We start from the raw sequence: 57,671 nt of genomic DNA on the forward strand, positions 1-57,671 counted from the left end.
TCCAGGGCTGCCCGGACGTCGAGCTGCTCAGTTCCAGGGCTGCCCGGACGTCGAGCTGCTCAGTTCCAGGGCTGCCCGGACGTCGAGCTGCTCAGTTCCAGGGCTGCCCGGACGTCGAGCTGCTCAGATCCCGAGCTGCTTCGTCTCGTTGAGTTTCGCGATCGCGTTCTCGTCACCGTCCAGATCGACCTTGGCCGCGCTCTGCCGGCCGTAGGAGAACAGCACCAGTTCGGACGGCTCGCCGGTCACCGTGACCACCGGGGTGCCGCGGTGGGCGACCGCCGTCTGGCCGTCGGGGCGGCGCAGGACCAGGCCCGTCGGGATGCCGCGGCCCATCAGGCGGGCGGTGCGCTCCAGGCGGGACCACAGGGCGTCCTGGAAGACCGGGTCGAGATCGCGCGGCGACCAGTCGGGCTGGGCGCGGCGGACGTCCTCGGTGTGGACGTAGAACTCGATGATGTTCGACGCCTCGTCGACCGGCTTGAGGGAGAAGGGGGAGAACCGCGGGGGGCCCGTGCGGATCAGCTGGATCAGCTCCTCGTAGGGCTTGTCGGTGTACTCCGCCATCACCTTGTCCAGGCGCGGCGCGAGCTGCTTGATCAGCATCCCGCCGGCGGCGTCCGGGCGGCGCTCGCGCACCACCACGTGCGCGGCGAGGTCCCGGGTCCTCCAGCCCTCGCACAGGGTGGGCGCGTCCGGGCCCGCGGTCTCCAACAGGTCGGCGAGGAGAAGTCGTTCACGCTTGGCATGGGTCGACATGGAGGCCAGCCTACGACCGGCGCGGGGGTCCGCCCAGTGGACACTCCACCAGGCACGTCAGTGGCGCGCGGCACAATGGTCGGCATGACCAGCACGCCCAGCCTCCTGGACCCGGAGATCGCCGCGCGCCTCAAGCGCAGCCCCGACGGCCTCCTGCCCGCCATCGCCCAGCAGTACGACACCGGAGAGGTGCTGATGCTCGGCTGGATGGACGACGAGGCGCTGCACCGCACCCTGACCACCGGCCGCTGCACGTACTGGTCGCGCAGCCGCCGGGAGTACTGGGTCAAGGGCGACACCTCCGGCCACTTCCAGTGGGTGAAGTCCGTCGCCCTGGACTGCGACGCCGACACCGTGCTCGTCAAGGTCGACCAGGTCGGCGCCGCCTGCCACACCGGAGCCCGGACCTGTTTCGACGAGGACGTGCTCCTCAAGGACGGCGGCTCCGACCGCCCCGCCCGGGATCAGTAAGGTCAGCGGCCATGGACCTCGAGACGTTCCGCAAGCTCGCCACCGACCGGCGGGTCATCCCCGTCACCCGCAAGCTGCTCGCCGACGGCGACACCCCGGTCGCGCTGTACCGCAAGCTCGCCGCCGAGCGGCCCGGCACCTTCCTGCTGGAATCCGCGGAGAACGGCCGCTCGTGGTCCCGGTACTCCTTCGTCGGCGTGCGCTCCGCCGCGACGCTGACCGCACGCGACGGACAGGCCCACTGGCTCGGGGCCCCGCCGGTCGGCGTCCCCACCGAAGGCGACCCCCTCGCCGCCCTGCGCGCCACCATCGAAACCCTGCACACACCCCACCAGGAGGGCATGCCGCCCTTCACCGGCGGCATGGTCGGCTACCTCGGCTACGACATCGTCCGCCGTCTGGAGAAGATCGGCCCCGGCGAGCGCGACGACCTGAAGCTGCCCGAGCTGACCATGCTCCTCACCAGCGACCTGGCCGTCATGGACCACTGGGAGGGCTCGGTCCTGCTGATCGCCAACGCGATCAACCACAACGACCTGGACACGGGCGTCGACGAGGCCCACGCCGACGCCGTCGCCCGCCTCGACGCCATGGAGGCCGACCTCTCCCGCGCGGTCGCCCAGCCCCCGGCCGTCCTGCCGCCCTCCGAGCTCCCCGAGTACACCGCGCTGTGGGGCGGCCCCGACTTCCGGGTGGCCGTCGAGGACATCAAGGAGCGCATCCGGGCCGGCGAGGCCTTCCAGGTGGTCCCCTCCCAGCGCTTCGAGACCCCGTGCACGGCGAGCGCGCTGGACGTCTACCGGGTCCTGCGGGCCACCAACCCGTCCCCGTACATGTACCTCTTCCGCTTCGACGGGTTCGACGTCGTCGGCTCGTCCCCCGAGGCCCTGGTCAAGGTCGAGGGCGGCCGGGCCATGGTCCACCCCATCGCCGGCACCCGCTGGCGCGGCGCCACGCCCCAGGAGGACCAGGCCCTCGCCGAGGAACTGCTCGCCGACCCCAAGGAGCGCGCCGAGCACCTCATGCTCGTCGACCTCGGCCGCAACGACCTGGGGCGGGTCTGCGAGCCCGGCTCGGTCGAGGTCGTCGACTTCATGTCCGTCGAGCGGTACTCGCACGTCATGCACATCGTCTCGACCGTGACGGGCCGCGTCGCCCCGGGCCGCACCGCCTTCGATGTCCTCACCGCCTGCTTCCCGGCCGGCACCCTCTCCGGCGCCCCCAAGCCCCGCGCCATGCAGATCATCGACGAACTCGAACCGTCCCGCCGCGGCCTCTACGGGGGCTGCGTCGGCTACCTCGACTTCGCCGGCGACTCCGACACCGCCATCGCCATCCGCACCGCCCTCCTGCGGGACGGCACCGCTTACGTCCAGGCCGGGGCGGGCATCGTCGCCGACTCCGACCCGGTCGCCGAGGACACCGAGTGCCGCAACAAGGCGGCCGCGGTACTGCGGGCCGTCCACACGGCGAACCGGCTCGGGAAGGCCTGAGACGAGCGCGAACCGGCTCGGAAAGGCCTGAGATGCCCCCCGGGTGACGGTTCGCCCGGCCTTCAAGCGATAGTGGGGTACGTGACTGCTGTACCTCATCCCCGTTCCGAAGCCCCCGGATCCGCCCGGGCCGGCCGCCTGAGCCTCGCCGTCGCGCTGCTGAGCGGCGCGCTCGGCGCTGCCGTGGCGCTGCTCGCCACCCGGCAGGAGTGGTCGCAGGGCACCGCGACGGTGGCCGGCGGGGCCTTCCCCCTGACCGCCAAGGGCAGCGACGTCACGGGCGTTCCCGCGGCCCTCGCCATAGTGGGCCTCGCCGCACTCGTCGCCGTGTTCGCGGTCCGCCGCGCCGGCCGCCTGGTCGTCGCCGCGCTGCTGGCGCTCTCCGGCGTCGGCATCATCGCCGCGGCCCTGCTCGGCGCCGCAGACAGCTCCGCGCTCGACGAACAGGCCGCGCAGGCCTCCGGCGACACCTCGGCCTCCGTCGACGCCCTCAGCCACACCGCCTGGCCGTACGTCGCGGTCGTCGGCGGCGTGCTGATCCTGCTGGCCGGGCTGCTCGCCCTGCGGTACGGCCGGCTGTGGCCCGGCATGTCCGGCCGCTACGAGCGGTCCGGCACGCCCCAGCCGCGCCGCAAGGCCCCCGCCGTCGACCCCGACCGGCCCGAGGACCTGTGGAAGGCGCTCGACCGCGGCGAGGACCCGACCGGGGCCTGAGCCCACACGGGCGACCGGGGGAGTACCCCCGCTCACCCCGCACGCGCGCGTGCGGGACAATGGGCCCGAGCGTCCTGCTCAGACACGCACACAGCAACGAGGAGCAAGCAATGGCGGGCAGCAGCCACGGTCACACCCCGGCCGCCTGGACCGGTGTCACGATCGCCTTCATCGGTTTCTGCGTCTCGGGCGCGTTCATGGTGATGGACCAGCCGGTGGGCTTCTGGGCGGGCATGGTGGTCGTGCTGCTCGGCGGTGTCGTCGGCGGCATCATGCGGATGATGGGCCTGGGCCAGCCCAAGGACCTGCATCAGCCGCACCGGATGACGGGCGACCGCGAGCCGGCGCGCGCCGAGGGCTGACCTCCGCGGAACACTCCGGTCGCGTGAGGGGCGGCCGGCACTCGGGTGCCGGGACCGCCCCTCACGCGCGTGCGGGGCACAATGCCTACCGTGAACGCCGAGAGCCGAAGGGTGACGCCGAGCGTCCCGAGCCGTCTGGCCGTCCCCGCCGGGGTGCTGGCGGCCGTCGCCGCCGCGTTCGCCTATGTGGGCACCGTGGACCCCGACGAACCCGGCCACTACCCCGCGTGCCCGCTGTTGCGCTACACCGGCCTCTACTGCCCCGGCTGCGGCGGACTGCGCAGCGCGCACGCCTTCGTCCACGGGGACGTCCTCACGGCGCTGCACGCCAACGCGCTCGCGACCCTCGGCTATCTGGGCTTCGCCGTGCTGTGGACCGTATGGGTGGTCCACGCGGTCCGCGGGCGCCCGCTGCGGATCGACCCCCGTCCGGGGCTGGTGTGGAGCCTCGGAGCGCTGCTGCTGGTCTTCTCCGTCGTCCGGAACCTGCCTTTCGGCGGCTGGCTCCATCCTTGATCAACCCACGGACGTCCGGTACGGGGGCACCTCCCGCCCGAGCCGTGCGAAGCTGGTTCGAGGGTGGGGGAGGGACCGGCGTCAACCGGATGCGAGGCCTACGCCCCGCTGCGGATACCATCGCAGTGACCATCGGCTCGCCGATCGGTCGCTGGAACTGTCAAGAGTCTGGAAGGGGGCCGCTCGCGTGAGTGTGCTCGACGAGATCATCGACGGAGTCCGTGCCGACCTCGCGGAGCGGCAGGCGCGCGTCAGCCTCGACGAGCTCAAGGAGCGCGCGGCGAAGGCGCCCGCGGCCAAGGACGGCGTGGCCGCACTGCGCGGCGACGGTGTCAAGGTCATCTGCGAGGTCAAGCGCTCCAGCCCGTCCAAGGGCGCGCTGGCCGCGATCGCCGACCCGGCCGGTCTCGCCGCGGACTACGAGGCGGGCGGCGCGGCCGTCATCTCCGTCCTCACCGAGGAGCGCCGCTTCGGCGGCTCGCTCGCCGACCTGGAGGCGGTCCGCGCCCGGGTCGACATCCCGGTCCTCCGCAAGGACTTCATCGTCACGTCGTACCAGCTGTGGGAGGCCCGGGCCTACGGCGCCGACGTCGTGCTGCTGATCGTCGCCGCCCTCGACCAGCCCGCCCTGGAGTCCCTCATCGAGCGCGCCGAGTCCATCGGGCTCACGCCGCTCGTCGAGGTGCACGACGAGGACGAGGTCGAGCGAGCGGTCGACGCCGGCGCCCGCGTGATCGGCGTCAACGCGCGCAACCTCAAGACCCTCGAGGTCGACCGCGGCACCTTCGAGCGGGTGGCGCCGGAGATCCCCGACCACATCATCAAGATCGCCGAGTCCGGCGTACGCGGCCCGCACGACCTCATCGCCTACGCCAACGCCGGCGCGGACGCGGTGCTGGTCGGCGAGTCCCTGGTCACCGGCAAGGACCCCAGGACGGCCGTCTCGGACCTCGTCGCGGCCGGCGAACATCCCGCACTCCGGCACGGCCGGAGCTGATCACCGCTAAACTTGCCCCGATGACTCTCACCCTGACGACCGTGGACCGGTACGCCCGCCTCGCGCGCGGCTGCCGCCCCCGCGGCTGCCGTGCGCCCGCCCGCCGGGTCCACGGCCGCCGTGTCCGGTACGTCATCGGTGACGAGCCGGGCCAGGTCAACGGCATGCGATGGCAGCGGCGCCCCGTAAGGGGCGCGGGGAACCGCGCGACCAGCCCCGACGGGCCCGCGGCCGACTGACCATCCCCGCCCCCACGGCGAACAGTGATCAACACACACACTCACCGTGAGGTATTCGCATGCCCAGCCAGTTCTTCATTCCCGACCCCGAGGGTCAAACCCCCAGCCCCGAGGGCTACTTCGGGGCCTTCGGCGGCAAGTTCATCCCCGAGGCCCTCGTCGCAGCCGTCGACGAGGTGGCCGTCGAGTACGACAAGGCCAAGCACGACCCGGAGTTCGCCAAGGAGCTCGACGACCTCCTGGTCGACTACACCGGCCGTCCCTCCGCGCTCACGGAGGTACCCCGCTTCGCCGAGCACGCAGGAGGCGCCCGGGTCTTCCTCAAGCGCGAGGACCTGAACCACACCGGCTCCCACAAGATCAACAACGTGCTGGGCCAGGCCCTGCTCACCAAGCGCATGGGCAAGACCCGGGTCATCGCCGAGACGGGCGCCGGACAGCACGGCGTGGCCACGGCCACCGCCTGTGCGCTCTTCGGCCTCGACTGCACCGTCTACATGGGCGAGATCGACACGCAGCGCCAGGCCCTCAACGTGGCCCGCATGCGCATGCTCGGCGCCGAGGTCATCGCCGTGAAGTCCGGCAGCCGCACACTGAAGGACGCCATCAACGAGGCCTTCCGCGACTGGGTCGCCAACGTCGACCACACCCACTACCTCTTCGGCACCGTCGCCGGACCGCACCCCTTCCCGGCGATGGTCCGCGACTTCCACCGGGTCATCGGCGTCGAGGCCCGCCGCCAGCTCCTGGAGCGCGCCGGGCGCCTGCCCGACGCGGCCGTCGCCTGCGTCGGCGGCGGCTCCAACGCCATCGGCCTCTTCCACGCCTTCATCCCGGACACCGACGTCCGCCTCATCGGCTGCGAACCGGCCGGGCACGGCGTCGAGACCGGCGAGCACGCCGCGACCCTCACCGCGGGCGAGCCCGGCATCCTGCACGGCTCACGCTCCTACGTCCTGCAGGACGACGAGGGCCAGATCACCGAGCCCTACTCGATCTCCGCCGGCCTGGACTACCCGGGCATCGGTCCGGAGCACTCCTACCTGAAGGACTCCGGCCGCGGCGAGTACCGCGCGGTCACCGACGACGCGGCGATGCAGGCCCTGCGCCTGCTGTCGCGCACCGAGGGCATCATTCCGGCCATCGAGAGCGCCCATGCCCTGGCCGGCGCCCTGGAGGTCGGCAAGGAACTGGGCAAGGACGGGCTGATCGTGGTCAACCTGTCCGGCCGCGGCGACAAGGACATGGACACCGCCGCCCGTTACTTCGGCCTGTACGACACCGACGCCGAGGTCGCCGAGGACGCCTCCGGCACGGCCGAGATCGAGGGGGACGCCAAGTGAGCGGCGCTGCTTTGAACAGTCAGAAAGCCCAGCTGTTGAGCGACACCCTCGCCGCGGCCAAGTCCGAAGGGCGCTCCGCCCTCATCGCCTACCTCCCGGCCGGGTTCCCGACCGTGGACGGCGGCATCGAGGCGATCAAGGCCGTCATCGACGGCGGCGCCGACGTCGTCGAGGTGGGCCTGCCGCACAGCGACCCCGTCCTTGACGGCCCGGTCATCCAGACCGCCGACGACATCGCCCTGCGCGGCGGCGTGAAGATCGCCGACGTGATGCGAACGGTCCGCGAGGCCCACGCCGCCACCGGCAAGCCGATCCTCGTCATGACGTACTGGAACCCCATCGACCGCTACGGCGTCGAGCGGTTCACCGCCGAGCTGGCCGAAGCGGGCGGCGCCGGGTGCATCCTGCCCGACCTGCCCGTGCAGGAGTCGGCGCTGTGGCGGGAGCACGCGGAGAAGCACGGTCTGGCCACCGTCTTCGTCGTCGCGCCCAGCAGCAAGGACGAGCGGCTCGCGCAGATCACCGCGGCGGGCAGCGGCTTCGTCTACGCCGCTTCCCTCATGGGCGTCACCGGCACCCGCGCCACCGTCAGCTCGCAGGCCCAGGGCCTGGTGGAACGCACCCGGGCCACACGCTCCGACCTGCCCGTCTGCGTCGGGCTCGGCGTCTCCAACGCCACCCAGGCGGCCGAGGTCGCCGGCTTCGCCGACGGCGTGATCGTCGGCTCGGCCTTCGTCAAGGCGATGCTGGACGCCCCGGACGACGCGGCCGGTCTGGAAGCGGTGCGCGCGCTCGCGGGCGACCTCGCCAAGGGCGTGCGCCGACAGGCGTAAGAAACCGGGAAGTCATACAGGTCCCTCGTACGGGTGGACCTGGGGCCGGGGAGGCGCGGTGCGCCTCCCCGGTTCGTTTCCGGGGTGTGAGCGAGAAGAACCATGAGGGAAAGCGCACCGCCCGGGAGAAGCTGGCGGTCGAGCGCGAGAAGCAGAAGTCCGCGGAAAAGCGCCGGCGCGCGCTGATCGTGGGCGGGGCCGTCGTCGGCGTCCTGGGACTCGCGGCGGTGATCGGCGTCGTCGCGGCCAACGCCGGCAAGGACGACGGCAGCGAGGCCTCGGGCCCCGTCGTGGCGCCCTCCGGGGCCAAGGGCAAGGACAGCCTCGCCCTCCCGGTCGGCAAGGACAGCGCCAAGTCCACGCTCACGGTGTGGGAGGACTTCCGCTGCCCCGCGTGCAAGTCCTTCGAGACGGCGTACCGGCCGGTGATCCACGAGCTGACGAACGCCGGCCAACTGAAGGTCGAGTACCACCTGGTCACCCTGATCGACGGCAACATGCGCGGCACCGGCTCCCGCAACGCCGCCAACGCGGCGGCCTGCGCCCAGGACGCCGGGAAGTTCCCCGCGTACCACGACGTGCTCTTCGACAACCAGCCCTCGGAGGTCGACGACGCCTACGCGGACAACGCCAAGCTGATCGAGCTGGCCGGCAAGGTCGACGGTCTGGACACCCCGGCCTTCCGCTCCTGCGTCGAGAAGGGCACGCACAACGGCTGGGTCGCCAAGTCCCATCAGGCGTTCAACAAGGGCGGCTTCTCGGGCACCCCGACCGTGCTGTTCGACGGCGAGAACATCTACCAGGACCGGACGATGACCCCGGCCAAGCTCAAGCAGATGGTGCAGGAGGCGAACAAGGAGTAAGGGTCATTCTCACGCCCCTGTTATGGACCCGTAGCCGGGCTGCCCGCCGCGGGCCCGGTGCGGCACGGTAGCGTCGACCTTGCCATGGAACTTGCCTTCATTCCCAGCCCGTCACGCGGGGTGCTGTACCTCGGCCCCATTCCGCTGCGCGGCTACGCGTTCTGCATCATCATCGGCGTCTTCGTCGCGGTCTGGCTCGGCAACAAGCGCTGGATCGCCCGGGGCGGGCGGGCCGGCACGGTGGCCGACATCGCGGTCTGGGCCGTGCCGTTCGGCCTGGTCGGCGGCCGCCTCTACCACGTGATCACGGACTACGAGCTGTACTTCAGCGAGGGCCGTGACTGGGTGGACGCCTTCAAGATCTGGGAGGGCGGCCTCGGCATCTGGGGCGCGATCGCGCTGGGCGCGCTGGGCGCGTGGATCGGCTGCCGTCGCCGCGGCATCCCGATGCCGGCCTACGCCGACGCCGTCGCGCCGGGCATCGCCTTCGCCCAGGCGATCGGCCGCTGGGGCAACTGGTTCAACCAGGAGCTGTACGGCAAGCCCACCGATCTGCCCTGGGCCCTGGAGATCACCTCCTCGTCGGACGGGCGGGTGCCGGGCACCTACCACCCGACGTTCCTGTACGAGTCGCTGTGGTGCATCGGAGTGGCCCTCCTGGTCATCTGGGCCGACCGCCGCTTCCGGCTCGGACACGGCCGGGCGTTCGCGCTCTACGTCGCCGCGTACTGCGCGGGGCGTGGATGGATCGAGTACATGCGCGTCGACGACGCCCACCACATCCTGGGTGTCCGGCTGAACGTCTGGACCGCGATCCTCGTGTTCCTGCTCGCGGTGACGTACCTGGTGCTGTCGTCGAAGAAGCGGCCCGGACGGGAGGACGTCGTGGAGCCGGGTGCGGATGCCTCCGGCGGCGAGACCGGCAGCGCCGAGTCGGCCGATGCGGCGGACAAGGCCGACCGGGCCGAGGGCGCCGGTGAGGACGACGAGCCCGCGGACGAGGCCGAGGCGGACGGCGCCAGGAACGAGGCCGGGTCGGGGAAGAAGACCTGACGGTCCACCGCGTGTGACGCGCCGAGGGCGCCCGGGACTCTCCCCCGGGCGCCCTCGGCACGTCAGCGCCGGTGGGCGGTGGGCGGGTCGGGCCGTGGCCCTCGGTGCGTAAGTGGCGGCGGGCCACGGACTGGTTGTGTCGGGCCGTGGCCTTCGGTGCGTGAGTGGCGGCGGGCCACGGACTGGTTGTGTCGGGCCGTGGCCTTCGGTGCGTCAGCCGGGTCGGGTCAGGGACAGGGTCCGTCGGGCCGCCGTGACCATCGCCGCGTCGATGAAGCGGCCGTCCGGCAGGGCCTGGGCGCCCTGCTCGGCGGCGGCCGCCTTGAGGACCGTTTCCGCCTCCTCGATCTCCTTCTCATCGGGCAGATAGGCCCGTTCGATCACCGGCAGCTGGCGGGGGTGGATCGCGGCCCGGCCCAGAAAACCCAGGGCGCGGCCGTGCGCGCAGGACGCGGCCAGGCCCTCCTGGTCATGGATGTCCGGGTGGACCGACTGGGCCGGTGGCGGCAGGCCCGCCGCGCGGGCGGCCACGACGACCCGGGAGCGGGACCAGTCCAGGCCCGCGTCGCAGCGGACTCCGAGGTCGGCACAGAGGTCGGCCTCCCCGAGCGAGATGCCCCGCAGACGGGGGTGGGCGGTCGCGACGGCGTAGGCCTGCTCCACACCGAGGGCCGTCTCCAGAAGCGCGTACAGGTCGGTCCGGGCCGTGCGGCGGGCCACCTGGACGATCTCGGCGGCCGAGGCCACCTTGGGCAGTCGCAGCCCGGACAGGCCCGGCGCTTCCACCAGGGCGGCGATGTCCTGCCCGCCCCAGGGGCCGTTCAGGGCGTTGACGCGTACGTGGACCGGAACGGCAGGCGGGGCTTCGAGCAGCTCGGCGGTGGCGGCGCGGGCGTAGGCCTTGCGGTCCGGGGGGACCGCGTCCTCCAGATCGACCACGACGACGTCGGCGCCGCTGGTGAGGGCCTTCGCCACCACGTGGGGGCGGTCGCCGGGGGCGTAGAGCCAGGTGAGCGGGTACGCCGTCACAGGGCGCCCTGCGCGCGCAGTGCCGTGAGGTCGTCCGGGGTCAGGCCCAGTTCGGTGAGGACCTCCTCGGTGTCGGCGCCGTGCGGGCGGCCGGCCCAGCGGATCGCGCCAGGCGTGGCGGAGAGCCGGAAGAGGACGTTCTGCATGCGCAGCGGGCCGAGTTCGGGGTCGTCGACGGTGGTGATGGTGCCCAGGGCCTGGTACTGCGGGTCCGCCATCACGTCCCGGACGTCCTGGACCGGGGCGACCGCCGCCTCGGCCTTCTCGAAGGCGGCCAGGACGTCGGTGCGGGTGCGCGCGGCGATCCAGCCGCCGACCGCCTCGTCCAGGACGTCCGCGTGCCGGGCGCGCTCGGCGCCCGAGGCGAACCAGGGCTCGTCGATCAGTTCCGGGCGGCCGACCAGGCGCATCACGCGTTCCGCGACCGACTGGGCGGAGGTGGAGACGGCGACCCAGGTGCCGTCCGCGGTGCGGTAGACGCCGCGCGGGGCGTTGTTGGGGGAGCGGTTGCCGGTGCGGGGCTGGACGTGGCCGAGCTGGTCGTACCAGAGGGGCTGGGGGCCGAGGGCGGCCAGGATCGGTTCGATCAGGGCCATGTCGACGACCTGGCCCTCGCCGGTGCGCTCGCGGGCGGCGAGCGCGGTCATCACCGCGTACGCCGTCGTCAGGCCCGCGATGGAGTCGGCCAGACCGAACGGAGGCAGGGTCGGGGGCGCGTCCGGTTCGCCGGTGATCGCGGCGAAGCCGCTCATCGCCTCGGCGAGGGTGCCGAAGCCGGGGCGGTGGGCGTAGGGGCCGAACTGGCCGAAGCCGGTGACGCGGGCCAGGACCAGGCGGGGGTTGACGGCGGACAGCTCCGGCCAGCCCAGGTCCCACTTCTCCAGGGTGCCGGGACGGAAGTTCTCGATGACCACGTCGGCGGTCTCGGCCAGGCGCAGGAGGGTGGCGCGGCCGCCGGGCTTGGACAGGTCGAGGGTCATGGTCCGCTTGTTGCGGCCGAGCATCTTCCACCACAGACCCACGCCGTCCTTCGACGGGCCGTGGCCGCGGGAGGGGTCCGGCTTCCTCGGGTGCTCGATCTTGACGACGTCGGCGCCGAAGTCGCCGAGCAGGGTGGCGGCCATCGGGCCGGCGAAGAGGGTGGCGAGGTCGAGGACGCGGAGGCCGGTGAGGGGCGCGGTCGTGGGCGCGGTCATGGGCGGCGGGTCTCCCGGTGCGTGAGGTGGGCGAGGGTGTCGAAGCCGATGCCGTTGAGGTCGCCGATGGACGTGGCCAGCCGGTTCTTCAGGGGCGCCGTCCAGCGGTCGGGGAGCGCCGCGGGGTGCCCGGCCAGCAGTCCGGCGACGGAGCCGGCGGTGGCGCCGTTGGAGTCGGTGTCCCAGCCGCCGCCGACGGCGCGGCAGACGGAGCCGGTGAAGTCGCCGTGCGCGTGGGTGAGCGCGGCGGCGATCAGGGCGGTGTTGGGGACGGCGTGCACCCAGTGGTGCGTCGCGGCGTGGGCGGCGTGGAGTGCGTCGACGACGGTGTCGAAGTCCTCGTGTTCGTGGGCGAGCCGGACGGCTTCGCGGACGGCCCGGGCGAGGCGGGAGCGTGGCGGGACGACGGTGAGGCCGGTGCGCACACAGGTGTGGACGTCGTGGTCGCCGGTCGCGGCCGTCGCGATGACGGCCGCTGTGAACATCGCGGCGTAGACGCCGTTGGCGGTGTGCGTGAGGGTGGCGTCCCGATGGGCCTGCTCGGCCGCCGCGGCCGGGTCGCCGGGGTTGGTCCAGCCGTGGACGTCGGCGCGGATCAGGGCGCCGATCCATTCGCGGAACGGGTTGCGGTGGCGGGCGGTGTGCGGGGGCTCCACGCCGGTCAGGAGGTTGCGGTAGGCGACGCGTTCCGCGGTGAACGTGCGGCCGGCGGGGAGTTCGTCGAGCCAGGTCCGGGCGACGTCCGTGGTGGTGAAGGCCCTGCCGTGCCGCTGGAGCAGGACGAGATTGAGCACGGGGTAGTCGAGGTCGTCGTCCTCGGGCATGCCGTCGATGTTCTCGGCGAGGGAGGTGGCTGCCGAGCGGCGGTTCCAGGGATGCCGTTCGAGGAGTTCCGCCGGGACGCCCCGGGCGGTGAAGTAGGTGCTGAGGGGCCAGTTGCCGGTGGAGCGGGCGAGTCGGCGGATGGCGTCGAGGGGGAGCTTCTCGACCGGCTTGCCCAGGAGGCATCCGGCGGCGCGGCCGAGCCAGGCGGCTTCCAGGTGGTGCGGGGTGGTGGCCGGGGTGCCCAGCGGCTCGGGCCAGTCGGGGCATGCGGACCTGATCCTCTCCAGGTCCGTGGGTTCGTCGTCGGACAAATGGCTGGGAAGGTCCGCCAGTTCGTCCAGGAGGTCTGCGGCCAGCCGGCGCAGGTAGCGGGAGGCGGGGGTGGGCGACGCGCCCGCGGTGGCCGGGGCGTCCTGGCCGCCCGCCGCGCGCCAGCGGGCCGCGATCGCCCTCGGCTCGCGTCCGTCCAGCGCCGCCTGACGGAGTTCGTGGCCGATCAGGTCCTCCGGCTGGACCCAGGTCAGTCGGAGCATTCGCGGCCTCCGAGGGACGCGAAGGCCTGCTCGTGGGCACGGCGGCGGGACACGTCCCGGTTGAAGATCTCGCGGGTCACGGCCGTGAGGGTGGCCGCCGGTTCCCAGAGGTCCAGTCGGCTCGCCTGCGCGACCGTCTTGGCCCAGTCCTCCGGGACCGGTGAGGCCAGGGCACCCGCCAGGGCGCCCGCCATCGTGGCGATCGAGTCGCAGTCGCGGCCGTAGTTCACCGCGCCGAGGACCGCGTGGCGGTAGTCGCCTCGTGCCACCAGCACCATGCCCAGTGCGATGGGCAGTTCCTCGATCGCGTGCAGGCGGGACGGGCGGCGGGCGCCGAGCGAGGGGGAGCGGTAGTCGGGACCCACCGTGTCGTAGGGGGCGACCGCCTCGCGCAACGGCCGCAGTGCCGACTCGAAGTCCGTGTGGCGGGAGGCCTCCTCGCAGACCCGCTCGATCGCGGCCCGGGTGCCGTCCTTCGCGAGGGAGAGACACGAGGCGACGACCGAGTCCGGGGTCGCGCCGGGCGTGCACGCCGCCGCCACGGCCGCGGCCAGGACGCCGGCCGCCTCACGGCCGTACGACGACTGGTGGGCGCCGGCGATGTCGAGGGCCTCGGCGTAGGCCGCACGCGGGTCGGCCGCGTTGACCAGTCCGACGGGGGCCATGTACATCGCCGCCCCGCAGTTGACGATGTTGCCGGTGCCGGCCTCGCGCGGGTCGGCATGACCGTAGTGGATCCTCGTCACCAGCCACTTCTCCGCCAGGAAGATCCGCTGGAGGGGGAGTGCCTCCGTCTCCAGTTCCGGGATCCAGCGGGGCTCGGTCATCAGGTCCGGGACCAGGTGGTCGGCGATCGCGTAGGCGTCGAGGTGGTCGCGGACCCGGGCGTAGACGCGGACCAGGGCGTGGGTCATCAACGTGTCGTCGGTGACGTGGCCGTCGCCCTTGTGGTACGGGGCGAGGGGGCGGGCGGTGGGCCAGTCGTCGCCGTGCCAGGGGCCGACGACGCCGTGGACGCGGCCGCCGTGGCGTTCGAGGATCTGCTCGGGCGAGTAGCCCTCGACGGGACCGCCGAGAGCGTCGCCGACCGCCGCCCCGACCAGGGCTCCGGTGATGCGCTCGCCCAGTGGGGCGTTTTGATGGGTTTTGGGCTGCATGGCCGCATCATCCACCCGGGCGGGCCGGTTGTACGGCTTCCAGGAGTTCGGCGAGTTCCACGAGGTCCGTGCCGGTGAGGCGGGGCAGGACGCAGCCGGAGAGGGTGCGGCAGGTCTCCCGCCAGGACTCGGGGATCGACGCGGCGCCGCCCAGGGCGCCGGTGAGGGCGCCCGCCAGGGCCGGGGCGGAGTCGGCGACGCGGGACAGACAGGCGGCCGCGGGGATCGCCTCCGCGATGCGGCCGCGGGCGGCGGTGGCCAGGGCGAGGGCGACCGGGACGGTCTCGGCGGCGGCGATGCCGTAGCTGTAGACGTGGTCGACGATCTGGTGCTCCAGGGAGGGGACCAGGGCGAAGGCGCTGTCCGCGGCGGCGGCGAGCCTCAGGGCGTGCCGGGCGTTGCGGCCGATCTCCGTCTCCTCGGGGAGTTCGCCGAGGGCCGCGGTGACGCAGGCGTCGACGTCCCCGCCGGCCAGGGCGAGGGCGAGTGCGGCCGCCATCGCCCGGGCGCCGTGGACGCCGTCGCCGTCCTGGGTGTAGCGGGCGTCGAATTCCGCGAGGTCGGCGGCGCTTCGGGGGTCGCCGGGGTGGGCCACGGCCAGGACGCAGGCGCGTACGCAGGCGGCGTCGTCGAAGTAGTGCGGGTTGTCGTGGCCGGTGGCGGGCGGGCGCAGGCCGGTGGCGAGGTTGCCGAGGCCGGCGCGGACGGAGATGCGGGCGCGCAGGGGGAGGACGGCGGACTCGATCTCGGGGGCGCGGTCCGCCGCGGCGGCGACCTCGGCGGCGAGGGTGTTCCAGGTGAGGTCGATGGCGGCTCGGGTGCGGCGTTCGCGGCTGAGGTCGTTCAGGACGGTGTCGTCGCCTGCGCGCAGGAGGGCTTCCGCGGCGAAGGCCGCCCATTCGGCGTCGTCGGAGGGGCCGAGGCGGAGGGGCTCGGGGGGCTGGTTCAGGGCGATGGGGACGGGGAGGGTGGTGGTGGCGTTGTGTTCGGCGAAGGTGTCCAGTTCGCGGGTGAGGCGGCGGGTCCAGTCGGGCATGCGGGCGGCTCTGTGCCGGGCCGCGGGCCAGCCGGCGGCGTCGCCGGCCGCGAGGCCGAGCAGGAGGCCTTCGGCCTTTTTGTCTCCCGCCCGCGCACCGCCCGTAACCGTCGCCCGAGGGGACCTGGTCTCCCGTGGGGCGTCCTCGCCGTCGGCGGCCGCGGGTTCGTGTGCCGTCGCGCCGGGTGCCGACACTTCGTGTGTCGTCACGTCGTGTGCCGTCGCGCCGGGTGCCGTCACTTGGTGTGCCGTCGCGCCGGGTGCCGTCTCCTCGTGTGTCGTCGCTTCGGGTGTCGTCTCCTCGTGTGTCGTCATGAGGGGGCCTCCGTTCCGTCGCCCGCCAGGACGAATGCCGTCGGTTCCGGCTCTGTGCCGCGGGGCGCCGGTGTCAGCAGGTCCGCCACGTCCAGGACGTGGTAGCCGGCCATCGCCGGGAGGCATCTGCCGTGGACCGGGCCGATGGGGGTCGCCCAGGCCTGCGGGATCGCCGACACACCACGGGTCGCACCAGCCAGCGCCCCCGCCACCGCCGCCGTCGTGTCCGCGTCGCGGCCCATGTTCACCGCGGTCAGGACGGACTGCTCGAAGTCGCCGTCGGCCGCCGCGTACGCGCCGAACGCGAGGGCGACCGCCTCGGGGGCCAGGTCGGTCCAGGGGTAGCCGCCGATGACGACCGCGGAGCGGACCGCGCGTTCGCCGCGGTGAGCGACGGCCACCGCGCGGCGCAGGCTCCGGGCCGTCCAGGAGTCGTCGGGGACGACCGCGAGGGCCGCTGCCACCACCGCGTCCGACGGAGCGCCCGCCATCGCCGCCGCGACCCCCGCGGCGACCGCCCGGCCGCCGTGGATGCCCTCACCGTCATGGCTCACCGAACCGTCGATCGCGACCAGCCGGGCCGCCTCCGCCGGGCGGCCCGCCGCGAACACCCCGAAGGGGGCCGCGCGCATGGCCAGGCCGTCGCTCCAGGCATGCCGGTGCTGGGCGGAGATCGGGGCGGCCAGGCCCCGGCGGAGGTTCTCCAGGGTGCCGCGTTCACTGAACCCGGCGCCCCGGAAGGGGCCCTCCTCGCGGTCGGCGATCCACTCGTGCCAGGCCGCTTCCACGTGGCCCGGTGTGAGCGCCGAGCCGTGCCGGGCCAGCAGCAGGCCGGAGAAGATCGCGTACTCGGTGTCGTCCGTGCCCGCCGGGTTCTCGGCGACGTACCCGGTGATCCGGCCCCACCGGGCGCGGATCTCGGAGGGCTTCATGTTCTCGGCCGGGGCCCCGAGCGCGTCACCGACGGCCAGGCCCAGCAGTGCGCCCCGTGCCCGTGCCCGGAGCCCGATCGATGCCATGGGGGATGTGTCCCACTCCGGCGACTCCGCCGAGCCTCACGAGCCCCAGCATCACCCGGTCGACATCTGCGCGCGGTGATGATCAGGTGAGCGGAAAAGGGTAAACCCGCAGGTTAGCCCAGCCTTTCCTTGCTGGCGAGGGCGGAATTCGGGGCGTAGTTTTGGCGTTGTAAAACTCTGGAACGTGTCCAAAGAACGGGTTTCCGAAGCGAGTCCGTGGACGGGGAGTGGGTTCTTTTCATGGCCATCATCGAGACCGAGGCGACGCTGCACGAGGCGCACCGGGACAACCACACGCACCGGGACGTGAACGGCGGCTGGCTGCGTCCCGCGGTGTTCGGTGCGATGGACGGCCTGGTGTCCAACCTCGCCCTGATGACCGGAGTCGCGGGCGGTGCGGTCAGCCAGCACACTGTCGTCCTCAGCGGACTGGCGGGCCTGGCCGCCGGTGCCTTCTCCATGGCCGCCGGCGAGTACACCTCCGTCGCCTCGCAGCGCGAGCTCGTCGAGGCCGAGCTGGACGTGGAACGCCGCCAGCTGCGCAAGCACCCCACGGACGAGGAGGCAGAGCTCGCCGCGCTCTACGAGTCGAGGGGGGTCGAGCCGCGGCTGGCCCGGGAGGTGGCCCGGCAGCTGTCGAAGGATCCCGAGCAGGCGCTGGAGATCCATGCCCGGGAGGAGCTGGGCATCGACCCCGGCGATCTGCCCTCCCCGACCGTGGCCGCGGTGTCGAGCTTCGGTTCGTTCGCGCTGGGTGCGCTGATTCCCGTCGCGCCCTATCTGCTGGGCGCGAGCAGCATGTGGCCGGCGGTGCTGCTGGCGCTGCTGGGGCTTTTCCTGTGCGGCGCGGTGGTGGCCAAGGTGACGGCGCGCACCTGGTGGTACAGCGGGCTGCGGCAGCTGTTCCTGGGAGGCGCGGCGGCCGGTGTGACGTACGCCCTGGGCACCGTGTTCGGAACGGCCGTAGGATAGCGCGGCTCGGACTTATGCAAGGGGACGCATAAGTAGTCGTTACTCGTTGGTTTCGGATGTGCGACCTCCGGGCATGAGCCGTAAGCGCTGCGGGCAACGACGCTCGCCGCGCACCCTCAGCGGGTCGGGCGAAGACGCCTGCCCCGCTCCTCGGGCCGACGCAAGCGATCTGACCTGATCGTTTCGTGCGGTCCCTCCACAGCTTCCACTGCTGGTGCGGCCCCACCGCCGCCAACCCGCAGTGTCCGCATGCTGGAACGGATATCCCGGTTCCCGAGAACCGCTCCATCATGTAACCTGCACGAAATTTTGCGATCACGCGAGGGCCAACGTCGTCCCTCGGCACTTGCCCCCAGAGCCTTGAAGGGCCTGGGAGGTGCCCCCAGCCACCTGACGACGACGGGAGAGCCGATGCGTACGCCGCGCCAGCCGTCCCAGCATTCCGCGAATGGCCAGAACTGGTCGTTCATGGATGCTCGCCCTGCTGCGCAGGGTATGTACGACCCCCGCAACGAGCACGACGCCTGCGGCGTCGGCTTCGTCGCCACCCTCACCGGCGAGGCGTCCCACACCCTGGTGGAACAGGCTCTGACCGTCCTGCGCAACCTCGAACACCGCGGTGCCACCGGTTCCGAGCCCGACTCCGGCGACGGCGCCGGCATCCTGTCGCAGGTCCCGGACGCCTTCTTCCGTGACGTGGCCGGATTCGAACTGCCCGACGCCGGTTCCTACGCCGTCGGCATCGCCTTCCTGCCGGAGGACTCCACCGCCGACGCCGTCTCGCAGATCGAGACGATCGCCGCCGACGAGGGCCTCAACGTCCTCGGCTGGCGCGAGGTGCCGGTCGCGCCCCAGCTGCTGGGTGCCACCGCCCGGTCGACCATGCCGGTCTTCCGCCAGATCTTCGTCAGCGACGGCACCTCGGAGGGCATCGCCCTAGACCGCAAGGCCTTCGTGCTGCGCAAGCGCGCCGAGCGCGAGGCCGGCGTCTACTTCCCGTCGCTGTCCGCGCGGACCATCGTCTACAAGGGCATGCTGACCACCGGCCAGCTGGAGCCCTTCTTCCCGGACCTGTCCGACCGCCGCTTCGCCTCCGCGATCGCGCTCGTGCACTCCCGGTTCTCGACGAACACGTTCCCCTCGTGGCCGCTGGCCCACCCGTACCGCTTCGTCGCGCACAACGGTGAGATCAACACCGTCAAGGGCAACCGCAACTGGATGGTGGCCCGCGAGTCGCAGCTGGTCTCCGACCTGTTCGGCTCCGACGACAAGGCCATCGACCGGATCTTCCCGGTCTGTACGCCGGACGCCTCCGACTCCGCGTCGTTCGACGAGGTCCTGGAGCTGCTGCACCTGGGCGGCCGTTCCCTGCCGCACTCCGTGCTGATGATGATCCCGGAGGCGTGGGAGAACCACGACTCCATGGACCCGGCCCGGCGCGCCTTCTACCAGTTCCACTCCACGATGATGGAGCCCTGGGACGGCCCGGCCTGTGTCACCTTCACCGACGGCACCCAGGTCGGCGCGGTCCTCGACCGCAACGGCCTGCGCCCCGGCCGCTACTGGGTCACCGACGACGGCCTCGTCGTGCTCGGCTCCGAGGTCGGCGTCCTGGACATCGACCCCTCCAAGGTCGTCCGCAAGGGCCGCCTCCAGCCCGGCCGCATGTTCCTCGTCGACACCGCCGAGCACCGCATCATCGAGGACGACGAGATCAAGGCCGAGCTCGCCGCCGAGAACCCGTACGCGGAGTGGGTCGAGGCCGGCGAGATCGAGCTGTCCGACCTGCCCGAGCGCGAGCACATCGTGCACACGCACGCCTCGGTCACCCGCCGCCAGCAGACCTTCGGCTACACCGAGGAGGAGCTGCGCGTCCTCCTCGCGCCGATGGCCAAGGCCGGCGCCGAGCCGATCGGCTCGATGGGCACCGACTCGCCGATCGCCGCGCTGTCGGACCGCCCGCGCCTGCTCTTCGACTACTTCACCCAGCTCTTCGCACAGGTCACCAACCCGCCGCTGGACGCCATCCGCGAGGAACTGGTCACCTCCCTGCGCTCGTCGCTGGGCCCGCAGGGCAACCTGCTGGAGCCGTCGGCCGCGTCCTGCCGCAGCGTCCTGCTGCCCTTCCCGGTGATCGACAACGACGAGCTGGCCAAGCTCATCCACATCAACGCCGACGGCGACATGCCCGGCTTCAAGGCCGCGACGCTCTCCGGCCTGTACCGGGTGCACGGCGGCGGAGACGCGCTGGCCGCGCGCATCGAGGAGATCTGCACCGAGGCCGACGCCGCCATGGACAACGGCGCCCGCCTGATCGTCCTGTCGGACCGCCACTCGGACGCCGAGCACGCGCCGATCCCGTCGCTGCTGCTCACCGCGGCCGTCCACCACCACCTCATCCGCACCAAGCAGCGTACCCAGGTGGGCCTGCTGGTCGAGGCCGGTGACGTCCGCGAGGTCCACCACGTCGCCCTGCTCATCGGCTACGGCGCCGCCGCCGTCAACCCGTACCTGGCGATGGAGTCCGTCGAGGACCTCGTCCGCGCAGGGACGTTCCTTCCCGGCATCGAGCCCGAGAAGGCCATCCGCAACCTCATCTACGCCCTCGGCAAGGGCGTGCTGAAGGTCATGTCCAAGATGGGCATCTCGACCGTCGCCTCCTACCGCGGCGCCCAGGTCTTCGAGGCCGTCGGTCTCGACGAGGCCTTCGTCGCGAAGTACTTCAACGGCACGGCCACCAAGATCGGCGGTGTCGGCATCGACGTCGTCGCCAAGGAGGTCGCCGCCCGCCACGCCAAGGCCTACCCGGCCTCCGGCATCGCTCCCGCGCACCGCGCGCTGGAGATAGGCGGCGAGTACCAGTGGCGCCGTGAGGGCGAGCCGCACCTGTTCGACCCGGAGACGGTCTTCCGCCTCCAGCACTCCACGCGCTCCGGCCGGTACGACATCTTCAAGAAGTACACCGAGCGGGTGAACGAGCAGTCCGAGCGCCTGATGACGCTCCGTGGGCTCTTCGGCTTCAAGTCGGACCGGCAGCCGATCTCCATCGACGAGGTCGAGCCGGTCTCCGAGATCGTCAAGCGCTTCTCCACGGGCGCCATGTCGTACGGCTCCATCTCCCAGGAGGCGCACGAGACCCTCGCCATCGCCATGAACCAGCTGGGCGGCAAGTCCAACACCGGTGAGGGCGGCGAGGACCCGGAGCGCCTGTACGACCCGGCCCGCCGGTCGTCCATCAAGCAGGTCGCCTCCGGCCGCTTCGGTGTGACCTCCGAGTACCTGGTCAACTCGGACGACATCCAGATCAAGATGGCCCAGGGCGCCAAGCCCGGCGAGGGCGGCCAGCTGCCCGGCCACAAGGTCTACCCGTGGGTCGCCAAGACCCGCCACTCGACGCCGGGCGTCGGTCTGATCTCCCCGCCGCCGCACCACGACATCTACTCCATCGAGGACCTGGCCCAGCTGATCCACGACCTGAAGAACGCGAACCCGCAGGCGCGGATTCACGTGAAGCTGGTCTCCGAGGTCGGCGTCGGCACGGTCGCGGCCGGTGTCTCCAAGGCGCACGCGGACGTCGTCCTCATCTCCGGCCACGACGGCGGCACGGGCGCCTCCCCGCTCACCTCGCTGAAGCACGCCGGCGGCCCCTGGGAGCTCGGCCTCGCCGAGACCCAGCAGACGCTGCTGCTCAACGGCCTGCGCGACCGCATCGTCGTGCAGACCGACGGCCAGCTGAAGACCGGCCGTGACGTCGTCATCGCCGCGCTGCTCGGCGCCGAGGAGTTCGGTTTCGCGACCGCGCCGCTCGTCGTCTCCGGCTGCGTCATGATGCGCGTCTGCCACCTCGACACCTGCCCGGTCGGCATCGCCACGCAGAACCCGGTCCTGCGCGAGCGCTACTCCGGCAAGGCCGAGTACGTCGTGAACTTCTTCCAGTACATCGCCCAAGAGGTCCGCGAGATCCTCGCCGAGCTGGGCTTCCGCTCCATCGAGGAGGCCGTCGGCCACGCCGAGACGCTCGACGTGACCCGTGCGGTCGACCACTGGAAGGCGCAGGGCCTGAACCTGGAGCCGCTGTTCCACGTGCCCGAGCTGCCCGAGGGCGCGGTGCGCCACCAGGTCATCGCGCAGGACCACGGCCTGGAGAAGGCGCTCGACAACCAGCTGATCAAGCTGGCATCGGACGCGCTCGCCGCGTCCGGCGCCACCGACGCCCAGCCGGTGCGCGCCCAGGTGCAGATCCGCAACATCAACCGCACGGTCGGCACCATGCTCGGCCACGAGGTGACGAAGAAGTTCGGTGGCGCGGGTCTGCCCGACGACACCATCGACATCACCTTCACCGGCTCCGCCGGCCAGTCCTTCGGTGCCTTCGTGCCCAGCGGTGTCACGCTGCGCCTGGAGGGCGACGCCAACGACTACGTCGGCAAGGGCCTCTCGGGCGGCCGGATCGTCGTCCGCCCGGACCGCGCGGCCGACCACCTCGCCGAGTACAGCGTCATCGCCGGCAACACCATCGGCTACGGCGCCACCGGCGGCGAGATGTTCCTGCGCGGCAAGGTCGGCGAGCGGTTCTGCGTCCGCAACTCCGGCGCGACGGTCGTCTCCGAGGGCGTGGGCGACCACGGCTGCGAGTACATGACCGGCGGTCACGCGGTGGTGCTCGGCGAGACCGGCCGCAACTTCGCGGCCGGCATGTCCGGCGGTATCGCGTACGTGATCGACCTGGACCGCGACAACGTCAACGTCGGCAACCTGGACGCCGTCGAGGCGCTGGACGACACCGACAAGCAGTGGCTGCACGACGTGGTCCGCCGCCACCACGAGGAGACCGGCTCGACCGTCGCCGAGAAGCTCCTGAGTGAGTGGGACAGCGCCGTCGAGCGCTTCAGCAGGATCATCCCCAGCACGTACAAGGCAGTGCTCGCCGCCAAGGACGCCGCCGAGCGAGCCGGTCTCTCCGAGACCGAGACCCACGAGAAGATGATGGAGGCGGCGATCAATGGCTGACCCGAAGGGCTTCCTGAACCACGGGCGTGAGCTCGCCAAGTCCCGCCCCGTCGAGGAGCGCGTCAAGGACTGGAACGAGGTCTACGTTCCCGGCTCCCTGCTGCCCATCATCAGCAAGCAGGCCAGCCGCTGCATGGACTGCGGCATCCCGTTCTGCCACAACGGCTGTCCGCTCGGGAACCTCATCCCCGAGTGGAACGACTACGCCTACCGCGAGGACTGGGCGGCCGCCTCGGAGCGCCTGCACGCGACGAACAACTTCCCGGAGTTCACGGGCCGCCTGTGCCCCGCTCCCTGTGAGTCGGCGTGCGTGCTCGGCATCAACCAGCCGCCGGTCACCATCAAGAACGTCGAGGTCTCGATCATCGACAAGGCGTGGGAGACCGGGGACGTCGCCCCGCAGATCCCGGAGCGCCTGTCCGGCAAGACCGTCGCCGTCATCGGCTCGGGCCCGGCGGGTCTCGCCGCCGCCCAGCAGCTGACCCGCGCCGGCCACACCGTCGCCGTCTACGAGCGCGCGGACCGCATCGGAGGCCTCCTGCGCTACGGCATCCCCGAGTTCAAGATGGAGAAGCGGCACATCAACCGCCGTATCGAGCAGATGCGCGCGGAGGGCACCCGCTTCCGCACGGGCATCGAGATCGGCCGCGACCTGAAGGCCACGGACCTGAAGAAGCGCTACGACGCGGTCGTCCTGGCCGTCGGCGCGACCATGGCGCGTGACCTGCCGGTGCCCGGCCGTGAACTCAAGGGCATCTACCAGGCCATGGAGTACCTGCCTCTGGCCAACAAGGTGCAGGAGGGCGACTTCGTGGCGCCCCCGATCTCGGCCGAGGGCAAGCACGTCGTGGTCATCGGCGGCGGCGACACCGGCGCGGACTGCGTGGGCACCGCCCACCGCCAGGGCGCGGCCTCCGTCACGCAGCTGGAGATCATGCCCCGCCCGGGCGAGGAGCGGCACCCCACCAACCAGCCCTGGCCGACCTTCCCCATGCTGTACAAGGTCACCTCGGCGCACGAGGAGGGCGGCGAGCGGGTCTACTCCGTCTCGACGACCCACTTCGAGGGCGACGAGGACGGCAACGTCCAGTGGCTGCACCTCACCGAGGTGGAGTTCATCGACGGCAAGCTGACCCCGAAGCCGGGCTCCGAGCGCAAGATCCCCGCGCAGCTGGTGACCCTCGCGATGGGCTTCACCGGCACCGACCGGGAGAACGGCCTGGTCGAGCAGTTCGGCCTGGAGCTCGACGAGCGCGGCAACATCGCCCGCGACGCCGACTTCCGCACCAACGTGCCGGGCGTGTTCGTCGCCGGTGACGCCGGCCGCGGCCAGTCGCTCATCGTCTGGGCGATCGCCGAGGGCCGCTCGGCGGCGCGCGGAGTGGACCGTGCCCTCACGGGCGCGAGCGAGCTGCCGGCGCCGATCCGTCCCACGGACCGCGCGCTGATGGTCTGACCGCACCGCACAAGACGTCCCGTACAACGGCGTACGGAACACTGACGGCGCCTGCCCCACAGTCCCCGACCGGACGACCGGGCAGGCGCTGTCGCCTTTTCGTCAAACGCACCTACGTGCCGCCGGGTGCCACCAACGTCACGATCTCGGCACCGGCGACGCACAACGCACCGACCAGGGCGAGCCGACGCGCGCACTCCACCAGCAGCCAGATGGTCTTCGTCCGCTCCCTCTCGTACCGCAGCAGCCTGCCCGCCTCCAGCAGGGTGTGTTTGCCGTACCCTCTGGCCCGGGTCCGGTGGTCCAGAGCCGGACGGCAAGGGGGGTTCGCATGGCCGCGATCAGTCTCAGCAAGGTGGAGGAGACCGCGCCCGCGCTGGTCGGCCTGTACAGGAGCGCGGGGGTCTCGCTGCGCAAACACGGCCTCGACACCCTGCGGGCCGCGGTCTACCTCGTGGTCGACTACTCCGGCTCGATGAAGCCGTACTACAAGGACGGCAGTGTGCAGGCGCTGGCCGACCGGGTGCTCGGGCTGTCGGCGCACCTGGACGACGACGGCAGCGTGCCGGTCGTGTTCTTCTCCACCGATGTCGACGCCGAGACCGAGATCGACCTGGCCGGCCACCAGGGGCGGATCGAGCGGATCGTGGCCGGGCTCGGGCACATGGGGAAGACCAGCTATCACCTGGCGATGGACGCCGTGATCGACCACTACCTCGACAGCGGCTCGACGGAGCCCGCCCTGGTGGTGTTCCAGACCGACGGCGGGCCGATCAACAAGCTCGCCGCGGAACGCTACCTCTGCAAGGCGGCGAAGCTGCCGCTGTTCTGGCAGTTCATCGGGTTCGGCGACCCGGGCGGCAAGCAGTTCGACTTCCTGCGCAAGCTGGACGAGCTGGCCGTGCCCGGCAAGCGGGTCGTCGACAACGCCGGGTTCTTCCACGCGGGGCAGGACCCGCGGAAGGTCCCGGACGCCGAGCTGTACGACCGGCTGGTGGGCGAGTTCCCGACGTGGCTCGTGGCCGCACGGGCGCAGGGGATCGTCAGGGATCCCGGCGGCGGCCGCTGAACCGACCCCTGGCCCCCGCCTCAGCGGCCCGACCCGCCCCCTGCCCGGCCGCTCGACCGGCCCCTGCCCTCTCGACCCCACCCCCTAGCCCCCCTGGCCCAACCCCTCGTACGCCCCGTTTGCACCGTCGCGACGCCGTGCCACGCTGGGAAGGATCCGACGGGGAGGCGACGACGTATGGGCGACGACGGCGCACGACGGGTGTACGGGACGGACTCCGCTCAGCGGAGACCTCCCGCGGGCAAGGGCGAGAGGCTCGCCGACTGGGCCGACGGACGGCTCGGGCTCTTCGCCCTGGCCAAGGCCAACATGCGCAAGGTCTTCCCGGACCACTGGTCCTTCATGCTGGGCGAGGTCACCCTCTACAGCTTCCTCGTGCTGATCCTCACCGGCGTCTACCTCACCCTGTTCTTCGAGCCCAGCATGCAGGAAGTCGTCTACAACGGCTCCTACACGGAGCTCAACGGCGTCCTCATGAGCAAGGCCTTCGAGTCCACGCTGGACATCAGCTTCGACGTGCGCGGCGGGCTGCTGATCCGGCAGATCCACCACTGGGCGGCGCTGGTCTTCATCACCGGCATGCTGGTGCACATGATGCGGGTGTTCTTCACCGGCGCCTTCCGCAAGCCGCGCGAGCTGAACTGGGTCTTCGGCTGGACCCTGCTGATGCTCGGCATCATCACCGGCCTGACCGGCTACTCCCTCCCCGACGACCTGCTGTCCGGCACCGGCATCCGCTTCGCCCAGGGCGCGATCCTGTCCATCCCGATCGTCGGGACGTACCTGTCGTTCTTCCTGTTCGGCGGGGAGTTCCCGGGCGAGGACATCATCTCGCGGCTCTATCCCGTCCACGTCTTGCTGCTGCCCGGGATCATGCTGGGCCTGGTCACCGCCCATCTGATCCTGGTCTTCTACCACAAGCACACCCAGTTCCCCGGCCCCGGACGCAAGGAGCGCTCGGTCGTCGGCATGCCCTTCCTGCCGGTCTACATGGCCAAGGCCGGCGGCTTCTTCTTCCTCGTCTTCGGCGTGCTGACGGTGATGGGCGCGGTCGCCCAGATCAACCCCGTGTGGGCCTTCGGCCCCTACCGCCCCGACCTCGTCACCACCGGCGCCCAGCCCGACTGGTACCTGGGCTTCTCCGAAGGCCTGATCCGGGTGATGCCGGGATGGGAGATCAACCTCTGGGGCCACACCCTCGTCCTCGGCGTGTTCATCCCCTTCTCGCTCTTCCCGCTGATCCTGCTCGCCCTCGGTCTCTACCCCTTCCTCGAGGCGTGGATCACCGGCGACAAACGCGAGCACCACATCCTGGACCGGCCGCGCAACGCGCCCGTGCGCACCGGCCTCGGCGTTGCCTGGCTGACTCTGTACGCCGTGCTGCTGATCGGCGGCGGCAACGACATCGTCGCCACCCATCTGCACCTGTCCATCAACGTGATCACCTGGTTCGTGCGGATCGGGGTCTTCGTCCTGCCGGTCGCCGCCTTCATCGTCACGAAGAAGGTCTGCATGGGCCTGCAGCGCCGTGACCGCGCCAAGGTGCTGCACGGCAGGGAGACCGGCACCATCAAGCGGCTGCCGACCGGTGAGTACATCGAGGTTCACGAACCTCTCACCCAGGGCGAGCTGTTCACACTCACCCAGCACGAGCAGAACCCGCCCTACGAGATCGGGCGCGAGGTCGACGCGGGCGGAGTCCGCCGCAAGGTCAAGCGGTCCGAGCGGCTGCGCGCCCGGCTCGCGAAGGCCATGTACGGACCCGACGCACGGATCGAGAAACCGACCGTGGAGCAGTACCGGGAGATCACCAGCGGCGACCACCCCCACTGACGACCGGGACCAGGGGCAGAGCCGGGGCCCGGGCAGAGCCGGGGCCCGGGCAGGGCCGGGCGCGCAAAGCGCATCCCCCGCCCAGCCGGGCGACCACCCGCACCGACGGCCAGGGCCGGGCGCGCGGAAAGCGCAGCTCCCGGCCGAGCCCGCCCACGCCCCCTACGTATCGCACTCCAGCACGCTCCGGCACAGCGCACACCGCGCCCGGACCCGCCCCCGCACCGGCACCCTGATCCGCTGATGGCACGTGGGGCAGGGGAACGACACCCGCAACCGCCCGCCCCCGTCGGGCGAGAACGCGTACGGCACCCCGGGCTGCTGCGGGCCCGCCGCAGCGTGCCGCCGGTCCCGGGCGTACCGCCTCCGTCCCGCCCATCCCGCCGCCGTCAACGGTGGCTGCCGCTCGTCACGGCGAGCCAGCTCCATCCCCTTCACATACGCCGTGTACGCCTGCGCACTGGTGAACCACACCGCCGGGTCCTCCCCGAAGGCCAGCGCCCGCTTCGCCAGCACGTACCCGAACTCCTCCGGCGTGAGATACCCCAGCTTCTGCGACGACGCCCCGTCCTCCCGGTACGCGTCCAGCAGCAGCCACCCCGCGCCCAGGTACGTCGTCACCGTGTCCGTGAGGATCTCGTTGTCCCGCACGCCCGGGAAGGACAGGTCCAGGCGATGCAGGTACACATGCGTCACCTCGTGCGCGAGGGCCGCCCCGATGTCCCGCCGATGTGTACGGAACCGGTCGTTCAGCTCCACGAAGTACTCCGGCCCGGCCGTCAGCTCCACATTCGCCGCGTGCCGCATCTCCCGGAAGCTCACGACCAGCCGGGCATCCGGCAGCCGGTAGTGCCGCACCAGCTCATGCGCCACCCGCTGCGCCCCCAGATACAGATCGTCGGTGTCGCAGAACGCCACGTCGACGGGGAGCACACTCGTCGCGAACGTCCGGACGGTGTCGTACGACAGTCGCTTGTACAGCGCCGTGACGGCGGCCCGCACCGTCTCCAGATGCGGGTAGCCGTGCTCGACCGGCCCGTCGTTCGCCACGCCTCACCCCCAAGACGCCCCTGAACCGTGTTCCACTGTACGAGGACGAGCCCCGCCGCGGACGGGCCGCGCACGGCCGAAACCGACCGTCGCCCCCCGGTGGCCACGAGGACATCCGCTTCCACAAGCGACTACCGCCGAGGGATGAGACGGCCTTCGGCCACCCGGCGTGATCCCCGTAGGCTGACGCCCCATGACCACCAGCAACACCGGTTCCCGTGACGTCGACCCCGCCGTCCGCGAAGAGCTCGCCCGGCTGCGCGACAGCATCGACAACATCGACGCCGCCGTCGTCCACATGCTCGCCGAGCGCTTCAAGTGCACCCAGCAGGTCGGCCACCTCAAGGCCCGGCACCAGCTGCCGCCCGCCGACCCGGCCCGCGAGGCCCGCCAGATCGCCCGGCTGCGCGCCCTCGCCGAGAACGCCAAACTCGACCCCGCCTTCGCCGAGAAGTTCCTGAACTTCATCGTCGCCGAGGTCATCCGCCACCACGAGCGCATCGCGGACGAAGCGCTCAACGGCGCCGCCCCAGGCGGCAACTGACGTCGCGCGCGCCCCGGGGGAGTGACACGACGGCCCGCTCGGGGCATGCTGCGCTGTACACAGCATGTCAGCCGGCGAGCACTGCGCGTCAGTGTCCCGGACTACTCTGGTCCTCCACGAGGGAGGGGCGTGGGGCCATGCCGTCGGATACCAGGATCCTCATCGTCGACGACCACGAGGACACGCTGTACGCGCTCGAAAGCGCCCTGGCCCCGCTGGGCTACCTGCTCGGCCGGGCCACCAGCGGCGACGAGGCACTCAAGCAGGTGCTCCGCGGCCAGGTCGGCCTGCTGCTGCTCGACGTGCGCATGCCCGGCGTCAGCGGACTGGAGGTCGTGCGCTACATGCGGCGCGTGGAGCAGACCCAGCACATCCCCGTGATCCTGCTCACCGGCTTCGGCGCCGACCACGAACTGACCACCACCGCCTTCCGGCTCGGCGTCGCCGACCTCGTCATGAAACCCGTCGACCCCTGGGCGCTGCGCACCAAGGTCCGCTACCTCTACGACACCCACCGGCGCCATCTCGCCCTGGAGCGGGAGGTGCACCGCCTGCGCGCCCTCGCAGGGGAGCACACCGACACCGCCGCACACCCCGCGCGCCCCGGACTGCCGCACCCCGACACGCGCGTGCCCACCCAGCGGCCCACAGGGGCGCACGCCGGGGAGCTCGAAAAGGACCGCACCTAGACCGGACATTGGGCACGTACCGATCCGCCTCTGTGCCTTGCCGACGCCATCAGGCAGCATGTCTCGCATGTCCGTACTGACGCGCGACGAAGCGCAGACCCGAGCAGAGCTCCTCGACGTCCACCACTACACGATCGAACTCGACCTGACCGGCGGCGACGAGACCTTCGACTCCCGCACCCTGATCAGGTTCGCTGCCCGCGTGGACGGGGACACCTTCGTCGAGCTCAAGCCCGCCGAGCTGCGCTCCGTCACCCTCGACGGACACCCCCTGGACCCCGAGGCCCTGGACGGCAACCGCCTCGCCCTGCCCCACCTCACCGCCGGCGAGCACGAACTGCGCGTGGACGCCCGGATGCGCTACTCCCGCACCGGCGAGGGCATGCACCGCTTCACCGACCCCACCGACGGCGAGACCTACGTCTACACCCAGCTGTTCATGGAAGACGTCCAGCGCGTCTTCGCCGCCTTCGACCAGCCCGACCTGAAGGCCGTCTTCGAACTGTCCGTGAAGGCCCCACAGAACTGGACCGTCCTCGCCAACGGCATCACCGAACAGACCGACGGCGTATGGACCGCGGCCCCCACACCGCTCATCTCCACCTACCTGGTCGCCGTCGCCGCAGGCCCCTGGCACTCCGTGCGCACCGAACACCGCGGCCTGCCCTTCGGCCTGCACTGCCGCCGCTCCCTCGCCCCCTACCTGGACGCCGACGCCGACGAACTCCTCGACGTCACCCGCGCGTGCTTCGACCGCTACCACGAGAAGTTCGACGAGCCCTACCCGTTCGACTCCTACGACCAGGCCTTCGTCCCCGAGTTCAACGCCGGCGCCATGGAGAACCCGGGCCTGGTCACCTTCCGCGACGAGTTCGTCTACCGCTCCGCCGTCACCGACACCGAACGCCAGACCCGCGCCATGGTCATCGCCCACGAGATGGCCCACATGTGGTTCGGCGACCTCGTCACCCTCAAGTGGTGGGACGACATCTGGCTGAACGAGTCCTTCGCCGAGTACATGGGCTACCAGACCCTCACCGAAGCGACCCGCTTCACCGACACCTGGACCGACTTCGGCGTCACCCGCAAGTCCTGGGGCTACGACGCCGACCAGCGTCCCTCCACCCACCCCGTCGCCCCCGAGGCCGTCGACGACACCGCCTCCGCACTGCTCAACTTCGACGGCATCTCCTACGCCAAGGGCGCCAGCGCACTGCGCCAACTGGTCGCCTGGCTCGGCGAGAAGGACTTCCTCGCCGGCATCAACGCCCACTTCGCCCGGCACAAGTACGGCAACGCCACCCTCGCCGACTTCATCGACAACCTCGCCGGCGCCACCGACCGCGACGTCCACGCCTGGGCCGACGCCTGGCTGCGCACCACCGGCGTCGACACCCTCACCCCGCGCGTCACCCCCGGCGAGCACGGCACCTGCGCCCTCACCGTCGACCGCACCGGCAGCCGCCCGCACCGCATCGCCGCCGGCCTCTACGACCGGGACCTCGGCGACGACGGCGGCCAGCTCGTGCTGCGCGAACGCCTCCACCTCGACCTCCCGCACACCGAAGCCCACCCCATCGGCAAGCGGCCCGCCCTGCTCCTCCTCAACGACGGCGACCTCACCTACGCCAAGGTCCGCTTCGACCCCGAGTCCTTCGAAACCGTCCGCAAGGACCTGTCCGGCCTGCCCGAACCGCTTACCCGCGCGGTCGTCTGGAACGCCCTGAGGGACGCCGTCCGCGACGGCGAACTCACCCCCGTCGCCTACCTGGAGACCGCCCGCGCCCACCTCCCGCTGGAGACGGACCTCGCCATCGTCCAGGGCGTGCTCGCCTTCGCCGCCACATACATCGCCGACCGCTACCTCACTCCGGAGGAACGGCCCGCCGCACTCGCCACCCTCTCCGAACTGTGCCGCGACCTCATCCGCCGCACCGAGGACGGCGACAACCCCGGCCTGCGCCTGATCGCCGTACGCCACCGCATCGACACCGCCGCCCACCCCGACACCATCGCCGCCTGGCTCGCCGACGGCACCGTCCCCGGCGGCCCCGAGCTCGACCCCGAGCTGCGCTGGCGCGTACTCGCCCGGCTCGCCGTCCTCGGCGCGACCGACGAGGCCGCCATCGCCGCCGAACTGGAACGCGACCCGAGCGCCACCGGCCAGGAGGGCGCCGCCCGCTGCCGTGCCGCCCTGCCCGACCCCGAGGCCAAGGCCCGCGCCTGGGAGGCCATGTTCGGCTCCGACGACCTGTCCAACTATCTGTTCACCGCCACCGCCCGCGGCTTCTGGCAGCCCGAACAGGCCGACCTGGTACGCGAGTACGTCGGGCGCTACTACGCCGACGCGGTCGCCGTCGCCGACCGCCGGGGCCCCGCCATCGCCGACGCCGCCGGCCGCTGGGCCTTCCCCGCACACGCCGTCGACACGGACACCCTCCGCCTCGGCGAGGAATGCCTGCGCGACGCCGACCCGATCCCCGCGCTGCGCCGCAAGCTGGTCGACCAACTGGACGACCTGGCACGGGCGTTGCGGGTCCAGGGAGCGGGGGAGAAGTAGGGGCGGCGAGGGCTGGGGCCGTCTACAGCTGAGGGCGCCGAGAACTGGGGCCGTCTACAGCTGAGGGCGCCGAGGACTGGGGCCCGCGAAAGCTGGGGCGGTCGGCGACAGCTGGGGGCGGCGAGACCAGAGCCGGGGGCGGCGGCATAGGGCATCCGACGGGCGGCCGGCCCCCTCCGCCACTCGGCGGGCCGCCCGTTATCGGGGCAGCCCTGCCCGCTGATCACCGGGGCAGCCCGGCCCGTGAGGGCGCCGAGGGCTGGGGCCCGCGAAAGCTGGGGCGGTCGGCGACAGCTGGGGGCGGCGAGACCCAGAGCCGGGGGCGGCGGCATAGGGCATCCGACGGGCGGCCGGCCCCCTCCGCCACTGCGGCGGGCCGCCCGTCATCGGGACGGCTCGGTCCCGCCCGTCATCGGGGCAGCCCTGCCCGCTCATCACCGAGGCAGCCCGGCCCGTGAGGGCGCCGAGGGCTGGGGCCCGCGACAGCTGGGGCGGCCGGCGACAGCTGGGGCGGTCGGCGACAGCTGGGGGCGGCGAGACCCAGAGCCGGGGGCGGCGGCATAGGGCATCCGACGGGCGGCCGGCCCCCTCCGCCACTGCGGCGGGCCGCCCGTTATCGGGGCAGCCCTGCCCGCTGATCACCGGGGCAGCCCGGCCCGTGAGGGCGCCGAGGGCTGGGGCCCGCGAAAGCTGGGGCGGTCGGCGACAGCTGGGGGCGGCGAGACCCAGAGCCGGGGGCGGCGGCATAGGGCATCCGACGGGCGGCCGGCCCCCTCCGCCACTCGGCGGGCCGCCCGTCATCGGGACGGCTCGGTCCCGCCCGTCATCGGGGCAGTCCTGCCCGCTCATCACCGGGGCAGCCCGGCCCGCCCCTTCGCCGACCGGGCCGGGGGCCACACGGCTCACCTCGGGAACCGAGGCCGACGATCGCGCCGCTTCGAGCGGGTTTCCCGTATGGGAGATACCTCCACCCGGGTCGGGTCGTTGAGCCGTACGGGCGCATCGCCCCGCGCCCCGGAGGTCAGCCCCCATGAGCACGCCGCCCCTCGCCTCAGGACCCGAAGGCCCCCACGCCCTGCGGCCCTTGCTGGACACCGTCCTCGAAGCGCTGGACACCGGCGCCCGGGCCAGAGGCGGGCCGCTGCCGACAGGCGGGCCCGACGCGGTCGCCGCCCGCCTGCGGGAAGCGGTGGGGGAGCTCCTGCCCGACCAGGGCGACCCCCACGCCCTGCCCACCCTGGTCCGGGCCTTCGCGGAAGGCGCCGCCGACCCGGCCCACCCCCTGTGCGCCGCCCACCTCCACTGCCCGCCCCTCGCCGTCGCCACCGCCGCCGACCTCGCCGCCACGGCCCTCAACCCGTCCCTGGACTCCTGGGACCAGGCCCCGGCGGCCTCCGCGCTGGAGGCCCTGACCGCAGGCGTACTGGCCAGGGAGATCTACCCGGGGATCGACACGGCCGACTGCCTCGTCACCACCGGCGGCACCGAGTCCAACCAGCTCGCCCTGCTCCTCGCCCGGGAAACCCACGGCGGATCCGTCCGGCTCGTGTGCGGGGCCAATGCCCACCACTCACTGCCCCGCGCCGCCTGGCTGCTCGGACTGCCCGAACCCGTCGTCGTACCCGCCCCGGGCGGCACGCTCGACCCCGACGCGCTCGACGAGACCCTCACCGGCCTGCCCGGCCCGCTGCTCGTCGCCGCCACCGCCGGCACCACCGACGCCGGACGCATCGACCCGCTGCCCGATATCGCCGCCCGCTGCGCCGCCCACGGCGCCCGACTCCACGTGGACGCCGCCTACGGCGGAGGCCTCCTCTTCAGCGACCGGCACCGCGCACGCCTCACCGGACTCGACGCAGCCCACACCGTCACCCTCGACCTGCACAAACTCGGCTGGCAGCCGGTCGCCGCCGGCCTCCTCGCCGTCCGCGACCCCCACGACCTCGCCGCCCTGCGGCAGCACGCCGACTACCTCAACGCCGACGACGACACCGAAGCCGGACTTCCCGACCTCCTCGGCCGGTCCCTGCGCACCACCCGCCGCCCCGACGTCCTCAAACTCGCCGTCACCCTCAAAACCCTGGGGCGCAGCGGCCTCGGAGCCCTCGTCGACCAGGTCTGCGCCCACGCCCGGCGGTTCGCCGCCCTCGTCGACGCCCACCCCGGCTTCGACCTGCACGCCCCGCCCGTCATCAGCACCGTGCTGTTCCGGCCCACGGGCGCCACCGACACCACGGTGGCCGCCGTACGCCGCGCGCTGCTCACCGACGGCCGGGCCGTCCTCGGCCGGGCCCGCCTCGACGGCCGGCTCTGGCTCAAGGCCACCCTCCTCAACCCCGTCACCGGGCCCGACGACCTGGCCGCCCTGCTGCACCTCGCGGCAGCGAGCCGAGCCACCCTCGTGGAAGGACACACCCCCCGATGAACCCCGCACCGACCCCCGAACCCGACGCCCCCCGCGGCCTCGTCGGCATCGGCATCGGCCCCGCCAACCTCTCCCTCGCCGCCCTCGCCCACCCCCTCGGCGGCCTCGACACCGTCTTCTACGACCAGAACCCCGCCTTCGGCTGGCACCCCGGCCTGCTCATCGAGGGCGCCACCCTCCAGGTCCCGTTCCTCGCCGACCTGGTCTCCCTCGCCGACCCCACCAGCCCCTGGACCTTCCTCAACTACCTCAGGTCCCGCGAGCGGCTCTTCCCCTTCTACTTCGCCGAGCGCTTCCACATCCAGCGCGCCGAGTACGACGCCTACTGCCGCTGGGTCAGCGAGAACCTCCCCGGCCTCCACTTCGGCCACCAGGTCGACGCCGTCCGCTGGAACCCCGAACGCGACGTCTTCGAGGTCGACTTCACCCAACTCGACAGCGACGGAGAAGCGGAAGCCCTCGGCCGGACCTACACCCGCGACGTCGTCCTCGGCATCGGCACCGAGCCCTACGTCCCCGACCCCCTCAAGCCCCTCGTCGAAGCCCCCGGCGTGCCCGTCGTCCACGCCGCCGACTACCTCGACCACCGCGCCGCCCTGCTCGCCGCCGAACACGTCACCGTCGTCGGCATCGGACAGTCCGGCGCCGAAGTCTTCCTCGACCTGCTGCGCAACCGGCCCGCCGGACGCGAAAAGCTGCACTGGCTCGGCCGCACCGAGGCCTTCGCCCCCATGGAGTACTCCAAGCTCGGCCTGGAGCACTTCACCCCCGACCACACCCGCTACTTCCACGCCCTGCCCGAATCCACCCGCGACCGGCTCGTCGACGGCCAGTGGCAGCTGCACAAGGGCATCGACGCCGCCACCATCGCCGCCGTCCACGACGAGCTCTACCGCCGCACCCTGCACGGCGGCTGGCCCGACGCCGTCCTCACCCCCGGCGTCCGCGTCCGCACCGCCGGCCGGGTCGCCACGACCAAAGTGGAACTGCACCTGGAGCACGACCTGCAGAACAGCCGCTCCCGCCTCACCACCGACGCCGTCGTCCTCGCCACCGGCTACCGCGAACGCCCCCTCGACCGGATCCTCGCCGGCCTCGACCCCTACATGCGCCGCGACAACCAGGAACGCCCCCGCATCGACGAAGACCACCGGCTCGTCCTCGACCCGTCCGTCACCGGCACCGTCTACGTCCAGAACGCCGAAACCCACACCCACGGCGTCGGCGCCCCCGACCTCGGCCTCGCCGCCTGGCGCAGCGCGATCATCCTCAACTCCCTGACGGGCAGGGAAGCCTACGCACTCCCGCGCCGCACCGCCTTCACCACCTTCGGCCTCACCCAGCGGGCGCACGTCCCGCCGCCCCGCGAGGCACCGGCACTGACGCCGCTGGTCGACGACCGAAGGTGACGAGGCGCGCCGCTCAGAAAACGGGCGTGCCGTTACGCGTGAGCTTCCAGTCCACCGCCGCGAAGGCGGCCGGGTCGATCGACCCCTTCGCCTTCACCCAGGCGATCATGGTGTTGCGGATCTCGTCCGAATTCGACCACAGCAGCTGCGCCGCGGCGACATGCGGGAAATTCCCGCCGCCGTTGGCCCGGTAGTTGTTCACCGCGAACACGAACTTCGCGTCGTCCGCGAGCGGCTGCCCCTCGAACCGCACATTCGTCACCCGGGACCCGGCCGGCTTCGCGATGTCGATCTCGTACGACAGGCCGCTCACCACGTCGTAGTTGTAGTCCGGCGTACCGTTCGCGTTCGTCAGCTTCGCCGGATCCACCGCGGCGCCCGGCGCGGTCTGCACGAAGTAGTTCGCCGAGTACTCCAGATACGCCTTCATCTGCGCACCCGTCATCAGACGCGCCTCCAGCGTGTTCTCGAAGACGTACAGCCCCGCCACGTCCCGGATCGTCACCTGGCCCGCCGGGATCCGCGCGCTGCGCGAGAAGCACGCCGCCTGCGACAGCACCGGCAGCGCGGCGTACTCCGTGCCCGCCAGCGCCTGCTTCACCGTGTCCGCCTGGATGTGGTTGATCAGGTCGATGATCGGCACGTCCTTGTACGGCGCCTCGGTCGACGTCATCTCCGCCGCGTTGGTGCCGATGACCTGGTTGACGTACGCCACGACCTTCTCGTGCTCGTCCGTCAGCAGCTTCGTGATCTTCGGGTCCTCCTCCACGGTGTTGGAGTTCAGGACCTTCGCGCCCACCGTCTCGACCTTCCAGCAGCCCTTCTCCCAGACCAGCTCGAAGTCGAACAGCGTCAGCCGCTGGCCCCACTTCAGCGGCTCCGACAGCACCACCTTCTTGCCGGTCTTCTTGTTCGCGACGAAGTACTCCGGGATCTCCGTGTGCGCGTGCCCGACCAGGATCGCGTCGATCCCCGGCACCTGCTCGGCCACCAGAGCGGCCGCGTTCTCGATGTAGGGCAGCTGATCACCGTAGGACGACGTGCCCGACGAGCCGCTGTGCGCCGACACGATGACCACGTCCGCGCCCATCGACCGCAGCTTCGGCACCCACTTCGCCGCCTGCTCCTCCAGACCCGGGAACGTCATCTTGCCCTGCACGTTCGCCTTGTCCCAGATCGCGATGCCCGGGTTCGTCAGCCCCAGCACCGCCACCTTCACGTCCCGCCCGTGCGGCGTGCGCAGCCGGTGCATGCTGTACGGCGCGAACGCCGGCCGCAGCGTCTTCGCGTCCAGCGCGTTCGCGCCCAGCAGCGGGAAGTCGCATTGCTGCTCGAACTTCCGCAGCACCGGGATGCCGTAGTTGAACTCGTGGTTGCCGAGCGCCGCCGCGTCGTAGCCCATGGCGTTCATCGCCTGCGCCATCGGGTGCACCGGGCCGCCCGTGGCGGTGATCGGATCCACCTTGGCGTAGTAGTACGACAGCTGGGTGCCCTGGATGGTGTCGCCCGCGTCGATCAGCAGCGTGTTGCGGCGGCCCTTCTCCGCACGGACCCGGTTCACCAGCGTGGAGACCTTGGCGAGGCCCACGTCGTTGTGGTCCTTGTCGTCGAACTCCTTGTCCGTGAAGTAGTCCCAGTTGAAGACATTGCCGTGCAGGTCCGTCGTCCCCAGCACGGTGAACGCGTACCGCTTGGCGCCCCGCTTCGCCTCGGCCGCCTGCGCAACCGGCGCCGAGACCGCACCGGCCAGCGCCACCCCCGCCCCGGTCACGGCGGACTTCTCCAGGAACTTCCGGCGGTTCAACGGCATGTCTGGCTCCCCTGCGGAATCTGTGAACGACGCGCGTAGATAACGCGCGTAGATTCTGACCCGTCCATGACCGGCCGCAACAGACCCGGCAGGTTGCGATCTGATGACTCGGCCCCCGCTCTCCCGGCCGCCAACCAGCCCAGACATGACAGAGTGGGGCGTATGACCGCGGCCACCCCAGACGCCTCCCAGCCCGCCGTCCCCTACGGCACCCCCGAGGCCCCCCGCATCGCCGTCCGCGGCGAAGCCCGCCTCGAAGTCGACCCCGAGATCGTCCGCATCGGCATCACCGTCGCCGCCCGCGGCCGCGACCGCCGCTCCGCCCTCGACGACCTCACCCACCGCAACACCGGCGTCCTCGACCTCGTCAAGTCCTACGGCGACGCCGTCGAACGCCTGGAGACCGGCGCCTTCTCCATCACGCCGGAACTCACCAAGCACGGCCGCGGCGAACGCGTCCGCACCTACCACGGCAGCGTCCGCGTCACCGCCGAACTCACCGACTTCACCGCCCTGGGTGAACTCACCACCCGCCTGGCCGACCTCGAACTCACCCGCGTCGACGGCCCCTGGTGGACCCTGCGCCCCGACTCACCCGCCCACCGTGAAGCCCGCAAGAAGGCCGTGCACGAAGCCGTCCAACGCGCCCGCGAGTACGCCGAAGCTCTCGGCACCCGCCTCTCCGCCCTGGTCGAACTCGCCGACATCGGCGCCGAGACCGCCCCGCCGGCCTACCCCCAGGCCCCCGGCCGCATGCGCTCCGCGGCCTACGCCGGCGCCGCCGAGGACACCCCCGCCCCCCTCGACCTCGAACCCCAGCGCCAACGCGTCCACGCCCAGATCAACGCCCGCTTCACGATGGTGCCGCCCCAGCTGTAAGCACTCCGGCGAGTTCCTTGCCGAAAATGCGACCGAATTCTACGGGTGCTCATCGGAGCACCCCTCCGCACAATTCGACACCTGCCAATAACACTTCACGCAAAGTCCGTTGAGTGGCCATGCCCGACCAATTCTCTACCGGTCGGTAACTCATAGGCTCCTTTCATGCGCCGAGCAAAAATCGTCTGCACCCTTGGACCCGCCACCGACTCGTACGACCGGATCAAAGACCTGGTCGACGCCGGAATGGACGTAGCCCGCTTCAACCTCAGCCACGGCGGCCACGCCGAACACGAGGAGCGCTACCACCGGGTCCGCAAAGCAGCCGACGAGACCGGCCGCAGCGTCGGCCTCCTCGCCGACCTCCAAGGCCCGAAAATCAGGCTCGGCCACTTCACCGAAGGTCCCGTACTCCTCGAACGCGGCGACACCTTCACCATCACCGTCGAAGAAGGCGTCGAAGGCGACCGCGACATCTGCGGCACCACCTACGCCGGCCTCGCCGCCGACGTCACCACCGGCGAACGCATCCTCGTCGACGACGGCAAGGTCTGCCTCAAGGTCACCTCCGTCGACGGCCCCCGCATCCACACCACCGTCCTCGAAGGCGGCGTGATCAGCGACCACAAGGGCCTCAACCTCCCCGGCGTCGCAGTCTCCGTCCCCGCCCTCTCCAAAAAAGACGAGGACGACCTCCGCTGGGCCCTGCGCACCGGCTTCGACGTCATCGCCCTGTCCTTCGTCCGCTCCGGACGCGACATCCAGGACGTCCACCGCATCATGGACGAGGAAGGCCGCCGCCTCCCCGTCATCGCCAAAATCGAAAAACCCCAGGCCGTCGAGACCATCGACGAAATCGTCGCCGCCTTCGACGGCATCATGGTGGCCCGCGGAGACCTCGGCGTCGAAATGCCACTCGAACAGGTCCCGATCGTCCAGAAGCGCGCGATCAAACTGGCCAAACGCAACGCCAAGCCCGTCATCGTCGCCACCCAGATGCTCGACTCGATGATCGACAACGCCCGCCCGACCCGCGCCGAAGCCTCCGACGTCGCCAACGCGGTCATCGACGGCACCGACGCGGTGATGCTCTCCGGAGAGACGAGCGTCGGCAAACACCCGATCGAGACGGTCCGCACGATGGCACGCATCGTCGAAGCGGCGGAAGAGGACATCCTGGCGAAGGGCCTCCCGCCCCTGACCGAACGCAACAAACCCCGCACCCAAGGCGGTGCGGTCGCCCGGGCGGCAGCCGAGATGGGCGACTTCCTGGGCGCTCGCTTCCTGGTCGCCTTCACCCAGTCGGGCGACACCGCCCGCCGCCTCTCCCGCTACCGCTCCCCGATCCCCCTCCTCGCCTTCACCCCCGACCAGGCGACCCGCTCCCAGCTCAGCCTCACCTGGGGCGTCGAGACCTTCCTCGGCCCCTGCGTCGACACCACGGACGCGATGGTCGACCAGGTCGACGAGCTACTGCTCCGCTACGGCCGCTGCAGCCCCGGCGACACGGTCGTCATCACATCCGGCTCCCCGCCCGGCGTCTCCGGCTCGACGAACATGGTCCGGGTCCACCACATCGGAGAGGACGACACCCCGAGGTAGCGCGCCGTCAGTACTTCGGACCGACGTGGGCGTCCATGAGGGCTACGGAGGCTTTGCGGGCTACGGAGATGTTGAACGGGTTGCCGTTGCGGGTGCAGTGCGTCCACTCGACGCCGAGCCTGTCCAGAGTGTCGGTGTAGAGCCGCCGGATGTCATCGGAGACGTTGGTGAAGAAGTATCGGGGATACTCATAGCGCTTGCGCTCGCCGGCGACCATGCGAGTCGTCCAGTTGGTGATCCGACAGCCGTCGGAGTGAATGAGCCCGCGGATGAATTCCCAGGGGTGAGCGTCGACGATGGCTTGCTGCCAGGGTTCGAGGGCAATGAGGCGGTCGTGCTTCTTGCCGGGGCCGTGCTGGGGGAACAGGCAGTGCAGGTGCTTCGAGTAGACCTTCACGTTGCTGCAGCCGGTCCTGCGGACACGGCAGGTCGAGTTCGCGGGAAAGACCGCCCGCATGGCCGCTTCGCAGGCGTCCATGAGACCGGGCCATGACTCCGTGCAGGCGATCATGAGGTTGGGTACGCGGTGCTCGGAGTAGTGACTGATGTGTCCGTCCCCGAGATACAGACCCAGCAGATAGGAATAGGCGGGCTCGTCCAGATCCCGACCGTCGCACCGGGGGCATTTCGGATCGTGGCGCCCGGGGCACTCGCCGCGCTTCGCCCGGTCCAGGTGCTTCCAGTAGCCGATCGTCCCCAGCGGCACGTTGAGGCTCCGGGCCACCTGCGCGTTCCTCGCGCCCCCGCGCAGAAGAGTGATGGCTTTCTGTCGCACGTCAGTGCCATGGAAGTTCATGCGACCACTGTGTGTCACAGACGGTGACCGTGGGCAGCAAAAAGCGGAGAATCACGCGAACGTGATCCTCCGCTTCTGATCTTGTGGTGCCCGGTGTGGGATTCGAACCCACATGCCCAAAGGGCACGGCATTTTGAGTGCCGCGAGTCTGACCAGTTCCTCCAACCGGGCAAGTCGGCGGACCGATGAGCAGTGTACCGGTTGAGTGTGGGGCCTCGCTGCTAGGTACGCTCTTGGGAGCAGTACCGGCCTGCCCCTACCAAGGAGCCCACGTGAGTGCCCCCGAGTCGCCCCAGCCTGTTGACGTGCCTGAAGAAGACAAGTCGCACGTGCCTCCGTTGACGACGCGGGTCGTCATCGCCGAGGACGAGGCGCTGATCCGGCTCGATCTCAAAGAGATGCTGGAGGAGGAGGGCTACACCGTCGTCGGTGAGGCCGGGGACGGAGAGCAGGCTGTGGAGCTGGCTCGTGAGCACCGGCCCGACCTCGTCATTCTCGATGTGAAGATGCCGAAGCTGGACGGTATCTCCGCGGCGGAGAAGATCGCGGAGGAGAGCATCGCGCCGGTGCTGATGCTGACCGCGTTCTCGCAGCGCGATCTGGTGGAGCGGGCCCGGGACGCGGGCGCGATGGCGTATCTGGTGAAGCCGTTCAGCAAGACGGATGTCGTGCCGGCGATCGAGATGGCCGTCTCGCGGTTCACGGAGCTGAAGGAGCTGGAGAAGGAGGTCGCCGACCTCACGCTCCGGCTGGAGACGCGCAAGCTGGTGGACCGGGCGAAGTCGATTCTGCAGACGGAGTACGGGCTGTCGGAGCCGGCGGCTTTCCGGTGGATCCAGAAGACGTCGATGGACCGCCGGATGTCGATGCAGCAGGTCGCGGAGGCGGTCATTCAGGACGCCGACGAGAAGAAGGCCAACAAGGGCTGAGGACCAGACGCGAGAGGCCCGCTTCCCTTCCGGATGAGAAGGGGAGCGGGCCTCTCGGCGTACGGGCGGGGCCTCAGTCCTCGCCCAGGTACGCCTTGCGCACCGACTCGTCGACCAGCAGGTCCTGGCCCGTCCCGGAGAGGACGATGTTGCCGACCTCCATGACGTGGCCCTGGTCGGCGAGGGAGAGCGCGGCCTGGGCGTTCTGTTCGACGAGGAGGATCGTCGTGCCCTGGGACTTGAGCTCGGAGATGGTCGCCATGATCTTCTGCATCATGATCGGGGAGAGGCCCATGGAGGGCTCGTCGAGCATGAGCAGCTTGGGCTGGGACATGAGGGCGCGGCCCATGGCGAGCATCTGCTGTTCTCCGCCGGAGAGGGTTCCCGCGGCCTGCTTGCGGCGTTCCCCGAGGATGGGGAAGAGGTCGTAGGCGCGCTGGATGTCCTTTTCGATGCCTTCTTTGTCCTTGCGGAGGAAGGCTCCGAGCTGGAGGTTCTCGGCGATGGTGAGGCGGGGGAAGATGTGCCGGCCTTCGGGGGAGTGGGCCAGGCCGAGGGCGACGATCTTGTGGGCGGCGATGCCGTTGAGGGGCTTGCCGTCGAAGAGGATCTTCCCGGAGGTGGGCTTGAGGAGGCCCGACAGGGTGCGCAGGGTGGTGGTCTTGCCGGCGCCGTTGGTGCCGATGAGGGTGACGACCTGCCCGGCGTCGACGCTGAAGGAGATGCCCTTGACGGCTTCGATCTTGCCGTAGGAGACCCGGAGGTCCTCGACCTCGAGGAGTGCGGTCACTTGGCTTCTCCCTTGGTGCTGCTGGTGGTGCTGGGCGCTTCCGCGGCGGCTTCGGCGGCCTCGACCTCGGCGGCTTCGGCCTCGCCGGGGTCGCCTTCGAACGGCTCTCCGAGGTACGCGGCGATGACGCGCTCGTCGGCCTGGACGACGTCGGAGGTGCCCTCGACGAGCTTCTCGCCCTGGACGAGGACGGCGACGCGGTCGGAGAGGTTGAAGACGAAGCGCATGTCGTGCTCGATGAGCAGGACGGCGATGCCCCGGTCGCGGATGGCGAAGACGAGTTCCTCGGTGGCCCGTGTCTCCTGGGGGTTCATGCCGGCGGTGGGTTCGTCGAGGAGCAGCAGGCCGGGCTCGGAGGCCATGGCGCGGGCGATCTCGAGCTTGCGCTGTTCGCCGTAGGGGAGGTTGCGGGCGAGGTGGTCGCGCTTGTGGGCGAGGCCGATGAACTCCAGGAGTTCCATGGCGCGTTCCTCGCTGTCGCGTTCGGCCTTCTTGAAGCCGGGGCCGCGCAGGAGGGCGGACCAGAGGCCTTCCTTGGTGCGGGTGTGGCGGCCGACGAGCACGTTTTCCAGGACCGTCATGTTGGCGAACAGACGGATGTTCTGGAAGGTGCGGGCGATGCCGGCCTGGGTGACCAGGTGGGGCTTCGGGGGGAGGACGGTGCCCTTGTAGGAGACGGTGCCCTCGGTGGGGACGTACAGGCCGGTCAGGCAGTTGAAGAAGGTGGTCTTGCCGGCGCCGTTGGGGCCGATGAGGCCGACGATCTCGCCGGCGTTGACCGTGAAGTCGACGGAGCGTACGGCGGTGAGGCCGCCGAAGCGCATCGTGACGTCGCGTGCTTCGAGTACAGGTGTCGTCATGTTTCTTACGCCCCCGCCTTGGTGACGGCCGGTTCGTCGGTCAGCGTGGTCTGTTTCGGAACGTCGAGTTGGCCGGTCTCGTGGAATTCGAGCTGGCGCCGGCGGTTGGCGATGATGCCTTCGGGGCGGAAGCGCATCAGGAGGATGAGCGCGATGCCGAAGGCGAGGAGGGACTTCTCCTGGAGGAAGACGAGCTTCTCGGGGAGGAGGTAGAGCAGCGCGGCGCCGAGGAGGGGTCCGGCGACGGTGCCCATGCCGCCGAGGACGACCGCGGCCAGGAGGAACGCGGAGTTGGGCGGGGTGGAGCCGGCGAACTGGTACGGCGTGGGGACGACGCTGTAGGTGACGTGGGCGCTGACGGTGCCGGCGAGGCCGGCGAGGGAGGCGCCGAGGGCGAAGGCGACGAGCTTGACGCGGAAGCCGTTGATGCCCATGGCGGTGGCGGCGGTCTCGTCCTCGCGGATGGCGATCCAGGAGCGGCCGATGCGGGAGTCCGCCGCACGCGTGTAGACCAGGACCACGATGGCCATGATGAGGACCATCAGCAGGTAGTAGTTGGCGAAGCGGCCGAGGGTGAATCCGCCGATGTCGTGGGCCTGGCCGAAGTTGAAGCCGAAGAAGTTCAGGTCGGGGATGTTGGCGATGCCGTTCGGGCCGTTGGTGACGTCGGGTCCGGAGTCGCCGTCCATGTTGTTGACGGCGATGCGGAAGATCTCTCCGAAGCCGAGGGTGACGATGGCGAGGTAGTCGCCGCGCAGTCGCAGGGTCGGGGCGCCGATGAGGACGCCGAAGACGAGGGATGCGGCGGCGCCGGCCAGGGCGGAGGCCCAGAAGGGCAGGTGGACGCCGGAGATGGTGGAGAACTCGGAGCCGGAGACGAGGGCGGCGGTGTAGGCGCCGACGCCGAGGAAGGCGACGTATCCGAGGTCGAGGAGTCCGGCGAGGCCGACGACGATGTTGAGGCCGAGGGCGACGGTCCCGAAGATCAGGATGTTGACGCCGATGTTGGCGTAGTGGTCGTCGGTCTGGGTGAAGGGGAAGGCGATGGCCGCGGCGAAGCCCATGGCGAGGGTGAAGCTGCGGTTGGCGGCGACGAGGGCCGAGAAGCGGTCCATGAGGCCGGCGGTGTGCAGTGCCCACATCGCGAAGGTGACGACGAACAGGTAGCCGATGAAGAGTTCGCCGTACTCGGTGTCGATGCCGTAGGTGAAGACGCCGAGGCCGATGATGGTGACCACGGTGATGACGGCCCGCTGGATCCAGGGCGCGATGGCCTGGGCGGCGGGGATGCGGTCGGGCTTGGCGACGTAGGCCTTGATGGCTTCCTTGGTGCCGTCGGTGCCGGTGCGCTCCTGGGGGAGGGCGAAGGCGCCGAGGACGGGCAGCAGGGAGGCGATGGCCGCGATCCAGCCACCGGGTTCGAGGTTGACGACGCCGCCGAGGTTGGCGCTGATGGCGATGACGGTGAACCAGGTGACGGCGAAGCCGCCGAGTGCGGTGAGGGCGAGCGGCGCGTTGTTGCGGGCGGGCAGCAGCCAGCCGAGGCCGCGGACGCCGTAGGAGGCGAGCGCGAACAGGGCGGTGAGGACGCCGGCGGTGAAGGTCAGCCACTGCAGGCCACCGGGGTAGCCGTAGTAGGTGAGGTCGCCGGGGAATTCGGCGGTCCAGGTCCAGGCGAGGAACGCGGAGGCGGCGGTGGCGATGCCGCCGGCGAGCAGCAGGGCGCGGGCGGCCGCTGTGGGCAGCGGTATGAGACCGCGCAGTGCGGGCGTCGGGGTGGGGACGGCGTCCGGCACGGGGGTTTTGGTCGTCTCGGTCATGTCATCACGCCCTGTCCGCGACGCGCTCGCCGAGCAGGCCCTGTGGCCTGAAGAGGAGCACGAGGATGAGGAGGCAGAAGGCCCAGACGTTGGCCCAGCTCTGACCGCCGAGCTGCTGCATGCCCGGGATCTCGTCGATGTAGGCGGAGGCGAGGGTCTCGGCGATGCCGAGGACGACGCCGCCGAGCATGGCGCCGTAGATGTTGCCGATGCCGCCGAGGACGGCCGCCGTGAAGGCCTTGAGGCCCATGAGGAAGCCCATGCGGTAGTCGACGTTGCCGTACTTGAGTCCGTAGGCGACGGCGGCTACGGCGGCGAAGAAGCCGCCGATGGCGAAGGCGATGACGATGATGCGGTTGGTGTCGATGCCCATCAGCTGCGCGGTGTCGGGGTCCTGCGCGGTGGCCTGCATGGCGCGGCCGGTGCGGCTGCGGCGCACGAAGAAGGCGAGGGCGGCCATGCAGATGACGGCGGCCAGGATGAGGAAGATGTCGGCGTCCTTGATGGTGACGGAGCCGATGTCGTGGGTGTTGTCGAGGCCGGGGAAGGCGCGGGCGCGGTCGGCGCCGGGGTAGAAGTTGCGCACGACCTCCTGGAGGGCCAGGGAGAGGCCGATGGCGGTGATGAGGGGCGCCAGGCGTGGGGCTCCGCGCAGGGGGCGGTAGGCGAACCGTTCCGCTCCGACGGCGATGAGGATGGCCACGAGGGCGCCGCCGATGAGCATCATCGGTACGGCGATGGCCATCGAGGTGCCGTCGGGGAGGATGTAGAAGTAGACCGTGAGGGCGCCGAAGGCCCCGGTCATGAAGATCTCGCCGTGCGCGAAGTTGATGAGCTGGACGATGCCGTACACCATCGTGTAGCCGATGGCGATCAGCCCGTACATCGAGCCGAGAAGCAGCCCGTTGGCCAGCTGCTGCGGCAGGGTGTTCACCGCATGGCCTCCATGTCGCTGGTGGTCGTGTGCACTGGATGTGTGCGTGGTCGTGTGCTGTGTGGGGGTGTGGAAACGGGCCGCGCGGTCGGGGTCCTCCTTCCGCGCGGCCCGTGGTGCGGCGTTGTGGCGGGCCGGGTTACTTCAGGTCGGCGGTGCCGGTCTCCACGTCCTTCCAGGCACCCTTCTCGACCTGGTAGACCGTCAGCTGCTTGTTGGTGGTGTCGCCGTACTGGTCGAAGGAGATCTTGCCGGTGAGGCCTTCGAAGTCGGACTTCTGGACACCGTCGACGACCTTGGAGCGCAGGTCGTTGATGTCGGTGGGCACCTTGCCGCCGTTGGCGTCGGCCGCGGCCTTGACGGCCTTGATGATGGCGGTGGTGGCGTCGTAGGCGTAGGCGCCGTACGCGCCGTAGTCGCCCTTGTAACCCTTGTCCTTGTACGTCTGGATGAACGTCTTGGCCGCGGGCAGGGTGTCGGCGGGGACACCGATGGCGGTGGCGAGGTCACCCTCGGAGGACTTGCCGGCGGCCTCGATGTAGGTCGAGGCGAACATGCCGTCGCCGCCGAACAGCGGGATCTTGACGCCGGCGTCCTTGAGCTGCTTGGTGATCAGCGCGGACTCGTCGTACTGGCCGCCGTAGTAGAGCAGGTCGGCGCCGGAGTTCTTGATCTTGGTGACGAGGGAACCGAAGTCCTTGTCGCCGGTGTTGACGTGGTCGGTGCCGACGACCTTGCCGCCGAGCTTCTTGTACTGCTCGTTGAAGATCTTCGCGAGGCCGGCGCCGTAGGTCTGCTTGTCGTCGACGACGAAGGCCTTCTTCTTCTTGAGGCCGTTGTACGCGTAGCCGGCGGCGAAGCTGCCCTGCAGCTCGTCCGTGGTGGCGGTACGGAAGTAGGTCTTGAACGGGCGCTTCTTGTCCGTCTGCCAGTTCTTGCCCTGGGTGAGCTCGGGGGCGGTGTTCGCGGGGGAGATCTGGACCATGTTGGCCGAGGCGAAGACCTGCTGCATCGTCTGGGCGACGCCGGAGTTCAGCGGGCCGACGGCGCCGACGGCGGTCTTGTCGCCGACGATGCTGGTGGCGTTGGACTGGCCGGTGGCGGGCTGCGCCTTGTCGTCCAGGGCCGTGAGCTTGAACTTCACGCCCGGGACCCAGTTGTTCTTGTTGGCGTCGTCGATGGCGATCTGGGCGCCGTACTGGATGCCGAGGCCGGTGGTGGAGTTCTCACCGGAGAGGGGGGCGTCGACGCCGATGGTCAGCGTGGTGCCGCTCCCGTTGTCTCCGCCCTTGTCACCGCTGTCGTCTCGGGAGCCGCAGGCGGTGAGAGTCAGAGCTCCGGTCGTGAGAACGGAGGTAAGAATCACCAAGGAACGCTGTCGCACAATCAGTCCTTTCACAGGCAGGCCCCGCCCTGGTCGGGGGGTGAGTGCCGCGCTGGTACCGAACTCCCGATGGAGGCGGTGACTGGCCGTGACTCTAAGCCCGGGGTAAGGGCAGGGTCAGCGGCGCGGGCTCGCTTGTGACTTTCTTGTTATGACGGCGTGGATGCCCGGTCTCCGCGGCGGGCCCTCTCGACGGGTTTGGTGGATTTTCGCCGAGGTCCGCATTCTGAGAACGCGCACTTCCGGTTGGCCATGGCTGAGATCGTGCGGTGCTCGGACCGCGTGCGGCCCGGAAGAGATCGGAAAGGTCCCGGGCGTGGGCGCGGCCGGACCGTGGAACTGAGGTGGTGTATTGCGCGCGCGTTACGGAGCGTTACGCCGAGAAAGGCATGACCGGCATCCGGGGGAAGTGCCGAGTAATCGGGAACGGTGTTTTCCACGGTGATTCGGCGGGGTGTGTGCGGGCCGGCACGGACGAGTGGGCCGGGGCCAGAGCCAGAGCCAGAGTCAGGGCCAGAGCCAGAGCCAGAGCCGGGGCCGGGGCCGGGGCGGAGCCGGAGCCGGGGCCCGGGGTCGGGGGCCGGCGAGGGCGGGCCGGGGTGCCGGTCGGGTGCGAGCGCCTGCGGCTGGGCTATGGCTACGGAGGCGAGCACGGTCCGGGAGGCGAGCACGGTCCGGGAGGCGGGCACGGCTGCGGCGGCGAGCGCGGCTGCCGCGACCGCGGTTCTTCGCCGGGGCGGCAGCCGATTCCGGCAGTCGGCGAGCCGCTGTGCCGGGCGTGAGGCGTTGATGCCGACGGACGTTCAATTCGCATCTGCTTCGGCCGAGTTGGCGGAATCAAGGGGGTGGAGACGCGAGGTGCCCCGCCGCTTCGCCGGGTGCGCGATGCGGCGGGGCCTCGGTGTGCGTCGGTATGGGTTACGGCAGCTTCACGAACGGCGAGAGGAAGGCGCGGGCACCGGGGGTGTCCAGGCGGTACGTGACGTTGGTCGCGTAGCAGGGGGTGTCGCCGGTGATGGTGGTGGCGGCGAGGATCCTCTTGCCGCCGATCAGGGCGAAGTTGGGTCCGCCCGAATCGCCGTAGCAGGCGCCACCGTTGCCCTGGGGTGCGGTCATCGCGAGCCGGGCCCAGGAGTCGTTGAGGGCGTTGAAGGTGACGGGCGCCTTCATCCGGACGCCGCCGCCGGGGTGGGTCTGGCCGCCGGGGCCGTTGACGGCCTCCTGGGTGCCGTATCCGGCGACGAGCCAGTCGGTGGCGTTCAGGCCCTGTGGGCCGAGCTTGCCGAGCTGGTCGGCGGTGGGCAGGGTGGCCGGGGTGAAGCTCCAGCGGGCCTTGACCTCGGCGGCGGACAACTGGATCACCGCGATGTCATGGGTGTCGGAGGCGGGCCCCGGGTAGTCGGGGTGGGTGTGGGCGGTGCCCCGGACGGCGACGGCCGCGGCCTGCGTGGCCGGGTCGCCCGGGTACTTCTTCGCCGCCGCGTCGAGGCCCGACTGCACGTCCTGGTCGAGGGAGACGTAGAACCGCACGTTGTCGGGCCAGTCCGAGGTGCAGTGCGCGGCGGTCAGGAAGGTGTCCGCGTCGACCATGGTGCCGGTGCAGACCCAGTCGGCGCGGTCGGGGGTCGCGGGGTCGCCGTCGTCGTCCCAGGTGGCCACGAGCGCGCCGACCTCGGTGCGTTCGGGGGCGGGGGCGGCGTTGTAGGAGTTGATGGCGGAGGACGGCAGCGCGGTGGCGAGCACGGTGGCACAGGCCGCCGCGGTGACGGCGAAGGCGCGTACGGAGGTCAAGAGAAACCCTTCTGCGGGGTGGGACGGGTCTTCTCCTGTGGGGGTGGGCGCCAGTGAAATGCCCGGAGGGCGGTCGCGACAAGAGCGCGCCCGCCCCTCCAGGGTTTTCCCTACGTCGGTGAGGGCGTCGGTGAGAGCGTCGGCAGGGCGTCGGTGGGGGCGTCGGTGAGGGTGCCGGTCGACGCGTCGGTCAGTTCGCTGCGCGGATGAGTTCCTCGTCGCCCGGTTTGACGTCGCGCAGGAGGCAGGTCAGCCGAGCCGTACACACCCTTTTGCCGTTTTCGTCCGTGATGACGATTTCGTACGTGGCGGTCGACCGCCCCCGGTGCACGGGCGTGGCCACACCGGTGACCAGCCCGGAGCGCACCCCGCGGTGGTGGGTGCAGTTCAGGTCGACACCCACGGCGATCTTGGAGCTGCCGCCGTGCAGCATCGACCCGATCGAGCCCAGGGTCTCGGCCAGCACCGCGGAGGCCCCGCCGTGCAGCAGTCCGTAGGGCTGGGTGTTGCCCTCCACCGGCATCGTGCCGACGACCCGGTCCGCCGACGCCTCGGAGATCTGGACGCCCATCCGGTTCCCGAGATGCCCCGCGGAGAACAGGGCCAGGAGGTCCACGCCGAGCGCGGCGTACTCGTCGATGACCTCTTGCGGGAACTTCACATGCTGCTGCTCACCCATCGGGCCCGGCTCCGTTCGTCCTCGTCACTCGGCTGCCTGTATCACTGAGCGAACGCTCAGTCGGCCGCCGATTGTTCCAGACGCACCACGACGGACTTGCTGGCCGGGGTGTTGCTGATGTCCGCCGTGGCGTCCAGCGGCACCAGGACGTTGGTCTCCGGGTAGTACGCGGCCGCGCAGCCCCGGGCCGTCGGGTAGTGCACGACCCGGAAACCGGGTGCCCGGCGCTCCACGCCGTCCTTCCACTCGCTGACCAGGTCGACGTACGACCCGTCCGCCAGCTTCAGGGTCCGCGCGTCCTCGGGGTGGACCAGCACCACCCGACGCCCGTTCCTGATACCCCGGTAGCGGTCGTCGAGGCCGTAGATCGTGGTGTTGTACTGGTCGTGCGAGCGCAGCGTCTGCAGCAGCAGGCGGCCCTCGGGCAGTCGCGGGTACTCCACGGGCGCGGCCGTGAAGTTGGCCTTGCCGGTGGCCGTGGGGAAGCGGCGCTCGTCGCGCGGGGCGTGGGGGAGGGCGAAGCCGCCGGGGCGGGCCACGCGCGCGTTGAAGTCCTCGAAGCCCGGGATCACGCGCGCGATGCGGTCCCGGATCGTCGCGTAGTCCTTCTCGAACTCCTCCCACGGAGTGCGGCTGTCCTCGCCGAGCACGCGGCGCGCCAGCCTGCTGACGATGGCCGGCTCCGACAGCAGGTGCCGGCTCGCGGGCTCCAGGCGGCCCCGGGAGGCGTGCACCATGCCCATCGAGTCCTCGACCGTCACGAACTGCTCGCCGCCGCCCTGCAGATCGCGCTCGGTACGCCCGAGCGTCGGCAGGATCAGGGCCCGCGCGCCCGTGACCGCGTGCGAGCGGTTCAGCTTCGTCGACACGTGCACGGTCAGCCGGGCCCGTCGCATGGCCGCCTCGGTGACGTCCGTGTCGGGGGACGCCGAGACGAAGTTGCCGCCCATGGCGAAGAAGACCTTCGCCTCGCCGTCGCGCAGGGCGCGGATGGCGCGCACGACGTCATAGCCGTGCTCGCGCGGGGGCGCGAAGCCGAACTCCTTCTCCAGGGCGTCCAGGAACGCCGGGGCGGGCCGCTCGAAGATGCCCATCGTGCGGTCGCCCTGCACATTCGAATGCCCGCGCACCGGGCACACACCCGCACCGGGGCGGCCGATGTTGCCGCGCAGCAGAAGGAAGTTGACCACTTCGCGGATCGTGGGCACCGAGTGCTTGTGCTGGGTGAGACCCATCGCCCAGCACACGATGGTGCGTTCGGAGGCCAGGATCATACGGAGGGCCTTCTCGATGTCCTCCTGGCTCAGCCCCGTCGCCGTGAGCGTCTCGTCCCAGTCGGCGGCGCGGGCGGCCTCGGCGAACTCCTCGTAGCCGTGCGTGTGCTCCCGCACGAACGCCTCGTCGACCGCGCCGTCCGTCTGGAGGATCAGCTTGTTCAGCAGGCGGAACAGCGCCTGGTCGCCGCCGATGCGGATCTGCAGGAACAGATCGGTGAGTGCCGCGCCCTTGAGCATGCCCTGCGGAGTCTGCGGGTTCTTGAAGCGCTCCAGACCCGCCTCCGGCAGCGGGTTGACGCTGATGATCCTCGCGCCGTTGTCCTTGGCCTTCTCCAGCGCGGACAGCATGCGCGGGTGGTTCGTCCCGGGGTTCTGCCCCGCGACGATGATCAGATCGGCCTTGTAGAGGTCCTCCAGCAGGACGCTGCCCTTGCCGATGCCGATCGTCTCCGACAGGGCCGAACCGGACGACTCGTGGCACATGTTCGAGCAGTCGGGCAGGTTGTTCGTGCCGAGCTCGCGCGCGAACAGCTGGTAGAGGAACGCGGCCTCGTTGCTGGTGCGGCCGGAGGTGTAGAAGACGGCCTCGTCGGGGGAGGCGAGCGCGTCGATCTCCTCGGCGATGATGTCGAAGGCGCGCTCCCAGGTGACCGGCTCGTAGTGCGAGCCGCCCTCGGGCAGGTACATGGGGTGGGTGAGCCGGCCCTGCTGCCCCAGCCAGTAGCCGCTGCGGCCGGCCAGGTCGGCGACCGGGTGCGCGGCGAAGAACTCGGGCGTGACCCGGCGCAGGGTGGCCTCTTCGGCCACGGCCTTCGCGCCGTTCTCGCAGAACTCCGCCTTGTGCCGGTGCTCCGGCTCGGGCCAGGCGCAGCCGGGGCAGTCGAAGCCGTCCTTCTGGTTCACGCTCAGCAGCGTCAGCGCGGTGCGCTTCACGCCCATCTGCTGCTGGGCGATCCGCAGCGTGTGGCCGATGGCCGGGAGCCCCGCGGCCGCGTGCTTCGGCCCGGCGACCTGCGGCGCGTCCTGGACCGGATCACTCTTGGGCGGCTTCGTCGCCATCGCACACTCCCCTTCGACTGCGCTGTGAGGTAGGCCTCCGAATCCTCGCACGCGGGAGTGACAGCGATTGCGGGCGGGCGCCGACGGCACGGGCGGGCCGTGTCCCCGGGGTTCCGAGCCCCGCACCCGTGGGGCCGGGGCGGAGTGTCAGTGGGGCGTGGCAGGATCGGGGGCGTGGCAGAGACAGCATCGAAGACGACCGACCAGACCTCCGGCGGCAGCCGGCCGCGACTGATGCTCATGGACGGGCACTCGCTGGCCTACCGCGCGTTCTTCGCGCTGCCCGCTGAGAACTTCACCACCGCGACGGGCCAGCCGACGAACGCGATCTACGGCTTCGCGTCGATGCTGGCCAACACGCTGCGCGACGAGGCGCCCACGCACTTCGCGGTCGCCTTCGACGTCTCCCGCAAGACCTGGCGGTCCCAGGAGTTCACGGAGTACAAGGCGAACCGCTCCAAGACCCCGGACGAGTTCAAGGGCCAGGTCGAGCTGATCGGCGAGCTCCTGGACGCGATGGGCGCCCAGCGCTTCGCGGTGGACGGCTTCGAGGCGGACGACGTCATCGCCACGCTGGCCACCCAGGCCGAGGCCGAGGGCTTCGAGGTGCTGATCGTCACCGGCGACCGCGACTCCTTCCAGCTGGTCAGCGAGCACACGACCGTGCTGTACCCGACCAAGGGCGTCTCCGAGCTGACCCGTTTCACCCCGGAGAAGGTCTTCGAGAAGTACGGGTTGACGCCCGCGCAGTACCCCGACTTCGCGGCCCTGCGCGGCGACCCCTCCGACAACCTCCCCGGCATCCCCGGCGTCGGCGAGAAGACCGCCGCGAAGTGGATCAACCAGTTCGGTTCCTTCGCGGAGCTCGTCGAGCGCGTCGAGGAGGTCAAGGGCAAGGCCGGCCAGAACCTCCGCGACCATCTGGAGTCCGTCAAGCTCAACCGCAGGCTCACCGAGCTGGAGCGCCGGGTGGAGCTGCCCAAGGGTGTCACCGAGCTGGAGCGCGCTGCCTACGACCGCAAGGCCGTCGCGATGATCCTGGACACCCTGGAGATCCGTAATCCGTCGCTGCGCGAGCGGCTCTTCGCCGTCGACCCGGGCGCCGAGGAGGCCGAGACCACCCCGGTCAGCGCCGAGGGCGTGGAGCTGGACGGCACGGTGCTGGGCACCGGCGAGCTGCCCGCCTGGCTCACCGAGCACGGCACCCAGCCCCTCGGTGTCGCCACGGTCGACACCTGGGCCCTCGGCACCGGCTCCGTCGCCGAGGTCGCCCTCGCCGCGCCCGGCGGCCCCGCCGCCTGGTTCGACCCCTCCCAGCTGGACGAGGCCGACGAGCGGGCCTTCGCGGCCTGGCTCGCCGACGCCGAGCGGCCCAAGGTCTTCCACAACGCCAAGGGCGCCATGCGTGTCTTCGCCGAGCACGGCAGGCGTGTCGAGGGCGTCACCATGGACACCGCGCTCGCCGCGTACCTGGTCAAGCCGGGCCGCCGCTCCTTCGACCTGGACGCCCTTTCCCTGGAGTACCTGCACCGCGAGCTGACCCCGGCCGCCGCGGCCGACGGCCAGCTCGCCTTCGGCGCGGACGACGCCGCCGAGGCCGAGGCCCTGATGATCCAGGCCCGCGCCGTCCTCGACCTGGGCCAGGCCTTCGAGGGCCGTCTGGAGGAGGTCGGCGCCGCCGACCTGCTGCGCGACATGGAGCTGCCCACGTCCGCGCTGCTCGCCCGCATGGAGCGGCACGGCATCGCGGCCGACCGGCCCCACCTGGAGGCCATGGAGCAGATGTTCGCCGGTGCCGTCCAGCAGGCGGTCAAGGAGGCGCACGCGGCAGCCGGGCACGAGTTCAACCTGGGCTCGCCCAAGCAGCTCCAGGAGGTCCTCTTCGGCGAGCTGGCTCTGCCCAAGACCAAGCGGACCAAGACCGGCTACACCACGGACGCCGACGCCCTCGCCTGGCTCGCCACGCAGACGGACAACGAGCTCCCGGTGATCATGCTCCGCCACCGCGAGCAGGCCAAGCTCCGCGTCACCGTCGAGGGCCTGATCAAGACGATCGCCGCGGACGGGCGCATCCACACCACGTTCAACCAGACCGTCGCCGCCACCGGCCGTCTGTCCTCGACCGACCCGAATCTGCAGAACATCCCGGTCCGCACCGACGAGGGTCGTGCCATCCGCCGCGGGTTCGTCGTCGGCGAGGGCTTCGAGTCCCTCATGACGGCCGACTACAGCCAGATCGAGCTGCGCGTGATGGCCCACCTCTCCGAGGACGAGGGCCTCATCGAGGCGTTCACCTCCGGCGAGGACCTGCACACCACGGCCGCCTCCCAGGTCTTCGCGGTCGAGCCGACCGCGGTCGACGCCGAGATGCGCCGCAAGATCAAGGCCATGTCGTACGGCCTGGCCTACGGCCTCTCCGCATTCGGTCTCTCCCAGCAGCTGAACATCGAGGCGGCGGAGGCACGCGCCCTGATGGACGCGTACTTCGAGCGGTTCGGCGGCGTACGGGACTATCTGCGCCGGGCGGTGGACGAGGCCCGGGCGACGGGCTACACGGCGACGCTCTTCGGGCGCCGCCGCTACCTCCCCGACCTCAACAGCGACAACCGCCAGCGCCGCGAGGCCGCTGAGCGGATGGCCCTCAACGCGCCCATCCAGGGCACCGCGGCCGACATCGTCAAGATCGCCATGCTCAAGGTCGACGACGCCCTGAAGGACGCCGGCCTCGCCTCCCGCATGCTCCTCCAGGTCCACGACGAGATCGTGCTGGAGATCGCACCCGGGGAGCGGTCCGCCGCCGAGGAACTGGTCCGCAGGGAGATGGCGAACGCCGTCGACCTCCGCGTTCCCCTGGGCGTCTCGGTGGGTTCGGGCGCGGACTGGGAGTCGGCAGCACACTAGGCGCTGCGCGGCTCGGCCGGGGGAGGTGCGAGGGCCCGGGCAGGATCCGAGGGGGCGGGACCGGTCGGCCGGAGCGGCACCCACCCGTCAGGTTCCCCCGGGTCGGGGCCCGGGGCCCGTCTCGGCCGGGCCTTTCCGGGGGTTCCGTCCTGCACGGGACTTCCCGGGGCCGTCTTCGCTGGGCGCGGGGTTCCTATCGAGCCGGGGCTCCGGGGTGCCCCGGCCACCCACCGGCCCGGCCCCCTCTCCCACGGAAACCGTCACTCGCGTGGCCGCCGAGAAGGCGCCCCCGCCCCCGCCGGTCGCAAAGATGCGGGGCATGGGTATACGCACGTTCCTCAGTCGCACGGGCCCAGGCGTGGCACCGCAGCCGGTCCCGGCGTTCGAGGCCGCCGCGAGTACGGTTCGCGTCCCCGCCACCTTCGCCACGGCCCTGCGCCGCGCGACGGCGGACCTCCGGCAGCGTCTGGCCGTCGGCGGACGACGGTCCGCCGCCACCGCCGCCTCCAGCGACCTGGCCGCCGCCACGGCTCTCCGGGGGACAGGCGGCCCTACCGCCGCTCCTGCCCTCGCCGGTACCGACGCTCTGACCGTTCTGACCGCTCTGACCGGTCTCGTCGGCACCGACGCCGTGGCTGCCCTGACCGGCCTTGTCGGCACCGAGGCCGTGGCGGACCTTGCGGGCGCCGTCGATCTGGCCGCCCTGGCCGGTCTCGTCGGTGTCGACACCACGTCGGCCGGTAACGGTCCACCCCCCGTCACCGGCTCCGCACCCATCGAGGTCCGGCTCCCCGGCACACCCGGCGCTCCCGTTGCCCGGGACAAACCCTCCCGCCCCTGGGCCCGGTTGGCCCGGGACTGTCTGACCCTCGCCCTCACGCTGTTCCCCCGTCCCCGCCTCGCGCACACCACCATCACCGTGTACATCACGACGGCCGACGGCGTCGTCAGCGAGCGGCCGGGCGGCTCGGCTCCGTAGCCGCGGCGGGGGCACGATCGGCGGGGACCGGAACCGGACGCCACACCCGTACCCCCACGGCGTAGAGCAGCAGCGCCGGGACGAGTCCCGCGCCCGCGCCGAAGCACACCGTCGGAACGATCTCCCACGGCTTCGCGGCCGAGCCCCAGTACGCCCACCACCGCGACGCCCGCTGCGCCGCCCCCACCACCGCGAAGCCGCAGATCAGGGCGGCGGCAGCCCACCGGTCCCGTACCGCCAGCACAGGGACCCCCACCGGCTCGCCCACGGGCGCCCGCCGCAGCGCGTGCGCCACGAACACGGCGATCACGACCGCGGCCACCGCCGAACCGCCGTACTGCAGGTACCAGTACAGCGGTGAGCCCGCCACCTCCCGGCCCAGCACCGGAAACAGCCGCATGCCCCACCGGTCGAGATGCGTGAACGCGTCCCACACCACATGGGTCGCCGCGCCGAGCACCGCGGACCCGTACCACCGCGCCACCAGCGACGGCCGCACCCGCGCGCGTGGCGCCCCGCACCGCAGCAGGGCCGCCACCCGCCCCTGCCGGGCCCGTGGCAGCAACGCGACGAGCGGCTCACGCACCAGCAGCCACAACCCGACCAGCGCCCAGGCGATGAGCACATCGACCGTGAACACACCCGGGAACCCGTGCGTGACGTCACCGAATTCCATCGCCCCGGAAAAGACACTTGCCGCGTAGTAGGTCATGTCGGGCGCGAAGGAGCCCGCCACGAGCACGGCGGGCACCAGTGGGCCCCGGCCGGTGCCGTCGGTGCGGACGGCGGGCAGAACGGCTGCCGCATGGCTCAGCGTGAACGGCAACTCGGCTCCTCGCGACGGTCGTTGCACCGAGGCCGGGGGTGCCCGGCGGTGAGTGGCCCAGTATGCGGGATGCCCCCCTGCCGACGACGTCCCGAGCGCCCATGACCAACGGGTGAAAAACGGTCACGAACGGGTGCCCGGGCAAAAGAAGTTGTCGTAGGGTCGCCAGAGTCGTCGCGCGGGGAGCGCGTCGAATGCGCGATGGCGGTAAAGAGCAGAGCACGCACGAGAACAGAGTTTTGGCTGTCGGAGGGCAACCCCTCGGGCGGTTGGATCGTCACAACAGGGCGAACACTGCAGACGTAGACGGACGCTCGGGCGTCCACGGGAGGGGTTCACTCTATGGCGGCGCAATTCGGCAGGAGGCTGCGCAAAGGGGCGGCGACGACCGCCGTGGCCGCGGTAGCGGTCGCGGCCCTGTCCGCCTCTCAGGCTCCGGGCGTGAACGACCACGGCAGACAGACCGCCGCCGACGCCACACCCTCCCCCGAAGCGAGTGCCTCCCGCGGCAGCGCCACCGGCAACTCGCCGTACTACACGGACCTGCCCCCGCTGAAGAGCCCGAACCCGTCACCGAGCACGGGC

46 protein-coding genes and 1 tRNA gene (1 of these 47 only partly in view) are annotated in these 57,671 nt (G+C 71.2%); 27 read left to right on the plus strand and 20 right to left on the minus strand.

The window, feature by feature from the left end; all coding sequences use genetic code 11:
* Positions 1-123: 123 nt before the first annotated feature.
* The gene (locus ACFY5B_RS16225; RefSeq protein ID WP_389969400.1) at positions 124-759 is read right to left on the minus strand and encodes a TIGR03085 family metal-binding protein; all 636 of its coding nucleotides are present in this window, start codon (positions 757-759) and stop codon (positions 124-126) included.
* An 84-nt stretch (positions 760-843) separates the two neighbouring features.
* On the opposite strand from ACFY5B_RS16225, the gene hisI reads away from it, so the two are divergent.
* The 11 genes from hisI to lgt all read left to right on the plus strand — a co-directional run bounded on the left by hisI (position 844) and on the right by lgt (position 9,643).
* Entirely contained in the window at positions 844-1,230 is a 387-nt protein-coding gene (hisI, locus tag ACFY5B_RS16230) for a phosphoribosyl-AMP cyclohydrolase (protein WP_389969402.1), read from the plus strand.
* An 11-nt stretch (positions 1,231-1,241) separates the two neighbouring features.
* Positions 1,242-2,723, plus strand: a complete 1,482-nt coding sequence (locus tag ACFY5B_RS16235) for an anthranilate synthase component I (RefSeq protein WP_389969404.1) — start codon at positions 1,242-1,244, stop codon at positions 2,721-2,723.
* Positions 2,724-2,795: 72 nt separating this feature from the next.
* Entirely contained in the window at positions 2,796-3,437 is a 642-nt protein-coding gene (locus ACFY5B_RS16240; RefSeq protein ID WP_389969406.1) for a TIGR02234 family membrane protein, read from the plus strand.
* Between the two features lie 110 nt (positions 3,438-3,547).
* Positions 3,548-3,799, plus strand: a complete 252-nt coding sequence (locus ACFY5B_RS16245) for an HGxxPAAW family protein (protein WP_344457028.1) — start codon at positions 3,548-3,550, stop codon at positions 3,797-3,799.
* Positions 3,800-3,880: 81 nt separating this feature from the next.
* Positions 3,881-4,315, plus strand: coding sequence for a DUF2752 domain-containing protein (locus ACFY5B_RS16250; RefSeq protein ID WP_389969409.1), 435 nt, complete (start codon positions 3,881-3,883; stop codon positions 4,313-4,315).
* A gap of 187 nt (positions 4,316-4,502) precedes the next feature.
* Complete coding sequence (gene trpC, locus ACFY5B_RS16255; protein WP_104779391.1) at positions 4,503-5,312, plus strand: indole-3-glycerol phosphate synthase TrpC; 810 nt, start codon at positions 4,503-4,505, stop codon at positions 5,310-5,312.
* 20 nt (positions 5,313-5,332) lie between these two features.
* A complete protein-coding gene (gene trpM / locus ACFY5B_RS16260; RefSeq protein ID WP_389969410.1) occupies positions 5,333-5,551 on the plus strand; it encodes a tryptophan biosynthesis modulator TrpM in 219 nt (72 codons plus the stop codon).
* A 59-nt stretch (positions 5,552-5,610) separates the two neighbouring features.
* Positions 5,611-6,894, plus strand: a complete 1,284-nt coding sequence (trpB, locus tag ACFY5B_RS16265; protein ID WP_389969412.1) for a tryptophan synthase subunit beta — start codon at positions 5,611-5,613, stop codon at positions 6,892-6,894.
* 11 nt (positions 6,895-6,905) lie between these two features.
* On the plus strand, positions 6,906-7,727 hold the full coding sequence (trpA, locus tag ACFY5B_RS16270) for a tryptophan synthase subunit alpha (protein ID WP_389969414.1): 822 nt from the start codon (positions 6,906-6,908) through the stop codon (positions 7,725-7,727).
* 86 nt (positions 7,728-7,813) lie between these two features.
* Entirely contained in the window at positions 7,814-8,590 is a 777-nt protein-coding gene (locus tag ACFY5B_RS16275) for a DsbA family protein (protein ID WP_389969416.1), read from the plus strand.
* Between the two features lie 84 nt (positions 8,591-8,674).
* Positions 8,675-9,643 carry a prolipoprotein diacylglyceryl transferase gene (lgt, locus tag ACFY5B_RS16280; protein WP_389969418.1) on the plus strand — a complete coding sequence of 323 codons (969 nt, stop codon included), beginning with the start codon at positions 8,675-8,677 and terminating at the stop codon, positions 9,641-9,643.
* Positions 9,644-9,856: 213 nt separating this feature from the next.
* Here the strand turns inward: lgt and ACFY5B_RS16285 are convergent, their stop codons facing one another.
* From ACFY5B_RS16285 to ACFY5B_RS16310, 6 genes are read right to left on the minus strand one after another with little or no spacing between them, the layout of a single operon-like run.
* Positions 9,857-10,672 (minus strand): HpcH/HpaI aldolase/citrate lyase family protein, encoded by an 816-nt coding sequence (locus tag ACFY5B_RS16285; protein ID WP_389969420.1) that lies wholly within the window; start codon positions 10,670-10,672, stop codon positions 9,857-9,859.
* Positions 10,669-11,868, minus strand: coding sequence for a CaiB/BaiF CoA transferase family protein (locus tag ACFY5B_RS16290; RefSeq protein WP_389969422.1), 1,200 nt, complete (start codon positions 11,866-11,868; stop codon positions 10,669-10,671). The genes ACFY5B_RS16285 and ACFY5B_RS16290 overlap by 4 nt, the downstream gene beginning before the upstream one ends.
* A complete protein-coding gene (locus ACFY5B_RS16295; protein WP_389969424.1) occupies positions 11,865-13,226 on the minus strand; it encodes an ADP-ribosylglycohydrolase family protein in 1,362 nt (453 codons plus the stop codon). The genes ACFY5B_RS16290 and ACFY5B_RS16295 overlap by 4 nt, the downstream gene beginning before the upstream one ends.
* The gene (locus ACFY5B_RS16300) at positions 13,214-14,383 is read right to left on the minus strand and encodes an ADP-ribosylglycohydrolase family protein (protein ID WP_389969426.1); all 1,170 of its coding nucleotides are present in this window, start codon (positions 14,381-14,383) and stop codon (positions 13,214-13,216) included. The genes ACFY5B_RS16295 and ACFY5B_RS16300 overlap by 13 nt, the downstream gene beginning before the upstream one ends.
* 7 nt (positions 14,384-14,390) lie before the next feature.
* Complete coding sequence (locus tag ACFY5B_RS16305; RefSeq protein WP_389969428.1) at positions 14,391-15,734, minus strand: ADP-ribosylglycohydrolase family protein; 1,344 nt, start codon at positions 15,732-15,734, stop codon at positions 14,391-14,393.
* Positions 15,731-16,753: an ADP-ribosylglycohydrolase family protein gene (locus tag ACFY5B_RS16310; protein ID WP_389969430.1), complete on the minus strand. Its 1,023-nt coding sequence runs from the start codon at positions 16,751-16,753 to the stop codon at positions 15,731-15,733. The genes ACFY5B_RS16305 and ACFY5B_RS16310 overlap by 4 nt, the downstream gene beginning before the upstream one ends.
* Before the next feature lie 240 nt (positions 16,754-16,993).
* On the opposite strand from ACFY5B_RS16310, the gene ACFY5B_RS16315 reads away from it, so the two are divergent.
* From ACFY5B_RS16315 to ACFY5B_RS16335, 5 genes are all read left to right on the plus strand, one after another.
* On the plus strand, positions 16,994-17,725 hold the full coding sequence (locus ACFY5B_RS16315; protein ID WP_389969432.1) for a VIT1/CCC1 transporter family protein: 732 nt from the start codon (positions 16,994-16,996) through the stop codon (positions 17,723-17,725).
* 411 nt (positions 17,726-18,136) lie between these two features.
* Entirely contained in the window at positions 18,137-22,735 is a 4,599-nt protein-coding gene (gene gltB / locus ACFY5B_RS16320; RefSeq protein ID WP_389969434.1) for a glutamate synthase large subunit, read from the plus strand.
* A complete protein-coding gene (locus ACFY5B_RS16325; protein ID WP_389969436.1) occupies positions 22,728-24,191 on the plus strand; it encodes a glutamate synthase subunit beta in 1,464 nt (487 codons plus the stop codon). The genes gltB and ACFY5B_RS16325 overlap by 8 nt, the downstream gene beginning before the upstream one ends.
* Positions 24,192-24,522: 331 nt before the next feature.
* Positions 24,523-25,260: a vWA domain-containing protein gene (locus tag ACFY5B_RS16330; protein WP_389969438.1), complete on the plus strand. Its 738-nt coding sequence runs from the start codon at positions 24,523-24,525 to the stop codon at positions 25,258-25,260.
* Positions 25,261-25,437: 177 nt separating this feature from the next.
* Entirely contained in the window at positions 25,438-27,093 is a 1,656-nt protein-coding gene (locus tag ACFY5B_RS16335) for a cytochrome bc complex cytochrome b subunit (RefSeq protein WP_389969440.1), read from the plus strand.
* 162 nt (positions 27,094-27,255) lie between these two features.
* Here ACFY5B_RS16335 and ACFY5B_RS16340 read toward each other — a convergent pair whose 3' ends face one another.
* On the minus strand, positions 27,256-28,143 hold the full coding sequence (locus ACFY5B_RS16340) for a hypothetical protein (RefSeq protein WP_389969442.1): 888 nt from the start codon (positions 28,141-28,143) through the stop codon (positions 27,256-27,258).
* Positions 28,144-28,336: 193 nt separating this feature from the next.
* Between ACFY5B_RS16340 and ACFY5B_RS16345 the strand changes: the two genes are divergently transcribed.
* The 5 genes from ACFY5B_RS16345 to ACFY5B_RS16365 all read left to right on the plus strand — a co-directional run bounded on the left by ACFY5B_RS16345 (position 28,337) and on the right by ACFY5B_RS16365 (position 35,770).
* Positions 28,337-28,687, plus strand: a complete 351-nt coding sequence (locus ACFY5B_RS16345; protein WP_351626312.1) for a chorismate mutase — start codon at positions 28,337-28,339, stop codon at positions 28,685-28,687.
* 137 nt (positions 28,688-28,824) lie between these two features.
* Entirely contained in the window at positions 28,825-29,376 is a 552-nt protein-coding gene (locus ACFY5B_RS16350) for a two-component system response regulator (protein WP_389969444.1), read from the plus strand.
* A gap of 67 nt (positions 29,377-29,443) precedes the next feature.
* A complete protein-coding gene (gene pepN, locus ACFY5B_RS16355) occupies positions 29,444-31,936 on the plus strand; it encodes an aminopeptidase N (RefSeq protein ID WP_389969446.1) in 2,493 nt (830 codons plus the stop codon).
* 1,030 nt (positions 31,937-32,966) lie between these two features.
* Complete coding sequence (locus ACFY5B_RS16360) at positions 32,967-34,361, plus strand: pyridoxal phosphate-dependent decarboxylase family protein (RefSeq protein WP_389969448.1); 1,395 nt, start codon at positions 32,967-32,969, stop codon at positions 34,359-34,361.
* A complete protein-coding gene (locus ACFY5B_RS16365) occupies positions 34,358-35,770 on the plus strand; it encodes a lysine N(6)-hydroxylase/L-ornithine N(5)-oxygenase family protein (protein ID WP_389969450.1) in 1,413 nt (470 codons plus the stop codon). The genes ACFY5B_RS16360 and ACFY5B_RS16365 overlap by 4 nt, the downstream gene beginning before the upstream one ends.
* Before the next feature lie 13 nt (positions 35,771-35,783).
* Here ACFY5B_RS16365 and ACFY5B_RS16370 read toward each other — a convergent pair whose 3' ends face one another.
* A complete protein-coding gene (locus ACFY5B_RS16370; protein WP_389969452.1) occupies positions 35,784-37,580 on the minus strand; it encodes a bifunctional metallophosphatase/5'-nucleotidase in 1,797 nt (598 codons plus the stop codon).
* Positions 37,581-37,742: 162 nt separating this feature from the next.
* On the opposite strand from ACFY5B_RS16370, the gene ACFY5B_RS16375 reads away from it, so the two are divergent.
* Positions 37,743-38,459, plus strand: coding sequence for an SIMPL domain-containing protein (locus ACFY5B_RS16375; protein WP_389969454.1), 717 nt, complete (start codon positions 37,743-37,745; stop codon positions 38,457-38,459).
* Between the two features lie 165 nt (positions 38,460-38,624).
* Positions 38,625-40,061, plus strand: coding sequence for a pyruvate kinase (gene pyk, locus ACFY5B_RS16380; protein ID WP_389969456.1), 1,437 nt, complete (start codon positions 38,625-38,627; stop codon positions 40,059-40,061).
* A gap of 7 nt (positions 40,062-40,068) precedes the next feature.
* Here pyk and ACFY5B_RS16385 read toward each other — a convergent pair whose 3' ends face one another.
* Positions 40,069-40,857 carry a helix-turn-helix domain-containing protein gene (locus ACFY5B_RS16385; RefSeq protein ID WP_389969458.1) on the minus strand — a complete coding sequence of 263 codons (789 nt, stop codon included), beginning with the start codon at positions 40,855-40,857 and terminating at the stop codon, positions 40,069-40,071.
* A gap of 84 nt (positions 40,858-40,941) precedes the next feature.
* Positions 40,942-41,028: transfer RNA gene (locus ACFY5B_RS16390), tRNA-Leu, on the minus strand.
* A 101-nt stretch (positions 41,029-41,129) separates the two neighbouring features.
* Here ACFY5B_RS16390 and ACFY5B_RS16395 point away from each other — a divergent pair.
* A complete protein-coding gene (locus ACFY5B_RS16395; protein WP_062926276.1) occupies positions 41,130-41,786 on the plus strand; it encodes an ANTAR domain-containing response regulator in 657 nt (218 codons plus the stop codon).
* Between the two features lie 73 nt (positions 41,787-41,859).
* Here the strand turns inward: ACFY5B_RS16395 and ACFY5B_RS16400 are convergent, their stop codons facing one another.
* The 8 genes from ACFY5B_RS16400 to ACFY5B_RS16435 all read right to left on the minus strand — a co-directional run bounded on the left by ACFY5B_RS16400 (position 41,860) and on the right by ACFY5B_RS16435 (position 52,380).
* Positions 41,860-42,576 carry an ABC transporter ATP-binding protein gene (locus ACFY5B_RS16400; RefSeq protein ID WP_389969460.1) on the minus strand — a complete coding sequence of 239 codons (717 nt, stop codon included), beginning with the start codon at positions 42,574-42,576 and terminating at the stop codon, positions 41,860-41,862.
* On the minus strand, positions 42,573-43,436 hold the full coding sequence (locus ACFY5B_RS16405) for an ABC transporter ATP-binding protein (protein ID WP_389969462.1): 864 nt from the start codon (positions 43,434-43,436) through the stop codon (positions 42,573-42,575). Before ACFY5B_RS16405 ends, ACFY5B_RS16400 begins: the two co-directional genes overlap by 4 nt.
* A 5-nt stretch (positions 43,437-43,441) precedes the next feature.
* Entirely contained in the window at positions 43,442-45,256 is a 1,815-nt protein-coding gene (locus ACFY5B_RS16410; protein WP_389969464.1) for a branched-chain amino acid ABC transporter permease, read from the minus strand.
* A gap of 4 nt (positions 45,257-45,260) precedes the next feature.
* Positions 45,261-46,190, minus strand: coding sequence for a branched-chain amino acid ABC transporter permease (locus ACFY5B_RS16415; protein ID WP_389969466.1), 930 nt, complete (start codon positions 46,188-46,190; stop codon positions 45,261-45,263).
* A 139-nt stretch (positions 46,191-46,329) separates the two neighbouring features.
* Positions 46,330-47,559, minus strand: a complete 1,230-nt coding sequence (locus ACFY5B_RS16420) for a branched-chain amino acid ABC transporter substrate-binding protein (RefSeq protein WP_389969932.1) — start codon at positions 47,557-47,559, stop codon at positions 46,330-46,332.
* A gap of 933 nt (positions 47,560-48,492) precedes the next feature.
* A complete protein-coding gene (locus ACFY5B_RS16425) occupies positions 48,493-49,365 on the minus strand; it encodes a trypsin-like serine protease (RefSeq protein WP_389969468.1) in 873 nt (290 codons plus the stop codon).
* A gap of 190 nt (positions 49,366-49,555) precedes the next feature.
* Positions 49,556-50,044 carry a PaaI family thioesterase gene (locus tag ACFY5B_RS16430; RefSeq protein ID WP_389969470.1) on the minus strand — a complete coding sequence of 163 codons (489 nt, stop codon included), beginning with the start codon at positions 50,042-50,044 and terminating at the stop codon, positions 49,556-49,558.
* A 56-nt stretch (positions 50,045-50,100) separates the two neighbouring features.
* Complete coding sequence (locus ACFY5B_RS16435) at positions 50,101-52,380, minus strand: FdhF/YdeP family oxidoreductase (RefSeq protein WP_389969472.1); 2,280 nt, start codon at positions 52,378-52,380, stop codon at positions 50,101-50,103.
* 174 nt (positions 52,381-52,554) lie between these two features.
* Here ACFY5B_RS16435 and polA point away from each other — a divergent pair, with 174 nt between their 5' ends.
* Both polA and ACFY5B_RS16445 read left to right on the plus strand, forming a co-directional pair.
* A complete protein-coding gene (polA, locus tag ACFY5B_RS16440) occupies positions 52,555-55,281 on the plus strand; it encodes a DNA polymerase I (protein WP_389969474.1) in 2,727 nt (908 codons plus the stop codon).
* A gap of 319 nt (positions 55,282-55,600) precedes the next feature.
* A complete protein-coding gene (locus ACFY5B_RS16445; protein WP_389969476.1) occupies positions 55,601-56,260 on the plus strand; it encodes a hypothetical protein in 660 nt (219 codons plus the stop codon).
* Here the strand turns inward: ACFY5B_RS16445 and ACFY5B_RS16450 are convergent.
* The gene (locus tag ACFY5B_RS16450; RefSeq protein ID WP_389969478.1) at positions 56,229-57,086 is read right to left on the minus strand and encodes a DUF4184 family protein; all 858 of its coding nucleotides are present in this window, start codon (positions 57,084-57,086) and stop codon (positions 56,229-56,231) included. The two genes, ACFY5B_RS16445 and ACFY5B_RS16450, sit on opposite strands and share 32 nt — an antisense overlap.
* A 342-nt stretch (positions 57,087-57,428) precedes the next feature.
* Here ACFY5B_RS16450 and ACFY5B_RS16455 point away from each other — a divergent pair, with 342 nt between their 5' ends.
* Positions 57,429-57,671 carry the 5' portion of a lytic transglycosylase domain-containing protein gene (locus tag ACFY5B_RS16455; RefSeq protein WP_389969480.1) on the plus strand. It continues 1,509 nt past the right edge of the window, so 243 of the gene's 1,752 nt are visible here — the first part of the coding sequence; its start codon is at positions 57,429-57,431; the stop codon falls past the right edge of the window.

Origin of the sequence: Streptomyces sp. NPDC013187 (assembly GCF_042899705.1) — a bacterium.
Classification (GTDB): Bacteria; Actinomycetota; Actinomycetes; order Streptomycetales; family Streptomycetaceae; genus Streptomyces; species Streptomyces hawaiiensis_A.

Bases quoted from the DNA above. Each gene is read 5' to 3' on its own strand.
- lgt (WP_389969418.1), top strand. From the start codon at position 8,675: ATGGAACTTGCCTTCATTCCCAGCCCGTCACGCGGGGTGCTGTACCTC.
- ACFY5B_RS16310 (WP_389969430.1), bottom strand. From the start codon at position 16,753: ATGGCATCGATCGGGCTCCGGGCACGGGCACGGGGCGCACTGCTGGGC.
- ACFY5B_RS16335 (WP_389969440.1), top strand. From the start codon at position 25,438: ATGGGCGACGACGGCGCACGACGGGTGTACGGGACGGACTCCGCTCAG.
- ACFY5B_RS16370 (WP_389969452.1), bottom strand. From the start codon at position 37,580: ATGCCGTTGAACCGCCGGAAGTTCCTGGAGAAGTCCGCCGTGACCGGG.
- ACFY5B_RS16330 (WP_389969438.1), top strand. From the start codon at position 24,523: ATGGCCGCGATCAGTCTCAGCAAGGTGGAGGAGACCGCGCCCGCGCTG.
- ACFY5B_RS16365 (WP_389969450.1), top strand. From the start codon at position 34,358: ATGAACCCCGCACCGACCCCCGAACCCGACGCCCCCCGCGGCCTCGTC.
- ACFY5B_RS16350 (WP_389969444.1), top strand. From the start codon at position 28,825: ATGCCGTCGGATACCAGGATCCTCATCGTCGACGACCACGAGGACACG.
- trpB (WP_389969412.1), top strand. From the start codon at position 5,611: ATGCCCAGCCAGTTCTTCATTCCCGACCCCGAGGGTCAAACCCCCAGC.
- gltB (WP_389969434.1), top strand. From the start codon at position 18,137: ATGCGTACGCCGCGCCAGCCGTCCCAGCATTCCGCGAATGGCCAGAAC.
- ACFY5B_RS16385 (WP_389969458.1), bottom strand. From the start codon at position 40,857: ATGAACTTCCATGGCACTGACGTGCGACAGAAAGCCATCACTCTTCTG.
- ACFY5B_RS16405 (WP_389969462.1), bottom strand. From the start codon at position 43,436: ATGACGACACCTGTACTCGAAGCACGCGACGTCACGATGCGCTTCGGC.
- ACFY5B_RS16445 (WP_389969476.1), top strand. From the start codon at position 55,601: ATGGGTATACGCACGTTCCTCAGTCGCACGGGCCCAGGCGTGGCACCG.
- trpM (WP_389969410.1), top strand. From the start codon at position 5,333: ATGACTCTCACCCTGACGACCGTGGACCGGTACGCCCGCCTCGCGCGC.
- ACFY5B_RS16435 (WP_389969472.1), bottom strand. From the start codon at position 52,380: ATGGCGACGAAGCCGCCCAAGAGTGATCCGGTCCAGGACGCGCCGCAG.
- pyk (WP_389969456.1), top strand. From the start codon at position 38,625: ATGCGCCGAGCAAAAATCGTCTGCACCCTTGGACCCGCCACCGACTCG.
- ACFY5B_RS16225 (WP_389969400.1), bottom strand. From the start codon at position 759: ATGTCGACCCATGCCAAGCGTGAACGACTTCTCCTCGCCGACCTGTTG.
- ACFY5B_RS16430 (WP_389969470.1), bottom strand. From the start codon at position 50,044: ATGGGTGAGCAGCAGCATGTGAAGTTCCCGCAAGAGGTCATCGACGAG.
- ACFY5B_RS16300 (WP_389969426.1), bottom strand. From the start codon at position 14,383: ATGCAGCCCAAAACCCATCAAAACGCCCCACTGGGCGAGCGCATCACC.
- ACFY5B_RS16325 (WP_389969436.1), top strand. From the start codon at position 22,728: ATGGCTGACCCGAAGGGCTTCCTGAACCACGGGCGTGAGCTCGCCAAG.
- ACFY5B_RS16360 (WP_389969448.1), top strand. From the start codon at position 32,967: ATGAGCACGCCGCCCCTCGCCTCAGGACCCGAAGGCCCCCACGCCCTG.
- hisI (WP_389969402.1), top strand. From the start codon at position 844: ATGACCAGCACGCCCAGCCTCCTGGACCCGGAGATCGCCGCGCGCCTC.
- ACFY5B_RS16410 (WP_389969464.1), bottom strand. From the start codon at position 45,256: ATGACCGAGACGACCAAAACCCCCGTGCCGGACGCCGTCCCCACCCCG.
- ACFY5B_RS16315 (WP_389969432.1), top strand. From the start codon at position 16,994: ATGGCCATCATCGAGACCGAGGCGACGCTGCACGAGGCGCACCGGGAC.
- ACFY5B_RS16245 (WP_344457028.1), top strand. From the start codon at position 3,548: ATGGCGGGCAGCAGCCACGGTCACACCCCGGCCGCCTGGACCGGTGTC.
- ACFY5B_RS16290 (WP_389969422.1), bottom strand. From the start codon at position 11,868: ATGACCGCGCCCACGACCGCGCCCCTCACCGGCCTCCGCGTCCTCGAC.
- ACFY5B_RS16305 (WP_389969428.1), bottom strand. From the start codon at position 15,734: ATGACGACACACGAGGAGACGACACCCGAAGCGACGACACACGAGGAG.
- ACFY5B_RS16235 (WP_389969404.1), top strand. From the start codon at position 1,242: ATGGACCTCGAGACGTTCCGCAAGCTCGCCACCGACCGGCGGGTCATC.
- ACFY5B_RS16250 (WP_389969409.1), top strand. From the start codon at position 3,881: ATGCCTACCGTGAACGCCGAGAGCCGAAGGGTGACGCCGAGCGTCCCG.
- ACFY5B_RS16375 (WP_389969454.1), top strand. From the start codon at position 37,743: ATGACCGCGGCCACCCCAGACGCCTCCCAGCCCGCCGTCCCCTACGGC.
- ACFY5B_RS16345 (WP_351626312.1), top strand. From the start codon at position 28,337: ATGACCACCAGCAACACCGGTTCCCGTGACGTCGACCCCGCCGTCCGC.
- ACFY5B_RS16295 (WP_389969424.1), bottom strand. From the start codon at position 13,226: ATGCTCCGACTGACCTGGGTCCAGCCGGAGGACCTGATCGGCCACGAA.
- pepN (WP_389969446.1), top strand. From the start codon at position 29,444: ATGTCCGTACTGACGCGCGACGAAGCGCAGACCCGAGCAGAGCTCCTC.